This is a genomic window from Stenotrophomonas sp. PFBMAA-4, from assembly GCF_030053215.1.
Classification (GTDB): Bacteria; Pseudomonadota; Gammaproteobacteria; order Xanthomonadales; family Xanthomonadaceae; genus Stenotrophomonas.
This window is the reverse complement of the sequence record NZ_JASGBW010000009.1, coordinates 56,254-113,726: the sequence shown is the minus strand read 5'-3', so window position 1 is coordinate 113,726 and position 57,473 is coordinate 56,254. Positions and strand designations below refer to the sequence as shown.

49 protein-coding genes and 1 riboswitch (2 of these 50 only partly in view) are annotated in these 57,473 nt (G+C 68.0%); of the genes, 32 read left to right on the top strand and 17 right to left on the bottom strand.

Features of this window, described 5'->3' with window-relative positions; all coding sequences use genetic code 11:
- On the bottom strand, positions 1-1,239 hold the 5' portion of the coding sequence (locus QMZ26_RS08235) for a molecular chaperone HscC (RefSeq protein ID WP_200733598.1). It extends 450 nt beyond the left edge of the window; the window shows 1,239 of its 1,689 coding nt (coding positions 1-1,239); its start codon is at positions 1,237-1,239; its stop codon lies off the left edge, out of view.
- 145 nt (positions 1,240-1,384) lie between these two features.
- Between QMZ26_RS08235 and QMZ26_RS08230 the strand changes: the two genes are divergently transcribed.
- From QMZ26_RS08230 to QMZ26_RS08215, 4 genes are all read left to right on the top strand, one after another.
- Positions 1,385-3,532, top strand: coding sequence for a S46 family peptidase (locus tag QMZ26_RS08230; protein ID WP_283221153.1), 2,148 nt, complete (start codon positions 1,385-1,387; stop codon positions 3,530-3,532).
- Positions 3,533-3,705: 173 nt separating this feature from the next.
- Complete coding sequence (locus tag QMZ26_RS08225; RefSeq protein WP_283221152.1) at positions 3,706-7,152, top strand: PAS domain-containing hybrid sensor histidine kinase/response regulator; 3,447 nt, start codon at positions 3,706-3,708, stop codon at positions 7,150-7,152.
- Positions 7,153-7,317: 165 nt separating this feature from the next.
- A riboswitch (yybP-ykoY riboswitch) is annotated at positions 7,318-7,486 on the top strand.
- 10 nt (positions 7,487-7,496) lie between these two features.
- Positions 7,497-8,072 (top strand): manganese efflux pump MntP, encoded by a 576-nt coding sequence (gene mntP / locus QMZ26_RS08220; protein ID WP_283221151.1) that lies wholly within the window; start codon positions 7,497-7,499, stop codon positions 8,070-8,072.
- A 683-nt stretch (positions 8,073-8,755) separates the two neighbouring features.
- Complete coding sequence (locus QMZ26_RS08215; RefSeq protein ID WP_283221150.1) at positions 8,756-9,211, top strand: transposase; 456 nt, start codon at positions 8,756-8,758, stop codon at positions 9,209-9,211.
- A gap of 156 nt (positions 9,212-9,367) precedes the next feature.
- Here the strand turns inward: QMZ26_RS08215 and QMZ26_RS08210 are convergent, their stop codons facing one another.
- Together QMZ26_RS08210 and acs are read right to left on the bottom strand one after the other, a co-directional pair.
- Positions 9,368-10,033 carry a response regulator transcription factor gene (locus QMZ26_RS08210; protein WP_006477308.1) on the bottom strand — a complete coding sequence of 222 codons (666 nt, stop codon included), beginning with the start codon at positions 10,031-10,033 and terminating at the stop codon, positions 9,368-9,370.
- A 121-nt stretch (positions 10,034-10,154) separates the two neighbouring features.
- Positions 10,155-12,098 carry an acetate--CoA ligase gene (gene acs / locus QMZ26_RS08205; RefSeq protein WP_079224340.1) on the bottom strand — a complete coding sequence of 648 codons (1,944 nt, stop codon included), beginning with the start codon at positions 12,096-12,098 and terminating at the stop codon, positions 10,155-10,157.
- Positions 12,099-12,342: 244 nt separating this feature from the next.
- On the opposite strand from acs, the gene QMZ26_RS08200 reads away from it, so the two are divergent.
- From QMZ26_RS08200 to xth, 4 genes are all read left to right on the top strand, one after another.
- The gene (locus tag QMZ26_RS08200; RefSeq protein WP_283221149.1) at positions 12,343-13,770 is read left to right on the top strand and encodes a DcaP family trimeric outer membrane transporter; all 1,428 of its coding nucleotides are present in this window, start codon (positions 12,343-12,345) and stop codon (positions 13,768-13,770) included.
- Between the two features lie 95 nt (positions 13,771-13,865).
- Positions 13,866-15,521: an MFS transporter gene (locus QMZ26_RS08195; protein ID WP_200734472.1), complete on the top strand. Its 1,656-nt coding sequence runs from the start codon at positions 13,866-13,868 to the stop codon at positions 15,519-15,521.
- A 246-nt stretch (positions 15,522-15,767) separates the two neighbouring features.
- Positions 15,768-17,177 carry a coniferyl aldehyde dehydrogenase gene (locus QMZ26_RS08190; protein WP_283221148.1) on the top strand — a complete coding sequence of 470 codons (1,410 nt, stop codon included), beginning with the start codon at positions 15,768-15,770 and terminating at the stop codon, positions 17,175-17,177.
- A 129-nt stretch (positions 17,178-17,306) separates the two neighbouring features.
- Entirely contained in the window at positions 17,307-18,074 is a 768-nt protein-coding gene (gene xth, locus QMZ26_RS08185; protein WP_283221147.1) for an exodeoxyribonuclease III, read from the top strand.
- 79 nt (positions 18,075-18,153) lie between these two features.
- Here xth and QMZ26_RS08180 read toward each other — a convergent pair whose 3' ends face one another.
- Positions 18,154-18,405 carry a GlsB/YeaQ/YmgE family stress response membrane protein gene (locus QMZ26_RS08180; protein ID WP_079224325.1) on the bottom strand — a complete coding sequence of 84 codons (252 nt, stop codon included), beginning with the start codon at positions 18,403-18,405 and terminating at the stop codon, positions 18,154-18,156.
- Positions 18,406-18,495: 90 nt separating this feature from the next.
- On the opposite strand from QMZ26_RS08180, the gene QMZ26_RS08175 reads away from it, so the two are divergent.
- From QMZ26_RS08175 to QMZ26_RS08140, 8 genes are all read left to right on the top strand, one after another.
- Positions 18,496-19,095 carry a 4'-phosphopantetheinyl transferase superfamily protein gene (locus QMZ26_RS08175; protein ID WP_283221146.1) on the top strand — a complete coding sequence of 200 codons (600 nt, stop codon included), beginning with the start codon at positions 18,496-18,498 and terminating at the stop codon, positions 19,093-19,095.
- A 52-nt stretch (positions 19,096-19,147) separates the two neighbouring features.
- A complete protein-coding gene (rsmG, locus tag QMZ26_RS08170) occupies positions 19,148-19,786 on the top strand; it encodes a 16S rRNA (guanine(527)-N(7))-methyltransferase RsmG (protein ID WP_200732908.1) in 639 nt (212 codons plus the stop codon).
- A 112-nt stretch (positions 19,787-19,898) separates the two neighbouring features.
- Entirely contained in the window at positions 19,899-20,696 is a 798-nt protein-coding gene (locus QMZ26_RS08165) for a ParA family protein (RefSeq protein ID WP_079224320.1), read from the top strand.
- Complete coding sequence (locus QMZ26_RS08160; protein ID WP_079224318.1) at positions 20,696-21,616, top strand: ParB/RepB/Spo0J family partition protein; 921 nt, start codon at positions 20,696-20,698, stop codon at positions 21,614-21,616. Before QMZ26_RS08165 ends, QMZ26_RS08160 begins: the two co-directional genes overlap by 1 nt.
- A gap of 144 nt (positions 21,617-21,760) precedes the next feature.
- Positions 21,761-22,726, top strand: coding sequence for an NAD-dependent epimerase/dehydratase family protein (locus tag QMZ26_RS08155; protein ID WP_283221145.1), 966 nt, complete (start codon positions 21,761-21,763; stop codon positions 22,724-22,726).
- A gap of 90 nt (positions 22,727-22,816) precedes the next feature.
- On the top strand, positions 22,817-23,539 hold the full coding sequence (locus tag QMZ26_RS08150; RefSeq protein WP_079224313.1) for a glycosyltransferase family 2 protein: 723 nt from the start codon (positions 22,817-22,819) through the stop codon (positions 23,537-23,539).
- Positions 23,539-23,886 (top strand): lipid-A-disaccharide synthase N-terminal domain-containing protein, encoded by a 348-nt coding sequence (locus tag QMZ26_RS08145; RefSeq protein WP_174214093.1) that lies wholly within the window; start codon positions 23,539-23,541, stop codon positions 23,884-23,886. The genes QMZ26_RS08150 and QMZ26_RS08145 overlap by 1 nt, the downstream gene beginning before the upstream one ends.
- 342 nt (positions 23,887-24,228) lie before the next feature.
- Entirely contained in the window at positions 24,229-25,998 is a 1,770-nt protein-coding gene (locus QMZ26_RS08140; protein WP_283221143.1) for a DUF885 family protein, read from the top strand.
- Positions 25,999-26,130: 132 nt separating this feature from the next.
- Here QMZ26_RS08140 and QMZ26_RS08135 read toward each other — a convergent pair whose 3' ends face one another.
- The 4 genes from QMZ26_RS08135 to QMZ26_RS08120 are packed head-to-tail and all read right to left on the bottom strand — an operon-like array spanning position 26,131 to position 32,168.
- Positions 26,131-29,340, bottom strand: coding sequence for a CusA/CzcA family heavy metal efflux RND transporter (locus QMZ26_RS08135; protein WP_283221142.1), 3,210 nt, complete (start codon positions 29,338-29,340; stop codon positions 26,131-26,133).
- Positions 29,341-29,350: 10 nt separating this feature from the next.
- Complete coding sequence (locus QMZ26_RS08130; protein WP_345782668.1) at positions 29,351-30,523, bottom strand: efflux RND transporter periplasmic adaptor subunit; 1,173 nt, start codon at positions 30,521-30,523, stop codon at positions 29,351-29,353.
- Positions 30,520-31,773: a TolC family protein gene (locus tag QMZ26_RS08125; RefSeq protein WP_345782667.1), complete on the bottom strand. Its 1,254-nt coding sequence runs from the start codon at positions 31,771-31,773 to the stop codon at positions 30,520-30,522. The genes QMZ26_RS08130 and QMZ26_RS08125 overlap by 4 nt, the downstream gene beginning before the upstream one ends.
- Before the next feature lie 56 nt (positions 31,774-31,829).
- Positions 31,830-32,168, bottom strand: a complete 339-nt coding sequence (locus QMZ26_RS08120) for a hypothetical protein (protein WP_200732913.1) — start codon at positions 32,166-32,168, stop codon at positions 31,830-31,832.
- 156 nt (positions 32,169-32,324) lie between these two features.
- On the opposite strand from QMZ26_RS08120, the gene QMZ26_RS08115 reads away from it, so the two are divergent.
- A complete protein-coding gene (locus QMZ26_RS08115; protein ID WP_283221139.1) occupies positions 32,325-33,011 on the top strand; it encodes a hypothetical protein in 687 nt (228 codons plus the stop codon).
- 103 nt (positions 33,012-33,114) lie between these two features.
- On the opposite strand, the gene QMZ26_RS08110 is transcribed toward QMZ26_RS08115, so the two are convergent.
- Complete coding sequence (locus tag QMZ26_RS08110) at positions 33,115-33,513, bottom strand: RidA family protein (RefSeq protein WP_283221138.1); 399 nt, start codon at positions 33,511-33,513, stop codon at positions 33,115-33,117.
- Between the two features lie 108 nt (positions 33,514-33,621).
- Here QMZ26_RS08110 and QMZ26_RS08105 point away from each other — a divergent pair, with 108 nt between their 5' ends.
- On the top strand, positions 33,622-34,515 hold the full coding sequence (locus QMZ26_RS08105) for a LysR family transcriptional regulator (RefSeq protein ID WP_283221137.1): 894 nt from the start codon (positions 33,622-33,624) through the stop codon (positions 34,513-34,515).
- Between the two features lie 55 nt (positions 34,516-34,570).
- Entirely contained in the window at positions 34,571-35,080 is a 510-nt protein-coding gene (gene dnaQ, locus QMZ26_RS08100) for a DNA polymerase III subunit epsilon (protein ID WP_079224295.1), read from the top strand.
- Between the two features lie 413 nt (positions 35,081-35,493).
- On the opposite strand, the gene QMZ26_RS08095 is transcribed toward dnaQ, so the two are convergent.
- Positions 35,494-36,732, bottom strand: a complete 1,239-nt coding sequence (locus tag QMZ26_RS08095) for a glycosyltransferase (RefSeq protein ID WP_283221136.1) — start codon at positions 36,730-36,732, stop codon at positions 35,494-35,496.
- A gap of 281 nt (positions 36,733-37,013) precedes the next feature.
- On the opposite strand from QMZ26_RS08095, the gene rpmB reads away from it, so the two are divergent.
- The 7 genes from rpmB (at position 37,014) to QMZ26_RS08060 (ending at position 43,752) form a co-directional block, all read left to right on the top strand.
- A complete protein-coding gene (gene rpmB / locus QMZ26_RS08090) occupies positions 37,014-37,250 on the top strand; it encodes a 50S ribosomal protein L28 (RefSeq protein ID WP_005411638.1) in 237 nt (78 codons plus the stop codon).
- Positions 37,251-37,260: 10 nt separating this feature from the next.
- On the top strand, positions 37,261-37,428 hold the full coding sequence (rpmG, locus tag QMZ26_RS08085; protein ID WP_170272460.1) for a 50S ribosomal protein L33: 168 nt from the start codon (positions 37,261-37,263) through the stop codon (positions 37,426-37,428).
- A 147-nt stretch (positions 37,429-37,575) separates the two neighbouring features.
- Positions 37,576-38,994, top strand: coding sequence for a cardiolipin synthase (gene cls, locus QMZ26_RS08080; protein WP_283221135.1), 1,419 nt, complete (start codon positions 37,576-37,578; stop codon positions 38,992-38,994).
- 58 nt (positions 38,995-39,052) lie between these two features.
- Positions 39,053-40,474 carry an FAD/NAD(P)-binding protein gene (locus tag QMZ26_RS08075; protein WP_283221133.1) on the top strand — a complete coding sequence of 474 codons (1,422 nt, stop codon included), beginning with the start codon at positions 39,053-39,055 and terminating at the stop codon, positions 40,472-40,474.
- Between the two features lie 9 nt (positions 40,475-40,483).
- On the top strand, positions 40,484-42,676 hold the full coding sequence (gene uvrD / locus QMZ26_RS08070) for a DNA helicase II (RefSeq protein WP_079224270.1): 2,193 nt from the start codon (positions 40,484-40,486) through the stop codon (positions 42,674-42,676).
- A gap of 86 nt (positions 42,677-42,762) precedes the next feature.
- A complete protein-coding gene (locus QMZ26_RS08065) occupies positions 42,763-43,089 on the top strand; it encodes a low molecular weight protein tyrosine phosphatase family protein (RefSeq protein ID WP_053498324.1) in 327 nt (108 codons plus the stop codon).
- Between the two features lie 108 nt (positions 43,090-43,197).
- A complete protein-coding gene (locus QMZ26_RS08060; RefSeq protein WP_283221132.1) occupies positions 43,198-43,752 on the top strand; it encodes a hypothetical protein in 555 nt (184 codons plus the stop codon).
- Positions 43,753-43,846: 94 nt separating this feature from the next.
- Here QMZ26_RS08060 and QMZ26_RS08055 read toward each other — a convergent pair whose 3' ends face one another.
- The 3 genes from QMZ26_RS08055 to QMZ26_RS08045 form a co-directional block, all read right to left on the bottom strand.
- Positions 43,847-43,993 (bottom strand): hypothetical protein, encoded by a 147-nt coding sequence (locus QMZ26_RS08055; RefSeq protein WP_283221131.1) that lies wholly within the window; start codon positions 43,991-43,993, stop codon positions 43,847-43,849.
- A gap of 75 nt (positions 43,994-44,068) precedes the next feature.
- Complete coding sequence (locus QMZ26_RS08050; RefSeq protein WP_283221130.1) at positions 44,069-44,509, bottom strand: hypothetical protein; 441 nt, start codon at positions 44,507-44,509, stop codon at positions 44,069-44,071.
- 90 nt (positions 44,510-44,599) lie between these two features.
- The gene (locus QMZ26_RS08045) at positions 44,600-45,664 is read right to left on the bottom strand and encodes an RNA repair transcriptional activator RtcR family protein (RefSeq protein ID WP_283221129.1); all 1,065 of its coding nucleotides are present in this window, start codon (positions 45,662-45,664) and stop codon (positions 44,600-44,602) included.
- A gap of 187 nt (positions 45,665-45,851) precedes the next feature.
- Between QMZ26_RS08045 and QMZ26_RS08040 the strand changes: the two genes are divergently transcribed.
- The 4 genes from QMZ26_RS08040 (at position 45,852) to QMZ26_RS08025 (ending at position 50,831) form a co-directional block, all read left to right on the top strand.
- Positions 45,852-47,399 carry a VWA domain-containing protein gene (locus tag QMZ26_RS08040; RefSeq protein ID WP_283221128.1) on the top strand — a complete coding sequence of 516 codons (1,548 nt, stop codon included), beginning with the start codon at positions 45,852-45,854 and terminating at the stop codon, positions 47,397-47,399.
- Between the two features lie 515 nt (positions 47,400-47,914).
- Positions 47,915-49,141 (top strand): RtcB family protein, encoded by a 1,227-nt coding sequence (locus QMZ26_RS08035; RefSeq protein ID WP_079224263.1) that lies wholly within the window; start codon positions 47,915-47,917, stop codon positions 49,139-49,141.
- Between the two features lie 83 nt (positions 49,142-49,224).
- Entirely contained in the window at positions 49,225-50,241 is a 1,017-nt protein-coding gene (gene rtcA / locus QMZ26_RS08030) for an RNA 3'-terminal phosphate cyclase (protein WP_283221127.1), read from the top strand.
- Between the two features lie 143 nt (positions 50,242-50,384).
- Positions 50,385-50,831 (top strand): universal stress protein, encoded by a 447-nt coding sequence (locus QMZ26_RS08025; protein WP_079224261.1) that lies wholly within the window; start codon positions 50,385-50,387, stop codon positions 50,829-50,831.
- Between the two features lie 102 nt (positions 50,832-50,933).
- Here QMZ26_RS08025 and QMZ26_RS08020 read toward each other — a convergent pair whose 3' ends face one another.
- Together QMZ26_RS08020 and QMZ26_RS08015 are read right to left on the bottom strand one after the other, a co-directional pair.
- A complete protein-coding gene (locus tag QMZ26_RS08020; RefSeq protein ID WP_283221126.1) occupies positions 50,934-51,377 on the bottom strand; it encodes an AraC family transcriptional regulator in 444 nt (147 codons plus the stop codon).
- A 108-nt stretch (positions 51,378-51,485) separates the two neighbouring features.
- The gene (locus QMZ26_RS08015; protein ID WP_079224259.1) at positions 51,486-51,770 is read right to left on the bottom strand and encodes a DUF2782 domain-containing protein; all 285 of its coding nucleotides are present in this window, start codon (positions 51,768-51,770) and stop codon (positions 51,486-51,488) included.
- A gap of 97 nt (positions 51,771-51,867) precedes the next feature.
- Here QMZ26_RS08015 and polA point away from each other — a divergent pair, with 97 nt between their 5' ends.
- Together polA and QMZ26_RS08005 are read left to right on the top strand one after the other, a co-directional pair.
- Positions 51,868-54,642, top strand: a complete 2,775-nt coding sequence (gene polA / locus QMZ26_RS08010; RefSeq protein WP_283221125.1) for a DNA polymerase I — start codon at positions 51,868-51,870, stop codon at positions 54,640-54,642.
- Positions 54,643-54,956: 314 nt separating this feature from the next.
- Entirely contained in the window at positions 54,957-55,430 is a 474-nt protein-coding gene (locus tag QMZ26_RS08005) for a YetF domain-containing protein (protein WP_079224257.1), read from the top strand.
- A 154-nt stretch (positions 55,431-55,584) separates the two neighbouring features.
- Here the strand turns inward: QMZ26_RS08005 and hemF are convergent, their stop codons facing one another.
- Both hemF and QMZ26_RS07995 read right to left on the bottom strand, forming a co-directional pair.
- Entirely contained in the window at positions 55,585-56,481 is an 897-nt protein-coding gene (hemF, locus tag QMZ26_RS08000) for an oxygen-dependent coproporphyrinogen oxidase (protein ID WP_283221124.1), read from the bottom strand.
- A 39-nt stretch (positions 56,482-56,520) separates the two neighbouring features.
- Positions 56,521-57,473, bottom strand: the 3' portion of a protein-coding gene (locus QMZ26_RS07995) for a hypothetical protein (protein WP_283221123.1). Its footprint extends 646 nt past the window's final position; 953 of the gene's 1,599 nt are visible here — the last part of the coding sequence; the start codon falls outside the window, past its right edge; its stop codon occupies positions 56,521-56,523.

Sequence of the window (57,473 nt, the reverse complement as noted above, 5' to 3'; positions counted from 1 at the left end):
CTGGTAGATGTCGATCACCACTTCGCGCTGCTGCTCCTGGATGGGGAAGAAGCGATCCTCGCGGCTGACCGGCACCACGCTGTTGCGCTGGATGATCGGGTGGAAATAGCCTCCGCGCGACTGCCCGTCGGCGGTGCGGCGCGACACCTGGGTGCCCAGCGTGTAGGGGCAGACATCGGTCAGCACCACTTCGCGCAGGGCCTCGTCGCGACCCTTCAGGCCGGCGGCGACGGTGGCACCCAGGGCGATGGCATGGTCCGGGTGGATATGGCGCAGGGGCAGCCGGCCGAACATGCGGGTGACCAGGCGGCTGACCATCGGCATGCGTACCGCGCCGCCCACCAGCACGATGTCGTCCAGTGCGTCCGGCTGCAGCCGTGCATCGCGGATGGCGCGCTCGATCGGGCCGCGCATGCGCTGCAGCAGGGGATCGCACAGCCGGGCGAATGCCGCCTCGTCCAGCGACCAGTGCAGTTGGCGCTCGCCCAGCGCCAGCTCCAGCGTGCTGCTGCCGCTGTGGCTCAGTTCGCGCTTGAACAGTTCCAGATGCCGCAGCAGCTGCGCCTTCTCGCTGGCGGCCAGCGTGGCCAGGTCCAGCCGCTGGTCGGCCAGCAGGGCGTCCAGCAGCACGCGCGAGAAATCCTCGCCGCCCAGGAAATTGTCACCGGCACTGGCATGGACTTCGACCACCCCGTCGAACAGCTCCAGGATCGAGACATCGAAGGTGCCGCCGCCCAGGTCCAGCACCAGCACGCGGCCTTCGCCCTCGCGCTGCTGCAGGCCATAGGCCAGTGCTGCTGCCGTGGGCTCGTTGATCAGGCGCTCGACGCGGATGCCGGCCAGTTCGCCGGCGCTGCGCGTTGCCTTGCGCTGCGCATCGGAGAAGTACGCCGGCACGCTGATCACCGCCTCCTCCACCTTCTGCCCGAGCGCGGCCTCGGCATCGGCCAGCAGCGAGCGCAGCACCAGTGCCGACAGTTCCTCGGGGCGGAAGCTGCGGTCGCCCAGGCGGGTCTGCCGGTCGGTGCCCATCCAGCGCTTGAAGTTCGCCACGCTGTGCGCCGGATGGCTGACCAGGCGGTCGCGCGCCGGTTGCCCGACCAGCACCGCGCCATCGGCCAGGCTGACCACCGAGGGCGTCAGCAGCTCGCCGTGTGCATTGGGGAACAGCCGCCCGCCGCCAGCCTCGTAGATGCCCACCAGCGAATGGGTGGTGCCCAGGTCGATACCGACGATCATGCTGCTTCCCTGACTGCATGTGATGGAGCGCCGATTGTAGGCTGGACGAGCGGCCGATGAACGCGCCACCCCCAACCATCGGCCGTTGCCCCATCCGCCCCCAGCGGCTATGGTCCCGGGCTGTTCTGTACTGCCGGAAATGCCGATGCCTGCCCGTAAAACCCTTCCTGCCGCCCTGGCCCTGGGCCTGACCCTCGCTGCAGGCGCCCACGCCGATGAAGGCATGTGGATGCCGACCCAGCTGCCGGAGCTGGCCAAGCCGCTGCAGGCGGCCGGCTTCAAGGGCAACCCGGCCGAGCTGGCCAACGTCACCGCGCCGCCGCTGAGCGCGGTGGTGCGTGCCGGTGGTGGCACCGCCTCGTTCGTTTCCGCCGATGGCCTGCTGCTGACCAACCACCACGTGGCGATGGGCGTGATCCAGTACAACAGCTCGCCCGAGCACGACCTCATCAACGGCGGTTTCATCGCCCAGGGCCGCGCCGACGAGCGCCCGGCCAACCCGGACTTCCGCGTGCTGGTCACCGTCGGCTTCGACAAGGTGACCGACCAGGTGCTGGCCCAGGCCCGCGGCAAGACCGGCCGCGCCTACTTCGACGCCGTCGATGCGGCCAGCAAGCAGATCGTGGCCGAGTGCGAGAAGGACGGCAGCGTGCGCTGCTCGGTGGCCAACATGTACTACGGCACCGATTTCTACCGCATTGCCCAGCTGGAGCTGAGCGACGTGCGCCTGGTGTACGCACCGCCGCGCGCCATCGGCAACTACGGCGACGAGATCGACAACTTCATGTGGCCGCGCCACACCGGCGATTTCACCCTGCTGCGCGCCTACGTCGGCAAGGACGGCAAGCCGGCCGCCTACAGCAAGGACAACGTGCCCTACCAGGCGCCGGCGCACCTGCAGATGTCGGTGGAAGGCCCGAAGGAAGGCGACTACGCGATGCTGGCCGGTTACCCGGGCATCACCTACCGCCACCGCACCGCGGCCGAATTCGCCGGCCAGATCGACACCGTGCTGCCGCGCCGGGTCTCGGTGTTCCAGCAGATGATCGATACCATCGAGGCGGCCAGCGCCAACGATGCGCAGGCACGCACCCGCTACGCCTCGCAGCTGCAGTCGCTGAAGAACAACCGCAAGCGCGCCGCCGGCGAGCTGGAAGGCCTGCTGCGCAGCGATGCCAAGGCCCAGCGCGCTGCCGACGAAACCGCCATGCTGGCCGCCACCGACCGCAAGTACCAGGCCGACATCAAGGCGCTGCTGGCCAACCTGTCGCAGGGCGCGGCGGTGGGCGAGCGTGACCTGCTGCTGGACCAGATGGCCGCGCAGACCCAGCTGCTGCGCTCGGCCCTGCTGCTGGAACGCCTGCGCATCGAATCGGCCAAGCCGGATGCGCAGCGCGAGACCGGCTACCAGCAGCGCGACCAGGCGATGATCGAGGGCGTGCTCAAGCAGGTGCAGCGCCGCTACGCACCGGAGGTCGAGAAGGCCCTGCTGACCCGCCTGCTGACCCGCTACCAGCAGCTGCCGGACGCGCAGCGCGTGGCCGAGTTCGACGCCGCCTTCGGCCGTACCCCGGCCGAGCTGGCCAAGGCCCTGGATGGCCTGTACACCGGCACCCAGCTGGGTGACGAGGCCCAGCGCCTTTCGCGCTTCGCCGCCGCCCGCGAAGGCAAGGCCCTGGCCGCCGATCCGCTGGTGGCCGTGGCCGGCCCGCTGGTGGCCGCGCAGCTGCGCATCGAGAACGAGAGCAAGACCCGCGAAGGCGAGCAGCTGCGCCTGCGCCCGGCCTACATGCAGGCGCTGTTCGCCTGGCGTGCCAAGCAGGGCCGCGCGGTGTACCCGGATGCCAACCGCACCCTGCGCATCAGCTACGGCAAGGTGGAGGCGCTGCATCCGCGTGACGGCGTGACCTATTCGCCGGTGACCACCGTGGCCGGCATCGTCGAAAAGAACACCAACGCCTACCCGTTCGATGCACCGAAGCCGCTGCTGGCCGCCATCGCCAAGGGCGATTTCGGCAGCACCGCCGACCCGGCGCTGAAGACCCAGACGGTCAACTTCCTGACCAACCTGGACACCACCGGCGGCAACTCCGGCTCGCCGGTGCTCAATGCCAAGGGCGAACTGATCGGCCTGAACTTCGACAGCAACTGGGAATCGGTCAGCGCCAGCTGGTGGTTCGACCCGCGCTTCAAGCGTGCCGTGCACGTGGACATGCGCTACCTGCGCTGGCTGCTGGCCAAGGTCTACCCGGCGCCCGAGCTGCTGAAGGAAATGGGCGTGCCGGCCGAATAAGGCCGCTTCTGGGTGGGTGCCCATTGATTGCCGGTAGGTGCCCACCGTCCACCTCTTCTGGTGGGTGCCCACTGTCAGTGGGCACGGATGCCCCGTCACGACCAACGGTCGTGACCTACCAGAATGGCCAACGGTCGTGATCTACTGGCCCCTGTCCTGACGGAAACGCGCGCGTGGTCTCCAGCTGGATCCTGCTGCTGGTCTCGGTTGCCTATGCCGCGCTGCTGTTCGGCGTAGCGTGGTGGGGCGACCGCCGGCCGATGTACCCCGACCGGCCGTGGCTGCGGCCGGTCGTCTACAGCCTGGCGCTGGCCGTGTACTGCTCGTCGTGGACCTTCTACGGCGCGGTAGGCACCGCAGTGCGCCACGGCGTGGGCTACCTGCCCATCTACATCGGCCCGCTGCTGATGCTGCTGTTCGGCTGGCGCATCATCGAGCGCCTGGCGCTGGTGGCGCGCAGCCAGAACGTGGTGTCCATCGCCGATTTCATCTCCTCGCGCTTCGGCCGCTCGCGGCGGCTGGCCGCGCTGGTGGCGATCATTGCCCTCATCGGCATCGTTCCGTACCTGGCCCTGCAGTACAAAGCGGTGGCGATGAGCCTGCAGGTGCTGACCGGCAACGCCGGCCCGACCGGCTACTTCACCGATCCGGCGCTGTACGTGGCCCTGCTGATGGCCCTGTTCGCGACCCTGTTCGGTACCCGCCAGGTCGATGCCACCGAGCACCACCACGGCATGATGCTGGCCATCGCCTTCGAATCGGTCATCAAGCTGCTGGCGATGCTTGCGGTGGGCGTGTTCGCCTACCTGTGGCTGAGCAACCGCACCGATGCGGTGGTGCAGTCGGTGCATACGCTGTTCACCGGCCTGCCGCCGGTGGGCTTCATCTCGCAGACGCTGCTCAGTTTCCTGGCCATCATCTGCCTGCCGCGCCAGTTCCACGTGGCCGTGGTCGAGTGTGGCGACGTGCGCGACGTACGCCGCGCGCGCTGGATGTTCGGCGGCTACCTGGTGCTGATCTCGGCGATGGTGCTGCCGATCGCCACCGCCGGCGTCACCCTGTTCGGCACCGGCGGCACGGTCGCCGACGATTCGATGGTGCTGGCCCTGCCGCTGGCCGAAGGACGCAACGCGCTGGCGCTGATCGCCTACGTCGGTGGCTTCTCGGCGGCGACCGGCATGGTCATCGTGGCCTCCATCGCGCTGGCCACCATGGTCAGCAACGACCTGGTGATGCCGGTGCTGCTGCGCCGCAGTGGCGACCACCAGGAGGCGGCCGACATGGCCTCGCGCGTGCTGTGGATCCGCCGCCTGGCCATCCTGCTGCTGGCCCTGATGGCCTACAGCTACTACCGCAGCAGCAGCAACGACAGCAGCCTGGCCTCGTACGGGCTGATGGCCTTCGCCGCCGTGGCGCAGTTTGCGCCGGGCCTGATCGGCGGCCTGTACTGGCGCGGCGCCAGCCGCCGTGGCGTCGAAGCAGGCATGGTGCTGGGCTTTGCCACCTGGATGTACACCCTGCTGCTGCCGGCGATGACCCTGGCCGGCTGGGTGGATGCGACCTGGGTGCAGCACGGTCCGTTCGGCGTGGAATGGCTGCGCCCGCAGCAGCTGTTCGGCATGACCGGCTGGGACCCGCTGACCCACGGCACGTTCTGGTCGCTGCTGGTCAACGCGGCCACGATGATGCTGGTGTCCGCGCGCTGGCGCCCCGGCGTGGACGAGCGCCTGCGCGCCGCGCCCTTCCTTGACCCCTACGCCGAACGCCCCTCGGTGGCGGGCGGCTGGCCCGGCCACGTGCACGTGGGCGATCTGCTGGCCCTGGCTTCGCGCGTGGTGGGTGAGCGCCACGCGCGGCGTTCGTTCTTCGAACAGGCACAGTCGCTGGGCCGTGAGCTGCAGTCCTCGGCACCGGCCGACCGGCCCTGGGTGCAGTTCACCGAGCGCCTGCTGGCCGCGTCGATCGGCGCCGCCTCCGCGCGCCTGCTGCTGACCAGCCTGCTGCGTGGCTCGGGCATGGACCTGGGTGAAGTGGTGGCGGTGCTGGACGAAGCGGGGCAGGAGCTGCGCTTCAACCGCGAGATCCTGTCCACCACGCTGGAAAACATAAGCGCGGGCGTCAGCGTGGTCGACCCGGACATGCGCCTGACGGCGTGGAACCGGCGCTACCAGGACATGTTCGGTTACCCCGATGGCATGCTCTACGTGGGCCGGCCGGTGGCCGACCTGATCCGCTACAACGCCGAACGCGGCGAGCTTGGCGAAGGCGACATCGAGGTGCAGATCAACCGCCGTATCGGTTACATGCGCGCCGGTTCACCACACGTGTTCGAACGCACGCGCAGCGATGGCAAGGTGATCGAGATGCGCGGCCAGGCGCTGCCCGGCGGCGGTTACGTGACCAGCTACAACGACATCACCGACTACAAGCACGCGGAAAAAGCACTGCTGGAAGCCAACGAAACGCTGGAACAGCGCGTGGCCGAGCGCTCGCACGAGGCCGAGGTCGCGCAGCAGTCGAAGACCCGCTTCCTCGCGGCGATCAGCCATGACGTGCTGCAGCCGCTGAATGCCGCGCGCCTGTTCGCGTCGGCATTGCGTGACAGCGACCACGTGAGCGACGAGCAGAAGCACCTGGCCGAACGCGTGGATGCTTCGCTGCGCGCGGCCGAAGAACTGCTGGATGGCCTGCTGGACGTGTCGCGGCTGGATGCCGGCGGCCTGCACCCGGTCATCGGCGAATTCGATGTGAGTGCGCTGATGCGCGAACTGGCCGCGCAGTACACGCCGGTGGCGGCCGGCCGTGGCCTGCGCCTGGACCTGTTCGCCCGTACCACCTGGGTACGCAGCGACCGCCGCCTGCTGCGCCGCGTGCTGCAGAACTTCCTTGCCAACGCGCTGCGCTACACGCGCCAGGGCCGCATCGTGCTGGCCGTGCGCCAGCGTGGCGACGAAGTGGAACTGCAGGTGTGGGATACCGGTCCGGGCATCCCCGAGCACCACATGCGGCAGATCTTCGAGGAGTTCCACCGCTACCAGCAGCCCTTCGACTGGGGCGAGCAGGGGCTGGGCCTGGGCCTGTCGATCTGCCAGCGCATCTCGCGCCTGCTCGATCACCGCCTCAACGCGCGCAGCCGGGTCGGCAGTGGTTCGATGTTCTCGATCATCCTGCCGCGCGTGGCGCCGTTGCCGGGCTACAGCGAGCCGCTGCTACCCGCGCAGGCCGCCGCGCCGCCGGTGCGCAGCGACTCGCTGGCCGGGCTGCGCGTGCTGTGCGTGGACAACGACGAGGAGATCCTCGATGGCATGCGCGCGCTGCTGGGCCGCTGGCAGGTGCAGGTGATCACCGCATCGACCGTGGACCAGGCGCTGGAGAAGGTGGCCGAACAACCGCAGGTGATGCTGGTGGACTACCACCTGCATGACCGCATGGATGGCCTGGACGCGCTGGTGGCGCTGCGCGAAGCGGCCGGCTACCCGTTGCCGGGCGCGCTGCTGACCGCCGATGGCCGCGATGAACTGAAGCGGATGGCACGCGAGCGCGGCTACCGCGTGCTGACCAAGCCGATCAAGCCGGCCTCGCTGCGCGCCTTCCTCGGCGCGCTGCGCGACGCGAGGTAAACGCCGGGCTACCCAACCCCTTGTAGAGCCGAGCCCATGCTCGGCTGGATCGCGCCGTGCGCCCGCAATTTCCACGGCAATATAGCCTTCGCTATACAAACCAGCCCTGCCTGCGCGTTTGCCCGCAGATGCGCCACGCGCGGATCGCGGTGCTAAGCTTCGCGTCCCCTTGGGGAGTAGCCGGATTCCTTCGCAGGAATCGTCCACGTCAACATACTCGGCCAGTGCGCCGTGGCGTGGACAACCATGATGGTTGGCGAGACCAGCGGCCCGCGCGCGCAACGACAGGTTGGGCGCGAGCGCGAGCCGTGCGTCCGTCCTTGCCCGACCTTCAGCAGCCGCCAATGTCTCCTGTTTCGATCCTCCTGATCGGTTTCGCCATGTCCACCGATGCCTTCGCTGCCGCGATCGGCAAGGGTGCGGCCATGCGCAGGCCGGTGTTCCGCGATGCGCTCCGCGCCGGCATCATCTTCGGCGTCATCGAGGCGATCACGCCCATCATCGGCTGGCTGCTCGGCCGCGCCGCCCTGCAGTACGTCGAAGCGTTCGACCATTGGATTGCCTTCGGCCTGCTGGTCGCGCTGGGCGTGCACATGATCATCAACGGCGTGCGCCCGGACAGCGGCGAAGAGGACGAGGATCCCTCGCAGCACCACGGTTTCTGGAAGCTGGCACTGACCGGTTTCGCCACCAGCATCGACGCGATGGCTGTGGGCATCGGCCTGGCGTTCATGGACGTGCATATCGGCGTGATGGCTGCGGTCATCGGCCTGTGCACGCTGACCATGGTCACCGCCGGCATCATGCTGGGCCGCGTACTGGGCAGCATGGTCGGCAAGCGCGCGGAGATCATCGGCGGCGTGATCCTGGTGATCATCGGTTCGACGATCCTGTACGAACACCTGCACGGCGTGGCGTAACACGCAGAACCGTAGAGCCGAGCCCATGCTCGGCTAACGCGCGCAGCGCAGTTCTCAGGCGAAAGGCAGCCGAGCATGGGCTCGGCTCTACAAGTCCAGGTGCTGCGGGAGTCCTGTAGAGCCGAGCCTGCGCTCGGCTCATGCGCGCAGCACGGTTCTCAGGCGAAAGGCAGCCGACCAGGGCTCCGCTCTACAAGTTCAGGTGCCGCGGAGTCCTGTAGAGCCGAGCCTGCGCTCGGCTCATGCGCGCAGCGCAGTTCTCAGGCGAAAGGCAGCCGAGCATGGGCTCGGCTCTACAAGTTCAGGTGCCGCGAAGTCCTGTAGAGCCGAGCCTGCGCTCGGCTCACGCGCGCAGCGCGGTTCTCAGGCGAAAGGCAGCCGAGCATGGGCTCGGCTCTACAAGTCCAGGTGCTGCGGGAGTCCTGTAGAGCCGAGCCTGCGCTCGGCTCACGCGCGCAGCGCGGTTCTCAGGCGAAAGGCAGCCGAGCATGGGCTCGGCTCTACAAGTCCAGGTGCTGCGGGAGTCCTGTAGAGCCGAGCCTGCGCTCGGCTCATGCGCGCAGCACGGTTCTCAGGCGAAAGGCAGCCGAGCATGGGCTCGGCTCTACAACGGGGAAATGGCCTACATGTCTCGCCGTGGTGCACTGATGGAGAGCCTGTCGGTCGCAGCATAGTCTTCGGGCATGTCCAGCCCCGCACTCCGTATTGGCCGCTGGTCGCAGACCGGCAACGTCTACGCGGTCACCACGGTGACACACGCGCGGCGACGCTGGTTCGACGATGAAGCCAACGTCGACCTTCTGATCGAAGCGCTCCGTACGGTGGAGCGGACGGGGCGGACGTGGTCCCTGGCGTGGGTGATCATGCCGGATCATCTTCACTGGCTGATCGAACTGCGACGCGGAACGCTCGCCGGGTGCTTGCAGATCCTCAAGTCCCGCAGCGGACGTTCCATTGCCAGGCGCGTTGATGCCGATGCACCGATCTGGCAACCGGGCTATTACGATCACGGCCTGCGCAGCGATGAGTGCCTGCGCACGCAGGCGATGTACATTGCGGCCAATCCGGTTCGTGCCGGGCTGGCCACGCATCTTGGCGAGTATCCCTACGCCTGGAGCAGATGGCCCTTGCAGGAGTAGCGCGGAGTTTGGCGAACAGCAGCCGAGCATGGGCTCGGCTCTACAAAGGCAGGTGCCGCGAAGACCTGTAGAGCCGAGCCTGCGCTCGGCTCACGCGCGTAGCGCGGATTTTGGCGAACAGCAGCCGAGCATGGGCTCGGCTCTACAGCGGTGGGTTCAGTCTTCTTCCGGCGGCAGCACGATGGCGTCGTCATCGATCGCCAGCTTGCCGGCCATCAGCACGGCCTGGGTGCGGTTGGTCACGCCGAGCTTGCGCAGGATGGCGGTGACGTGGGCCTTGATCGTGGCTTCGGAGACGTTGAGGTCGTAGGCGATCTGCTTGTTCAAGCGGCCGGCGCCGAGCATCTGCAGCACGCGGAACTGCTGCGGGGTGAGCTCGCGCAGGCGCTGGCCGACTTCGCGTTCCTCGCTGCCGGTGGGCGGCACGTTGTGCGCTTCCGGTGGCGCCCAGGTCTCGCCATCGAGGATGGTGCCCAGTGCATGCCCGATCGTGTCCGAGTCGGCCGACTTGGGAATGAAGCCCAGCGCGCCGTGGTCGAGCGCGCGGCGCATCACCGTGGCTTCTTCGCGTGCGGACACCACCACCACCGGCAGGTGCGGGTGCAGCGAGCGCATGTGCACCAGCGCGTTGAATCCCTGCGCGCCGGGCATGTTGAGGTCCATCAGGACCAGGTCGGCGTCGTTGTGCTGGTCGGCCAGGGCGTACAGCGCTTCCACGCTGTCGGCCTCGAACAGCTGCACGCCCGGGATGACCCGCTGCACGGCCCCTCGCAGGGCTTCACGGAACAACGGGTGGTCATCGGCAATCAGGAGGGTGGTCATGGGTCGAGCTTATCGATCAGGTAGAGGGGCGACGTGACGGCCGGCACGGGACGGGTCGGACGTCGCCGGGTCCCTCCCCCCGGCGGTGTCCCTGGCGCGTCCCGCACCTGCCTTCATGCCATCAGCGGACCTTGCGTTCGTCCACCAGCGACGCCACCACCGACGGATCGGCCAGGGTCGAGGTGTCGCCGAGCTGGTCCGGCGCGTTCTCGGCGATCTTGCGCAGGATGCGGCGCATGATCTTGCCCGAGCGGGTCTTGGGCAGGCCCGGCGCCCACTGCAGGTGGTCCGGCGTGGCGATGGGGCCGATTTCCTTGCGCACCCACGCCACCAGCTCCTTGTGCAGCTCGTCGCTGGGGGTTTCGTCGGCCACCAGGGTCACGTAGGCATAGATGCCCTGGCCCTTGACGTCGTGCGGGAAGCCGACGACGGCCGCTTCGGCCACCTTCGGGTGCGAAACCAGCGCGCTCTCCACTTCGGCGGTGCCGATGCGGTGGCCGGACACGTTGATCACATCGTCCACGCGGCCGGTGATCCAGTAGTAGCCGTCTTCATCGCGGCGGCAACCGTCGCCGGTGAAGTAGCTGCCCGGGTAGGTGCGGAAATAGGTGTCGATGAAGCGCTGGTGGTCGCCGTAGACCGTGCGCATCTGGCCCGGCCAGGAATCACGGATGATCAGGTTGCCCTCGGTCGGGCCGTCCTGGATCTCGCCATCGGCATTGACCAGCGCCGGCTGCACGCCGAAGAAGGGCAGGGTGGCCGACCCCGGCTTGAGGTCCATCGCGCCGGCCAGCGGCGAGATCAGGATGCCGCCGGTCTCGGTCTGCCACCAGGTATCGACGATCGGGCAGCGGCTGTCGCCGACCACCTCGTAGTACCAGCGCCAGGCTTCGGGATTGATCGGCTCGCCGACGCTGCCGAGCAGGCGCAGCGAGGCGCGCGACGTCTTCTTCACCGGCTCCTCGCCTTCGCGCATCAGGGCACGGATGGCGGTGGGCGCGGTGTAGAAGATGGTCACCTGGTGCTTGTCGATGACGTTCCAGAAGCGCGAGGTATCCGGGTAGTTCGGCACGCCTTCGAACATCAGCGAGGTCGCGCCGTTGGCCAGCGGGCCGTACACGATGTAGCTGTGGCCGGTGACCCAGCCGACATCGGCGGTGCACCAGTAGATGTCGTCCTCGCGCAGGTCGAACACCGCTTCATGGGTGTAGGCCGCGTACAGCAGGTAGCCACCGGTGGTGTGCAGCACGCCCTTCGGCTTGCCGGTGGAACCGGAGGTGTAGAGGATGAACAACGGGTCTTCCGCGTTCATGCGTTCCGGCTCGCAGGTGGACGGCTGGCTGTCCACCACGTCGTGGAACCAGCGGTCGCGCGGGGCCTGCATGTCCACGGCGCCGCCGGTGTGGCGCACCACCAGCACGGTTTCGACGGTATTGGTGCCCGGCAGCTTCAGCGCGGCATCGACGTTGGCCTTCAGCGGAATCCTGCGGCCACCACGCAGGCCTTCGTCGGCGGTGATGATCAGCTTGCTCTGGCAATCGCTGACACGGTCGGCGATCGAGTTCGGCGCGAAGCCACCAAACACCACCGAGTGGATGGCACCGATGCGCGCGCAGGCCAGCATGGCCACGGCGGCGTCGACGATCATCGGCAGGTAGATGGTGACCCGGTCACCCTTCTTGACGCCCAGGTTGCGCAGCGCGTTGCCGAGGCGGCAGGTGCGCTCGTACAGCTCGCGATAGGTCACGTGCTGGGCCGGCGCGTCCGGGCCGTCCGGTTCGAACAGCAGGGCGGTCTTGTCGCCGCGCTTCTCGAGCTGGCGGTCCAGGCAGTTCACGCTGGCGTTGAGCTCGCCGTCCTCGAACCACTTGATGCGGAAGTCGGCCAGGTCGTAGCTGACGTTCCTGATCTTCGTCGGCTTGCGCATCCAGTCCAGCCGTTCGGCGGCCTTGCCCCAGAACGCATCCGGGTCGGACACCGAGGCCTGGTACTGCTGCTGGTAGGACGTCTTGTCGATGCGTGCCTTGGCGGCGAACTGCGGATCGACGGGGTAGATATCAGCCATGGCACCCTCACTTGCACGTTGACTTTGTATGTGCGGTCGCAGCATCGCAGCGACCCTCCGCCACCAGTTTGCCCCATCCACCCCCGGTCGCGTCACCACGGCGCTTAGACCATGGTCGAAAGACGGCGCTCTGCAGGCCCGGGTTCGACCAATGGCGAATACCGCTATACATAAACGCCCCGCAGTCTCGGCTCGACCGTGCCCCACGCGCGGCATCACCTTGCCACTTGGGAGAGAGGGCAACATGAGCCACCGTACGTTGAAAGCCGTGCGCAAACCTTTGGCGGCCTGCTTGCTGGTCGCCCTGGTCGCACCGGGCATGGCGTTTGCAGAGACCGCCAAAGAGAAAGCACTGGAAGCACGCGTCGCTGAACTGGAACGCCAGGTCCAGGCGCTGCTGTCCTCGCAGCAGCAACAGCAGACCCAGATCGTCCAGACCCAGCAGGCCGTGACCGATGTCCGCGCCGTGCAGGCCGAGCAGAAGCCGCTCGCACAGGTGCCGGCCGGCAAGCAGCCGATCCAGGTCACCACCATCACCCCGGGCGCCGCGCCGGGCACCACGGTCAAGATCGGCGGCTTCATCAAGGCCGATTTCCTGGCCACCCAGACCGGCGATGGCCAGCTGGCCGACGATGCCACCGGCCGCGCGCTGTACCTGCCGGGGCAGACCCCGGTGGCCGGCGCCGGCGGCTCGGGCAAGCGCTCGGACGTGGACTACAACGCCCACGCCAAGTTCTCGCGCTTCAACATCGGCATCGACAACGTCAGCGAGTCGGGCAACAAGTCCGGCGCGATGTTCGAGATGGACTTCTTCGGCAATTCGCTGGGCAACCAGACCGCCACCAACACCTACGGCGTGACCCTGCGCCACGCCTACATGTACTGGAACAACTGGCTGGCTGGCCAGACCTGGTCCAACTTCATGGATGCGGCGGCGCTGCCGGAAGCGGTCGACTTCGTCGGCCCGACCGATGGCGTGATCTTCGTCCGCCAGGCCCAGGTGCGTTACACGCAGGGCGGCTTCAGCGTCGCTCTGGAAAACCCGGAAACCACCACCCTCACCGGCACCCGCAACCCGGTCACCGGCGCGTGGACCAACGCCAGCGCCAACTCCGACCGTGGCAGCCTGCCCGACCTGACGATGCGTTACGGCTGGAAGGGTGACTGGGGCACCTTCGGCGTCGGCGGCATCGTCCGCCAGCTGAAGGTCGACAACCAGGCCACCAACGCCAAGGCCGACAAGGTGGCTGGCGGCCTGACCCTCGGCGGCAAGTGGGTGATGGGCGGCAATGATTCGCTGCATTACCAGCTGACCGGTGGCGAAGGCATCGCCCGTTACATCGGCCTGGGCGTCACCGCGGATACCGCCTACGACATCGCCCGCGACGAGCTCAACCCGACCGGCGTGCTGGCCGGCTACGTCGGCTGGCGCCATGCGTTCACCCCGAAGCTGCGCACCAACCTGATCTACGCCCGCAGCGACTACGACAACGATGGCAGCCTGGGGCCGCTGGTCACCAAGAGCGTGCAGAGCATCCGCGGCAACATCTTCTACACGCCGATGCCCAAGGTCGATATCGGTGCCGAGTACATGTACGGCGTGCGTGAGATCGAGGACGGCCGCAAGGGCGACATCAACCGCGTGCAGTTCACCACGAAGTACAGCTTCTGAATGCGTGCCGACCAACGGTCGGCACCAGCCTAGATCGAGTGCCGGCCAACGGTCGGCACCCACCAACAACGATTGCTTCGGAGGGGAAGCGTCCCATGTCAACAACACCTGCACCGGCGAAAGCCGAACTCACCCAGGGTCACAAGAAGGTCATCTTCGCGTCCAGCCTGGGCACTGTTTTCGAGTGGTATGACTTCTTCCTGTATGGCTCGCTCGCGGCCATCATCGCCAAGCAGTTCTTCAGTGGCGTCAACGAAACCACGGGCATGATCTTCGCCCTGCTGGCCTTCGCCGCCGGCTTCTTCGTGCGTCCGTTCGGCGCGGCCTTCTTCGGCAGCCTCGGCGATCGCATCGGCCGCAAGTACACCTTCCTGGTCACCATCCTCATCATGGGCATCTCGACCTTCCTGGTCGGCGTGCTGCCCAACTACGCCTCGATCGGTTTCGCCGCACCGGTGATCCTGATCGTGCTGCGCCTGGCCCAGGGCCTGGCGATGGGCGGTGAGTACGGTGGCGCGGCGACCTACGTGGCCGAACATGCGCCGGCAGACAAGCGCGGCCTGTACACCAGCTTCATCCAGTGCACGGCCACGCTCGGCCTGTTCATGTCGCTGCTGATCATCCTGGCCTGCCGCTACTTCCTGGGCAACGAAGCCTTCGAAGCCTGGGGCTGGCGCATTCCGTTCCTGGTCTCGATCGTGCTGCTGGGTATTTCGGTGTGGATCCGCCTGCAGCTGAGCGAATCGCCGCTGTTCCAGCAGATGAAGGCCGAAGGCAAGGGTTCCAAGACCCCGTTCCGTGACAGCCTGAGGGGCGGCAACCTGAAGCTGATGCTGCTGGTCCTGCTGGGTGCCGCAGCCGGCCAGGCCGTGGTCTGGTACGGCGGCCAGTTCTACGCGCTGTTCTTCCTGAGCAGCATGCTGAAGGTCGACGCCACCACCTCCTACCTGCTGATCGCCGCCGCGCTGGCGCTGGGCGTGCCGTTCTTCATCTTCTTCGGTTGGCTGTCCGACCGTATCGGCCGCAAGAAGATCATCCTGGCCGGCTGCCTGCTGGCTGCCGTCACCTACATCCCGATCTTCAAGGGCCTGACCCACTTCGCCAACCCGGCCATCGAAGAAGCCCGCAGCAACTCGCCGGCACTGGTCGTGGCTGATCCGAGCACCTGCTCGTTCCAGTTCGATCCGGTCGGCCTGCGCAAGTTCACCAGCTCCTGCGACGTGGCGACTGCCGCGCTGACCAAGGCGGGCGTGCCGTACGACGTGCAGCCGGCCGCTGCCGGTTCGCTGGCCATGGTGAACGTGGGCAGCGCCAGCGTCACCTCGTACGAGGCCGCCGGCCTGACCAAGGAAGAAGGCAAGGCCAAGGCCGATGCCTTTGGTGCGGAGCTGAAGGGTGCACTGACCACGGCGGGCTACCCGGCCAAGGCCGATGGTTCGCGCATCAACATCGCCGGCACGATCTTCATGCTGTGGCTGCTGGTGCTGTACGTGACCATGGTCTACGGCCCGATCGCCGCCTACCTGGTTGAACTGTTCCCGACCCGCATCCGCTACACCTCGATGTCGCTGCCGTACCACATCGGCAACGGTTGGTTCGGTGGCTTCCTGCCGGCGATCTCCTTCGCGCTGGTGGCCGGTACCGGCAACCTGTACTACGGCCTGTGGTACCCCATCATCATCGCGCTGATGTCGGTGGTGATTGGCGGCCTGTTCCTGCGTGAAACGAAGAACGTGGACATCACCAAGTAACCGGCGTGCCGACCAACGGTCGGCACCCACCGGAGTTTCAAGGGCCGCGGTGCAGACCGCGGCCTTTCTGTTTGTGGGGCGCCGGATCGCATGACGGCGGGTAGAGTCGACCGTTGGTCGACTATCGCGCGCAGCGCGGGGTTCATGCGTTCTGCGCCGACGGCAGTCGACTGACAGTCGACTCTACCCAGTCGATTCCACTCCCTGTCATGCGGTCATGACCGCCTTAGCTCGTATAGTCGGCCCATGACCACCACCGCCCCAGCCGATCTCCCCGCCATCCTGCACACCCTGCGCAGCACCTGGCAGGCCCAGCGCCCCACGCTCGACCAGCGCGACGCCGACCTGCGCCGACTGCGCGAGGCGCTGAAGCCGCGCCTGGATGAAATGGCCCAGGCCATCGCCGAGGACTTCGGCCACCGTGCCCACGTTGAATCGAAGCTGGCCGATGGCATGAGCGTGCTGTCGGCCATCGACCACCTCCGGCGCCACCTGCGGCGCTGGTCGAAGCCGCAGCGCGTATCGGCCGGCTGGAAGCTGTGGCCGGCGCGCGCGCAGCTGCGGCCGACGCCGCTGGGCGTGGTCGGGGTGATTTCGCCCTGGAACTACCCGGTGACCCTGGCGCTGGTACCGCTGGCCACGGCCATCGCCGCCGGCAACCACGTGCTGCTGAAACCCTCCGAACACACCCCGCGCACCAGCGCGTTCCTGGCCGATCTGCTGGCCAGCGTGTTCCCGCGCGACCGCGTGGCGGTGGTGCAGGGCGGGGCGGACGTGGCTGCGGCGGTGTCCTCGCTGCCGCTGGACCATCTGTTGTTTACCGGCTCGACGGCGGTGGGGCGCAAGGTGATGGCCGCCGCAGCCGAGCATCTGGTGCCGGTCACGCTTGAGCTGGGCGGCAAGTCGCCGGCCATCGTCTGCCGTGATTTCCCGCTGGACACCGCCGCCGCGCGGCTGGCCACGGGCAAGTGGTTCAACGCGGGCCAGACTTGCATCGCGCCGGATTATGTGCTGATCGACACCGCACGCCAGCGCGAGTTCGTGCAGGCGCTGCAGCAGCAGGTGCGCGAGCGCTACGGTGATTTCAGCGATGCCGGCGATTACACCCGCATCATCAACGAAAGCCAGTACCAGCGACTGCAGGGTTATCTGGCACAGGCGCGCGAGCGTGGCGTGCCGGTGATTCCGCTGGCGCAGGTGGATGATGCGCGTGCCGACCGCGAGCGCCTGCTGGTGCCGACCGTGGTGCTGGACCCGCCGGACGACCTGGACCTGATGCGCGAGGAGATCTTCGGGCCGATCCTGCCGGTGCGCGCCTACCCGGATCTGCAGGCCGCGCTGGGCGACGTGCTGTCCCGCGACCGGCCGCTGGCGCTGTATCCCTTCAGCCATGACACGGCCACGGTGGAGCGCATCCTCGGCCAGGTGGTGGCCGGCGGGGTGACGGTCAACGACACGCTGCTGCACTTCGCCGCCGATGGCCTGCCGTTTGGCGGGGTGGGGGCCAGCGGCATGGGCGCGTACCACGGCCGGGCCGGGTTCGATGCGATGAGCAAGCGGCTGCCGGTGCTGTGGCAGTCGCGTTGGGCGGCCAGTGACCGGCTGCGGCCGCCGTATTCGAAGATTGCGGGGTTGTTGAAGCTGCTGGTTCGGTGACGCCACGCATGGCGTGGTTTTGTAGAGCCGAGCCCATGCTCGGCTGCCATTGAGCGGCCCGGGTACAGGCAGCCGAGCGTCGGCTCGGCTCTACAAGGCAACCCAGGCCCACCCGGGTAGAATGGCCCCATGAAAATCGCCTCGTGGAACGTCAATTCGCTCAATGTCCGCCTGCCGCACCTGGAGCAGTGGCTCAAGGAGTTCGGCCCGGACATCGTCGGTATCCAGGAAACCAAGCTGGAGGACCACAAGTTCCCCGATTCGGCGCTGATCGCCGCCGGTTACCGCAGCGTGTTCGCCGGGCAGAAGACCTACAACGGCGTGGCCCTGCTGTCGCGTGAGCCGGCGCAGGACGTGCAGATCGGCATCCCCGGCTTCGAGGACGAGCAGAAGCGCGTCATCGCCGGCACCTTCGGCGACCTGCGGGTGATCAACCTGTACGTGGTCAACGGCCAGGACGTCGGCACCGACAAGTACGACTACAAGCTGCGCTGGCTGGAAGAGGTGCATGCCTGGATCGCGCAGGAACTGCAGCGCCATCCGAAGCTGATCGTGATGGGCGACTTCAACATCGCCCCGGATGCGCGCGACGTGCACGACCCGGAGGTCTGGAACGAGAACCACATCCTGACCTCCACCGCCGAGCGCGGCGCGCTGGAAAAGCTGCTGCAGCTGGGCCTGCACGATGGTTTCCGCCTGCACAACGACGAGGCCGGGGTGTTCAGCTGGTGGGATTACCGCGCGGCCGGCTTCCGCCGCAACCTGGGCCTGCGCATCGACCTGACGCTGGTCTCCGACGCACTGAAGGCCAGTGCCGTGGCGTCGGGCATCGACCGCGAGCCGCGTACCTGGGAGCGCCCAAGCGACCATGCGCCGGCATGGGTGGAGATCGGTTGATGCGGTAGCGCCGGGCCACGCCCGGCGAGCGCAGCGGCGGCAGGCAGACGCCGGGCATGGCCCGGCGCTACCGTTCAGATCAGCGGATGCTCTTGCGGGTGAACAGGTTGACGATGGCCAGCAGGATCACCGCACCGATCAGCGAGAACAGGAACGTGCGCAGGGTGATGGCCTCGTTGATGCCGCCGCCGAACAGCCAACCGCTGATCAGCGCGCCGACGATGCCCACCACGACGTTGAGGATGATGCCCTGCTGGGCGTCGCGGCGCATGATGATGCTGGCCAGCCAGCCAACGATGCCGCCAACGATCAGCCAGATGATGATGCCCATGAACGTGACCTCGGGAAGGGGAAGGGACGAGCGCCAGTTGACGCGCAGCGCTGTGAACCCGTCGTGCAATCCCGTGACGGGCGCGTGCGGATGAGCCTGCCTGCCACCCTGGACGGCCCCTGGCGGTTCGGGCCGGTGACGGTCTGGCGCTGCCCGCACGTGCCCGGCCAGCGCGGTGAGCCGCAGGCCCGGCAGGTGCTGGCACAGGCCCTGGGCGGTGAACCCGATGCCCTGCCGCTGGTGCGCGACGACAAGGGCCGGCCAGAGCTTGCCGGCGCGCTGGCCCACTACGGCACCGGCTGGAGCCACAGCGGCGAGGTGCTGCTGGTGGCACTGGGCGAGGGCGTGCGGCTGGGCGTGGATCTGGAACTGCTGCGCCCGCGCCCGCGCCTGCTGGAAATCATCCAGCGCTTCTTCCACCCCGATGAGGTGGCATGGCTGCAGGGGCTGCCCGCCGACGCGCGCGAACACTGGTTCTTCCGCGTGTGGTGCGCCAAGGAAGCGCTGCTCAAGGCGCATGGCCAGGGCATCTCCTTCGGCCTGCACCGGCTGCAGCTGGCGCCCGGCGCCGATGGTGCCCTGCACCTGCGCTGGTGCGACGCCGAACTGGGCCAGGCCGAGCGCTGGCACCTGCACGAATGGCAGGCCAGCGGCCAGTTCCGCGCGGCATTGGCCTGGCGTGCCGATTGAGGCCGCGCACCGAAGCGGCGAACCGGCGGGCAAAACCGGCGATAATGACGGCATGAGCGAACACGATCTTCCCGCCGGCGCGGTCTCCACGCTGGAACAGGGCCTGGCCAGCATGGGCCTGGCGGCCGCATTGGCGCCGCCGCTGCTGCGCTACCTGGCGCTGCTGCACCGCTGGAACGGCACCTACAACCTCACCGCCATCCGCGATCCGCAGGAGATGGTCACCCGTCACCTGCTCGATTCGCTGGCGATGCAGCCGTTCGTGGCCGATGGCAGCCTGGCCGATCTCGGTACCGGCCCCGGGCTGCCGGGCATCCCGCTGGCCATCGCCTGCCCGGGCCTGCAGGTCACCCTGGTGGAAAGCAACGGCAAGAAGGCGCGCTTCATGCGCGAAGCCGTGCGCCAGCTGGGCCTGGCCAATGCACGCGTGGCCGAATCGCGCGCCGAGGCGCTGGACGAAGCCGGCCGCTACGACCAGCTGACCGCGCGCGCGATGGACACCCTGGCCGGCATCGTCCGCGTCGGTGGCCACCTGCTGCGTCCCGGTGGCGTGCTGCTGGCCATGAAGGGCGTCTACCCGCATGACGAGATCGCGGCCCTGCCGGCAGGCTGGCAGGTGCGCGAGGTGACCCCGCTGAGCGTGCCCGGCCTGGCCGGCGAACGCCATCTGGTCACTGTTACAGGCCCCTGAACCCCGCCGCCAGCCCTTTGCGAAACAAGGGGTTGGCGATCCATGATTTCCGCACGGGGCCGGTTGTACGCATAATGACCGGTCCCAGCACACGTCGACGAGGCACACCCGCATGGCCCGCATCATCGCCATCGCCAACCAGAAGGGTGGCGTCGGCAAGACCACGACCGCCGTCAACCTGGCCGCTTCCTTGGCCAACGCACCCAAGCGCGTGCTGTTGGTCGATCTGGATTCGCAGGGCAACGCGACCATGGGCAGTGGCGTGGACAAGCGCGAGCTGGTCTCCTCCACCTACGATCTGCTGCTGGGCGAAGCCAAGGCCGCCGACGTGCGCGTGGCCACCGCTGAGGGCTACGACCTGCTGCCGGGCAACATCGACCTGACCGCGGCCGAGATCCAGCTGATGGCGCAGGAAGAGCGCGAGCAGCGCCTGAAGCGCGCGCTGGCGCCGATCCGCGAAGAGTACGACTACATCCTGATCGACTGCCCGCCGGCGCTGTCGCTGCTGACGCTCAACGCGCTGGCCGCCGCCGATTCGGTGCTGGTGCCCATGCAGTGCGAGTACTACGCGCTGGAAGGCCTGAGCGCGCTGGTGGAAACCATCGAAGCGCTGCGCACCAACCTCAACCCGGTGCTGGAGATCGAGGGCGTGCTGCGCACCATGTTCGACGTGCGCAACAACCTCGCCAATGCCGTGTCGGCGGAGTTGACCGAGCACTTCGGTGACCGCGTGTTCCGCACCATCGTGCCGCGCAACGTACGCCTGGCCGAGGCCCCCAGCCACGGCCAGAGCATCGTCGGCTACGACCGCGCCTCGCGCGGTGGCGTGGCCTACCTGGGCCTGGCCGGCGAGATCATCCGCCGCAACAACGAACGCAACAAGGCCGGCAAGGCCGTGGAGACCGCCTGATGACCAGCAAGCCTGCCGCCAAGAAGCGAGGCCTCGGCCGCGGACTGGACGCCCTGCTGGGCCCCAAGGGCGCAGCCAGCCAGGTGCAGGCCACCACTGCGGTCATCGAACCCCTGCCGGGTGAAGTGCTGCGCAAGCTGGCCGTGGGCCAGCTGCAGCCGGGCAAGTACCAGCCGCGCCGCGAGATGGACGAAGGCAAGCTCTCCGAGCTGGCCGATTCGATCAAGTCGCAGGGCGTGATCCAGCCGATCCTGGTGCGCCAGCTGCCGGCGGGCAACTACGAAATCGTCGCCGGTGAGCGCCGCTGGCGCGCATCGCAGCTGGCCGGGCTGGACGAAGTGCCGGTGGTGGTGCGCGAGCTGGAAGACCGCACCGTCATCGCGATGGCGCTGATCGAGAACATCCAGCGCGAAGACCTCAACCCGCTGGAAGAAGCCGAAGCGCTGCAGCGCCTCATCAGCGAATTCACCCTGACCCACGCCGAGGCCGCCGAGGCCGTCGGCCGCTCGCGCGCGGCGGTGTCCAACCTGCTGCGCCTGCTGGAGCTGCCGGTGGCCATCCGCCTGCTGCTGGAAACCCGCCGCCTGGAAATGGGCCACGCCCGCGCGCTGCTGACCTTGGCCCCGGAACTGGCCGGCAAGCTGGCGCAGGAAGCGGCCGATGAAGGCTGGTCGGTGCGTGAGGTCGAGCGCCGTGCGCAGGCCTTCGCCGCCGGCAAGGTGCCGAGCAACCGCCCGGTGGCCACGCCGAAGGTGCAGCAGGCCGACATCGCCTCGCTGGAAACCGAGCTGTCCGAATCGCTGGGCACCAAGGTGGCCATCAACCACGGCCGCGGCGGCAAGGGCAAGCTGATCATCCACTACACCGATCTGGACACGCTGGACGGCGTGCTGGAAAAGCTGCGCACCCGCCAGGGCTGAGCGCGGCAGCGCTGCAATCGCGCTTCCACGCAGAAAATCCAGGGTGTCGTCGTGCCCGGTCGGGTGAATGTGGCCCGAAAGCGTTTCGGTTTCTTCTGGGACCGGTAACATCGGGGGCCTGAATTTCGTTTCCAGGCCCCAGCCATGACCATCCTGCTCACCGGCGCTGCCGGCTTCATCGGTGCCTATACCGCCCGCGCGCTGCTGGAGGCGGGCCAGTCCGTGGTCGGCCTGGACAACTTCAACGACTACTACGACCCGCAGATCAAGCGCGACCGCGTGGCCGCGCTGTGCCCGGGCCTGGACCTGCGCACCCTGGACCTGACCGACCAGCAGGGCCTGGCCGCGCTGTTCGATGAGGTGCAGCCGACGGCGGTGATCCACCTGGCCGCGCAGGCCGGCGTGCGTTACTCGCTGGAAAACCCGCACGCCTACGTCGACAGCAACCTTGTCGGCTTCGTCAACATGCTCGAGCTGTGCCGCCATCGCGGCGTGCAGCACCTGGTCTACGCGTCCAGCAGTTCGGTGTATGGCGACTCGGCCACGCCTCCGTTCTCCGAGGACCAGCGCGTGGACCAGCCGCGCTCGCTGTATGCGGCCACCAAGGCCGCCAACGAGCTGATGGCCTACACCTACGCGCAGCTGTACGGCCTGCATTCCACCGGCCTGCGCTTCTTCACCGTGTACGGCCCGTGGGGCCGGCCGGACATGGCGCCGCTGCTGTTCTCGCGCGCGGTGCTGGCCGGGCGGCCGATCGATGTGTTCAACGAAGGGCGCATGCAGCGTGATTTCACACATGTTTCCGACATCGTATCGGGCATCCTCGGCGCCCTCGCGAACCCCAGCACCGAAACCGTGCCGCACCGGGTGTTCAACCTCGGCAACCATACGCCGGTCGAGCTGGAGCGCTTCATCAGCGTGATCGAGCAGGCCGCCGGCCGCCCCGCGCAGAAGGTCTACAAGCCGATGCAGCCGGGCGACATGGTGCGCACGATGGCGGACACCCGTCGCGCCCATGACGCCTTCGGCTTCGACGCGGTCACCCCGATCGAGCAGGGCCTGCCGCCGGTGGTGCAGTGGTGCCGCGAGTATTTTGGTGATCGTGCCTGAGGACGGACCCTCACACAGCCGGATTCATCTTCGGATAACCTCGGCTTCGGAGAATGCGCGGTCTTTGTATCCCTGCTGGCCGAGTGACCCATGAGCCAACCCGAGCTTTCCGTTGTCGTCCCGGTGTTCAACGAGCGCGACAATGTCGCGCCCCTCGTCGGGGAGATCGTGGCCGCACTGCGCGGCCAGGTGCCGTTCGAGATCGTCTACGTGGACGACCATTCGCGCGACGACAGCCTGGCCGTGCTGCAGGGCCTGAAAGCCAGCACGCCCGAGCTGCGCGTGCTGCACCATGTCAGCCAGAGCGGGCAGAGCACCGCCGTACGCACCGGCGTGCGCAACGCCCGCGCCCCCTGGATCGCGACCCTTGATGGCGATGGCCAGAACGATCCGGCCGATATCCCCAAGCTGCTGGCCGCACGGCAGAGCGCCGATGCACAGGTGAAGCTGTTCGCCGGCTGGCGCGTCAACCGCCAGGACAGCGGCAGCAAGCGCTGGGCCAGCAAGTGGGCCAACGCGATCCGCGCGCGCATGCTGCGCGACGATACGCCCGACACCGGTTGCGGCATCAAGCTGTTCGAGCGCGAGGCCTTCCTCGACCTGCCGTACTTCGACCACATGCACCGCTACCTGCCGGCGCTGATGCAGCGTGCCGGCTGGAAGACCACCAGCGTGCCGGTCAACCACCGCCACCGCACTGCCGGCGTATCCAAGTACAACAACCTTGGCCGCGCCCTGGTCGGCATCCGCGACCTGCGCGGCGTGGCATGGCTGATCACCCGCAGCAAGCGCACGGCGGTGGAGGAGCGTTGATGGACCTGGAACTGCACTGGCTCGACCAGCCGCTGACCTGGTTGTACTGGACCGGCCTGCACGTGACCGGCTGGAAGCTGATCGGCTATACCGGCGCGCTGATGTTCGGCGGCCGCTGGCTGGTGCAGTTCGTGGCCTCCAAGCGTGCCGGCAAGCCGGTCATCCCGCGCCTGTTCTGGTACATGAGCGTGGTCGGCAGCCTGATGACGCTGAGCTATTTCCTGTTCTCGGCCAAGCAGGATTCGGTGGGCGTGCTGCAGAACCTGTTCCCGGCGTTCACGGCGTTGTACAGCCTGCACCTGGACATCCAGCACCGCGGCTGGAAGCGGGACAAGGCGAGCCACTGAGGCCAAGGGTCGGATCCCCGGCGCATCCACGCATGGCGTGGATCTACTGCATGTTCGTTGGTAGCGCCGGGCCATGCCCGGCGGAGGCATCCGTTTCCGCGTTGCCCGCTACCACGCGCCTGCGGCGCGTGCGCGCTGTGGGTAGAGTCGACTGTCAGTCGACTTCCGCGCGAAGCGCGAGGTTTGCCGGACCTGGTGGAAGAGCAGCCGACTGACAGTCGGCTCTACCGCGCGCCTGCGGCGCTGGGGTCCCGGCCTGCGTAGCGGGCAGGACCTTCGTCCCATGCCACAGGCGGTGCACGGTGCGATGATCGGGATCTGCCTTCCCGGGAACCTGTGCTCGTGAAAACCCGCCTTGCCGTTGCTCTGCTGATTGCCCTGTCCGCCCCTGTGGTCGCCCTCGCTGCCCCGCCTGCCGTCGCTCCGGCCAGCATGGCCACCGGATCGGCGGCCGATGCCGCCTTCCGTGCCCTGTACGAGAAGGAGTGGACGCGGCGCCAGGACGGCGGCGGCGAAGCCAGTGAGGACGAGGATGCACCGGCCAATGCCACCCGCATGCCCGATGTCGGTCCGGCCGCCCAGCAGGCCCGCCTGAAGGTCTGGGACGAAACCCTGGCCGCGCTGAAGAAGATCGACCCGAAGGCCCTGTCGGCCGACAACCAGGTCAACTACGCGATCTACCGCGACCAGGTCTTCAACCTGGCCGAAGCGACGCGCCTGCGCACCTACGAGATGCCGTTCAATTCGGATTCCTCGTTCTGGTCCAACCTCTCCTTCATGGCCCGGCGCGAGATGAAGACCGCGCAGGACTACCGCAACTACATCGCCCGCCTGAACGATGTGCCGCGCTACTTCGGCCAGCAGACCGACAACATGCGCGCCGGCCTCAAGCGCGGCTTCAGCGTGCCGCGCGCGGTGCTGGACGGCCGCGAGGTGTCCATCGCCACCGTCGCCGAACTGAAGGACCCGACCACGTCGCCGCTGTACGCGCCGTTCAAGAAGCTGCCGGCCAGCATTCCCGCCGCCGAACAGGCCACCCTGCGCGAACAGGCCGCAGCGGCCATCAGCGGCAAGGTGGTGCCGGCCTTCCAGCAGCTGCGCACCTTCTTCGTCAGCGAATACGTGCCGCAGGCGCGCACCACCCTGGCGGCCGAGGCCATGCCCGGTGGCAAGGCCTTCTACAAGCAGCAGATCCACGAATACACCACGCTGGACCTGTCGCCCGACGAGATCCACCGCATCGGCCTGGGCGAAGTGGCGCGCATCCAGAAGGAGATGAACGACATCATCCAGCAGGTGCAGTTCAAGGGCAGCTTCGCCGAATTCCTGGCCTTCCTGCGCACCGATCCGCAGTTCTACGCCAAGACCCCGGAAGAGCTGCTGTCGCGCGCCGCGTGGATCTCCAAGCGTGCCGACGGCCAGCTCGGCCGGTTCATGACCCTGCCGCGTGCCCGCTTCACCATCGTGCCGGTGCCGCCGGACATCGCCCCGTTCTGGACCGCCGGCCGCGGCGGCATGGGCACCTACTGGGTCAATACCTACGACCTGCCGTCGCGCCCGCTGTACAACCTGCCGGCGCTGACCCTGCATGAGTCCGATCCGGGCCATGCGCTGCAGGGGGCGATCGCCTCCGAGCAGAAGGACCTGCCCGAGTTCCGCCGCAACGCCTACATCTCCGCCTATGGCGAAGGCTGGGCGCTGTACTGCGAGAAGCTGGGCGTGGAAATGGGCATCTACGAAACCCCGTACGAGGATTTCGGCCGCCTGACCTACGAAATGTGGCGCGCCGCGCGCCTGGTCATCGACACCGGCGTGCACAGCAAGGGCTGGACCCGCGCGCAGGCCATCGCCTACCTGCGCGACCACACCGCGCTGAGCGAGCATGAAGTGACCACCGAAGTGGACCGCTACATCTCCTGGCCGGGCCAGGCGCTGAGCTACAAGCTGGGCGAGATCGCCATCGTGCGCCTGCGCGCGCAGGCCGAGAAGGAACTGGGCGACAGGTTCGACATCAAGGGCTTCCACGATGTGATCCTGAAGCAGGGCTCGGTGCCGCTGCCGGTGCTGGAACAGCAGATCCAGGCGTACATCGCCGAGCGGAAGAAGGCCTGAGGTTTCGCGGTAGTGCCGGCCGCTGGCCGGCAACCTGCATGCACCTCAATCGCTCGACATTGCCGGCCAGCGGCCGGCACTACCGGGTACCAGGAAACGGGGTCGGATCGCAGGATCCGACCCCGTCGTCTTTCAGCCCACCGCCCGCGGCTTGGCCACCCGCCCGGCAAACGTCGGCAGCACCAGCAACGTCAGCACCGTGGCGGTGATCAGACCACCGATCACCACCGTCGCCAGCGGCTTCTGCACCTCCGCGCCGGCACCGCTGGCGATGGCCATCGGTATGAAGCCGACGATGGCCACCAGGGCCGTGGTCAGCACCGCGCGGATGCGGCTGGCGGCACCATTGATGGCCGCCTGCATCGGCAGGTCACCACCCTCCAGCCGCTCGCGGATCGCCTGCATCAGCACCAGGCCGTTCAAGGTCGCCACGCCGGAGACCGCGATGAAGCCCACCGCCGCAGACACCGAGAACGGCATGCCACGCAGCAGCAGGGCGAGGATGCCGCCGACCAGGGCCAGCGGCACGCAGCTGAACACCAGCAGCGCTTCCCTGCCGCTGCGCAGGGCCATGAACAGCAGGCCGCCGATCAGCAGGAACACCACCGGCACCACGGTGGCCAGCCGCTTCTCCGCGCGCTGCAGGTTCTCGAACTGGCCGCCCCAGCGCAGGTAGGCACCGGCCGGCAACGTCACGTCGGCCACCGCCGCCTGGGCTTCGCTGACGAAGCCACCGAGATCGCGGCCGCGCACGTTGGCCTGCACCACGACGCGACGGCTGCCGTCGCTGCGGCTGATCTGGTTCGGCCCTTCGCTGACGCTGATGCGCGCCAGCGAGGACAATGGCACCACCTGGCCCGACGGCGTGGCGATCGGCAGCGAGGCCAGCTGGTCAGGATCATTGCGTGCGGCATCGTCCAGGCGCACCACCACATCGAAGCGGCGGTCGCCTTCGAAGATGCGGCCGGCCGCGGTGCCGCCGATGCCGGTGGACAGCGCGTCACTCACGTCCGCCGCAGTCAGCCCGTACTGCGCGGCCGCGACGTGGTCGATCTTGACGTTGAGCGTAGGCAGGCCGGAAATCTGCTCGACCCGCACATCGGCCGCACCCTGCACCGCACGCAGCTTGAGTGCGACCTGGTCGGCTACCTTCTGCAGTTCGGCGAAATCATCGCCGTAGATCATCACCGCCAGATTCGTGCGCACGCCGGAAATCAGCTCGTTGAAGCGCAGTTCGATCGGCTGGCTGAACTCGAAGCTGTTGCCCAGCTGCTGCCCGGCCAACTGCTCGAAACGCTGCACCAGCGCTTCCTTGTCCAGCGACGGATAGGGCCACTGCGCGCGCGGCTTCAGCACGATCACGCTGTCGGAGATGTTGGTCGGCATCGGGTCGATGGCCGCCTCGGCGGTACCGGTACGCGAGAACACGGTTTCCACTTCCGGTTGCTGGGCAATCGCCTTTTCCAGCGCCAGCTGCATGGCCAGTGACTGCTCCAGCGAGGCGGACGGTACGCGCAGGGCCTGCATCGCCACGTTGCCTTCGTCCAGGGTCGGCATGAATTCGCGGCCCAGCAGCGAAAACGAACCGATACCCACCACCACCATCATCACCGCACCGGCCAGCACCGCACGCGGGCGGGCGACCGCGCTGCGTACCACCGGCTCGATGCGCGCACGCAGCACGCGGATCAACCTGGTTTCGTGTTCGCCGCCATCGGCATGCGCATCGCCGTCCTTCGCCTTCGGCTCGCGCACCAGCAGCGCGGCCATCGCCGGCACGAAAGTGAAGGAGAAGATGAAGGCACCGACCAGGGCCAGCATGAAGGTCGCCGCCATCGGGTGGAACGTCTTGCCCTCCACGCCTTCCAGCGTGAGGATCGGTGCGAACACCAGCAGGATGATCAACTGGCCGAACGCCGCCGGCCGCGCCATCTTCATTGCCGAATCGGCGGCCACGCGCAGGCGCTCCATCGCGGTCAGTGCACGCCCCAGCTCAGCGCGGCGCTGGCCCAGCATCAGCAGCGTGGACTCGATCACGATCACCGCGCCGTCCACCAGGATGCCGAAATCCAGCGCGCCCAGGCTCATCAGGTTGCCGCTGATGCCGAAGCGGTTCATGCCGATCACCGCGAACAGGAACGACAGCGGAATCACCAGTGCCGTGATCGCCGCCGCGCGCAGGTTGCCCAGCAGCAGGAACAGCACCACCACCACCAGCAGCGCGCCCTCGGTGAGGTTCTTCGCCACGGTCCTGATGGTGGCATTGACCAGTTCGCTGCGGTCCAGCACCGGCACTGCGACGATGGACGGCGGCAATGAGGCATTCACCTGCTGCAGGCGCGCCGCGGCCGCCTGCGCCACGGTGCGGCTGTTGCCACCGGCGATCATCAGCGCGGTACCGAGCACGGCTTCGTGGCCGTTGCGGCTGGCCGCACCCAGGCGTGGCGCACGGCTCAGGGCCACCTCGGCTACATCCGCCACGCGCACGACCATGCCGTTGCGCGTGGCCACCGGTGCCTGCGCCAGGTCGTCGGTGGTCAGCGCCAGGCCATCGGCACGCACCACCAGGCCCTCGCCGGCACGCTGCACGAAACCCGCACCGGCCTGTACGTTGGCGCGCTGCAGGGCGGTGACCAGGTCCGCCAGGCCGAGGCCGTGCGCGGCCAGTCGGGCGCTGTCCGGGTGCACGCCGTACTCCTTGACGTAGCCGCCGACCGTATCGACACCGGCCAGCCCCGGGCTGGAACGCATCTGCGGCGCGATGATCCAGTCCTGCACGGTGCGCAGGTAGGTGGCGCGTTCTTCCGGCGTGCGCAGCAGGTTGCCTTCCGGCGTGCGGTAGACCTCGCCGGCCTGCCAGCCCGCTTCACCGGGCCTGGCCAGCGTGGCCGGATCGAACGCGGTGAAATCCACCGTCCACATCAGCACCTCGCCGAGGCCGGTGGTGACCGGCGACAGCATCGGCGCTGCGCCGTCGGGCAGGTCTTCGGAAGCTTCGCGCATGCGCTCGGCCACCTGTTGGCGGGCGAAGTAGATATCGGTGGCATCGGTGAAGATCGCGGTGACCTGCGAGAAGCCATTGCGCGACAGCGAACGCGTGGTGGTCAGGCCGGGAATGCCGGCCAGCGCGGTTTCCAGCGGGTAGGTCACCTGCCGCTCGATCTGTTCCGGCGTCAGCGCCGGCGCCACCGTGTTGATCTGCACCTGGCGGTTGGTGATGTCCGGCACCGCGTCGATCGGCAGCTTGCCCAGCTGCAGCAGGCCCACGGCCGCCAGCAGCGCGGCGGCGAACACCACCAGCCAGCGGTGGCGCACCGCTGTTTCAATGATCAGCTTGAACATGGTCGCCTCCTCAGTGGCCGTGCTCGGCTTCGCCCTTGGCCAGTTCGGCCTTGAGCAGGAAGGCGTTGGCACCGGCGATGCGCTCGTTGCCGGTCAGGCCGCCGAGGATCTCGATGCGGTCACCGGCACGGCGGCCGGCCAGCACCGGCTGCGCCCTGAAGCCGCCGTCGACGGCGACGAACACCGCGCTGCGGCCATCGACGTTCTGCACCGCATCGGCGGGGACGCTGAGCGAGCCTTCCTGGCCCTCGGTGACCACCACCGCCGATACCGGTGAACCGGCCGGCGGCAGCGCAGCGTCCACCGGCATGGCACGGATCACCGCGACGGCGCCCTGCGGGCGCACATCGGCGGCCGAACCGGTGACGGTGGCGGTGAAGCTGCCACCCGGCACGCTCACTTCCAGCGTCATGCCGGGCGTGACCTGTGCGGCCAGTGCCGGCGGCGCGGTGAACACCAGTTCGTTCATCGCCGGATCGGCGACATCGGCCACGACGCTGCCGGCAGCGACGACGCCACCCGGGGTGACCTGCACGTTGCCGACGATGCCGGCTACCGGGCTGGTGATGCGCACGCGACCACTGGCATCGGGCGCACCGTTGGCGGTCGCCTGGGCCTGTGCGGCGTCCGCCTGCGCCTGCGCAGCCATGGCCCGTGCATGCGAGGTTTCCAGATCCTGGCGTGCGACCACGCCTTGTTCCACCAGCGCCTTGTCACGACCGTGGGCCAGGCGTGCGGCCTTGGCTTCGGCGGCGGCAGCCAGCGCGTTGGCGCGGAACACGGCCGCCTCACCGCTGACCACGATGGCCAGGGCCTGGTTCTGCTTCACCGCCGTGCCCGGTGCCACCAGTACGCGTTCGACGCGGCCGGTCACGGTCGAGGCCACCGAGGCGCGCGCACCGATCGATGGCTCGACCCGCCCGGACAGGCGGGTGGAGCCACCACCACCACGGCCGACGGCGACCACCTCGATGGCGGACGCCTTGATCTGTTCCGGCGTGAGCTGCACCACGCCCTCATCGGCGTCGGCTGCGGCGGCGGGCGTGGCTTCAGCGCTGCCCGGCGCATGGCCGTGGCCGTCGTCGGCGACAGCCGGTGGAGCCTGTGCAGTGCCAGTGCAGCCGGCCAGCAGCGCGCTCAACAACGCCACGGACAGCAACGAACAAGTGCGGGAAAACATCAGTGAACCTCCACGAACGGGGCGCGCCCTTCCAGGCGGGCAAGATCGATTTCGGCGCCGACGCGCGACAGGCGCGCATCCACGGCGGTGCCGCGGGCGGCGATGAGGGCGCTGCGCGTGCTGCGCAGTTCCAGCTGCGAGATGCGTCCGGCATCGAAGCCGATGCGGGCCAGCCGGTAGGCCTCCTCGGCGGCGGCCACGCTTTCATCGGCGGCGCGTGTGCGGCTGCCGGCGGCCTTCAGTCCGGCCACGGCCGAGAGGCGTTCGGCGTCGCTGTCGCGGCGTTGCTGGTCCAGGCGCGCCTCGGCCGCGCGCTGTTCGGCACTGGCCGCGCGGATGCCGCCGCGGTTGCGGTCGAACAGTGGGATGGAGAGGCTCACCCCCAGCGTGTAGGCCTGTTCGCGATCCTCGCGGAAGCGCGTCTGCGCGGCGGTCACGCTGAGGTCGGGCAGGGCGCGCTTGCGCTCCACGTCGACAAGGCGCGTGCTGGCCTGTGCTTCGGCTTCGGCAATGCGCACCGCCAGCGCGGCATCCCCGCTTCCGCGCGGCAACGGCGGCGTGCGGTCCAGCAGGCTGCTGTCGATCGACTGCACCGGCGCATCCAGCAGCGCGGCACCGGCCAGGCGGGCCAGCGCGGCATCGCGGAAGGCCTGCGCCTCATCCAGCACGGCGGTGGCGTTGGCGACTTCGCTCTGCGCCTGCACCGCGCGCAGCTGCGGTTCGCGGCCCTGCCTGACCATCGCGTTGACGGCGTTGGCGTCAGCACGGGTGAGGGTCAGCGCCTCTTCGGCCAGGGTGTAGCGGCGCAGTGCACTTTCCGCCTGTGCGTAGACCACCGCCAGCTGGCTGGCCACATCGCTGCGGCTTTGGGCACCCCGCAGGTTGGCTGCCTGTGCCTCGGCACGCGCGGCACGGACACGCGCGCCACGCTGGCCCCAGATTTCCAGCGGCTGGGACAGGGTGAGCACGGTATCGGCCTTGCCCATGCCGCCATAGGAGCCGGTGCCCCAGGCGTTTTCGGCGGACCAGGAAAGGGAAGGGTTGGGCAACGCACGGGCCTGGTCGGCACGCGCGTCGGCGGCCTCGGCCAGGGCGGCGCCGACGCGGGCGCCGGGCAGCTGGTCCAGGCGTTCAAGCAGGGTGTCGTAGGAAGGGGCGGCTTGTGCCATTGCCTGCATTGCTGGTGCAAGGCCCAGCAACATGGCAATGACCCGCCCGGCCGCACGCAGCGACCGAGGTGTCAGGTTCGACATGAAAAATATCCGGAGGTGAGGGGAACGGAAGCCCGCGATTGCGGGACGCGCTCAACTCACGCCCGGGGAGGACGCTTCAGTTCATCCTGCGCGACGGCATAGGCCGCGCTGTCACCGGCCGGCATCCAGCGTGCCGGCAGCGGCGTGCCGAAGGCGGCAACGGTGCCGGCCGGCAGGCTCAGGTTGGAATGGTGGCAGTGGTTATGGCTGCAGGCACCGGTGTGCGTGCCGTCACTGTCGCCGTCTGCGTCGTCGGACGCGGATTCAACATGGGCCGCGACCGTGTCATGCGGCTCCACCGCACAGGCCAGGACATCGGCCACCGGCACGACCACGAATGCCGCCATCAGCAGCATCAGCAGGGTCGAACGGAGGTGGCGGGCAATCCAGCGCATGGAGGCAGGCTAGCAAGCAGTTTCCGGTGGATACAATATCAATGGCCGGGTCGGATCCACCTGTAGAGCCGAGCCCATGCTCGGCTGCACCCGTGCGGCTGTTGCGCCGCCACGCACCATCGTTGAGGATCGGGATTCATCACCAGGGAAGGAACGATGACCGCACGCATTGCCGCAGCAGGCCTGCTGCTGATACTGGCCAGTCCCGTCGCAGTCGCCGCCGAGGATGTCTACGTGGAATTCCTGTGGGCGCCGACGCCGGCAGATGCCCTCGCACGCTCGCAGACCCAGCTGTTCATTGCAGATGGCCACCACGATCACCGCATCTGTGTGGCCGCCAATCTCGTCGATACCGACGTGGCGGGCCTGCGCATCGACGTCCGTGATGCCAAGGGCGTGCAGGTCTCGCGCACGGCCCACGAGGACTACCGGGGCCGCAAGAAGTGCTATGCCGCTGACCTTGGCAGTACCGGCGCGGCCGGGATGTGGACCATCGATGCCGTGCTGGGGGATGGACGCCGTGGCAGCGCGCAGATCCGCGTGGATCCGACGCTGGAGGCGTCGCCCCTGTACCTGCGGCATGACCAGCCCTACGTGGCAGGACGGCCGAACTACGACGCCTCCGTTCCGCCGGCCGAGTGGGTGGGCAAGCTGGTCTGGGCGATGGACGTGGATGCCGCAGGCAAGGTGACCCATGTCGAGGTGGAGACCGCCGAAGGCGTCGGCCAGCGCCTGCGTGAGCGCGCGCTGGCGGCCGGGTGGCTGACCCGGTTTGGCCCTGACCCGGCGCGTGCGACGACACCATTGCGGTGGCGCCGCACACTGGAGTTTGCTCCGGAATGATGGCCGCGCGGGGGCAGTGCCCTTCGTATGGGTAGTGCCGGCCGCTGGCCGGCAACCTCACGAGCGCAGGCAATCGCCTGCCATTGCCGGCCAGCGGCCGGCACTACCGGTCTGCAGGCAGCTTCGCGATCACCTTGATCTCGAACTGGAACCCATACAGCCAGGTCACGCCGATACCCGTCAGCGTCGGGTGCGGTGCCTCGCCCCAGTACTCCGGCACGATCGCCCACGCCTTCTCGAAGTTCGTCTCCGGGTCGACCATGAACACGGTCACGTCGATCACGTCATCAAACGTGCAGCCGGCGGCGGCCAGTACGGCGTTGAGATTCTCGAAGGCGCGGCGCACCTGGGTTTCGAAGTCCGGCTCGGGCGAGCCATCCTCGCGGCTGCCGACCTGGCCGGAGACGAACAGGAAGCCATTGGAACGGATGGCGGGCGAGTAGCGGTTGCGCTCGTACAGGGCCTGTCGGCCGGCGGGAAAAACGACATCACGGTGCGTCATGGGGGGGCTCCAAGCGGGAGGTTCCCATCTTCCGCACCGGTTCTGTCTGGATAAACAGCGATGATCGGCCTAGATTGATTGCCAATCCCAAACAATCCCGGCCGGCCCATGGACCGTTTCGAGGCAATGCGCGCCTTCGCCCGCGTGGTGGAAACTGGCAGCTTCACCCGCGCCGCGCGGACCCTGCAGATCAGCCGCACCACGGTCACCCAGCTGGTGCAGCAGCTGGAAGCGCACCTGCGGCTGCGCCTGCTCAACCGCACCACGCGGCGTGTCAGCGTCACCGCCGATGGCGCGGCGTACTACCCGCGCATCGCGCGGCTGCTGGCCGAGCTGGAAGAGGTGGAGGGCGGCCTGGGCGATGCGGCCAGCCAGCCGCGTGGGCGCCTGCGCATCGATGTGCCCGGCCCGTATGCGCGGCTGCGGCTGGTGCCGGCGTTGCCGGATTTCCATGCGCGCTATCCGGACATCCAGCTGGACATCGGCGTCAGCGACCGCGAGGTCGATGTCATCGCCGACAACGTGGACTGCGTGATACGCGGCGGTGCACCCGCCGATCCGGCGCTGGTGGCGCGGCCGCTGGCCAGCCTGTCGATCGGCTTCCACGCCAGCCCTGCTTACCTGCAGCGCTTCGGCGTGCCCGCGCACCCGAGCGCACTGGAAGGGCCGGACCATCACATGGTCGGCTTCCTCAGCCCGCGCACCGGTCGTGCACGCGTGTTCCTCGCCCAGCGCGGTGATGAGCGCATTGAAGTGCAGGGCCGGCATTCGGTGGGCTTCGATGATGGCAATGCCTACCTGGCTGCCGGCGTGGCGGGCCTGGGCGTGGTCGCGCTGCCGAGCTACATGGCCGCGCCGCACGTGGCCAGCGGCGAACTGCGGCCGGTGCTGCAGGACTGGCGGCTGCCGCCGATGCCGATGCACGTGATGTTTCCGCCGAACCGGCACATGAGCCAGCGCCTGCGGGTATTCATTGACTGGGCGGTGGAGGTGTTGGGGTGACACGCGCCGGGCATGCGAAAATCATCACTGCACGCACCAGGAAACCGCCACACGCATGAGCCGCATCGTCGCACTGGATACCGAAACCACCGGCATCTCCCATCGCATGGGCCACCGGGTCATCGAAATCGGTGCGGTGGAACTGATCGATGGCCAGCTCACCGGCCGTCAGTTCCACACCTACCTGCAGCCGCAGCGCTCGGTGGACTGGGGCGCGCAGCGCGTGCACGGCATCAGCGATGCGATGCTGGTCGGCAAGCCGCTGTTTTCCAGCAAGGCCGCCGAGCTGCTGGAATTCCTGCGTGGCAGCGAGATGGTCGCGCACAACGCAACCTTCGATGTGGGCTTCCTCGACAACGAGTTGCGCCTGGCCGGCATGCCCGGCAGCCTGGCGCAGTACTGCCGCATCACCTGCAGCCTGAAGCTGGCGCGTGGGCGCTGGCCCGGGCAGGGCAACAAGCTGGACGACGTGCTGCAGCGCCTGCGCATTCCCGGCAATCGCGGCCTGCATGGCGCGTTGAAGGATGCGCATCTGCTGGCACAGGTGATTCCGCACCTGCGTTGATGGCCCCCTGGTGCTTGGCTCTAAGCCTCTGCAGGAGAGCGCAAAGACAAGTTGTCGTCATGGACGCGATTGAACCTGCAGATCTGTTCAATATGTTGCCGGGCCTCAGGTGAAAACCAGCCAAGAACTTCCACCAGGTGTCTGTGTTTCTCCCGCAGATCCTGATGAAAGGTGATGGGTTCATGGTGGAACACGCGATTTCGCAGCGCGCGCGCGTCCTCGACGCGACCTTGAACCTTTGCTCTGGTTCTGATTTTCCCCTAGCATCGCCAGCGCATACCCCGGTCAGCTCCTCTCCTCACATGCTTCTCGTGAGTGATGGGTCCGGGGTTTTTTTATTGTTGGTCAGACGTCCTCGTGTCGTGCGCACCCTGGAATTTCATGGGCTGGGCAAGCGGTCTGGAACGGCCTGTTCAACTTTCTACAGCAGCGTCGGGCGGGAAGTAAGGTCGAATTCCGTCAATCGCGGCGACTGCGGTTGCCACACCATCTTCGCTCGCCATTGCTACGCCCAGTGCAGCGGCACGCGCACGCGTAGCGCTTTCCTCGGCGAACGCAATCGCCGCCGCCAGCGTGGCTGCATCCAATCGCTTCGGTGACAGCGGCGCCGGCGCAACACCCAGCACCTGCAGGCGCCGCGCCCAGAAGAACTGATCGGCCGCGAACGGCATCACCAGCGAAGGAATACCGGCGCGGCAGGCCGAATGCGTGGTGCCGCTGCCGCCATGGTGGATGGCCAGCGCGCAGCGTGGGAACAGTGCTTCATGCGGGGTCGGTCCGAGCACGAACACGTTTGCTGGCAACGCACCCGAAGGCAGTCCGGCCCAGCCTGGGAACAGCAGCACGCGGCGTGGTGCCAGCGCCTGCAGCAGAGCCGGCAGCACGCGCTCGCGGTCGAAGCCGGTCATGCTGCCGAAGCCGAGATAGATCGGCGCGGGTCCGGCATCGAGGAAGGCCTGCAGGTCGGCCGGCGGCGACCACGGTTGTTCCGGCATCCGCCATTGCCCGCACACCACGTGGTCAGCCGGCCAGTCCGCAGGTGGCGGCAGCAGCTGCGGGGAAATGCCGTACAGCATCGGCAGGCCGGTCCACAGCGTGCGGCGCGGCGGTTGCCCCAGTGCGGCGCGCGCGGCGTTGATCGGCCTGCGGAAGGTGCGCCACACCGCCTGGTTGACCAGCCCGTAGCTGGCCCGACGCAGGACGCCCGGCAGCGGCATCGGCGGCAGGAAGGGGGAGGCGAAGGCGCGCGTCGGCGTCAGCGGAATCATGCCGGTGCCGATGGCCGGCAGGCCGTGGCGCTCGGCCACGCTCAGGCCGACCAGCGCGGCCAGCCCGCCGGTCAGAACGGCATCGCAGCCGGCGGCGGCGGCATCCGCCTGCGCCATCCAGGCGGGCACATGGCGGCCGGCCATCCGCGCCAGGCCGCGCGAGGCGGCGGCCAGGTTGTTGCCGCGTGCCACCAGGGCCACCACTTCGTCGTGGATGTCGCCTTCCAGCGCCGCGTGCGGCACGCCCAGTTCGCGCGCGCTGCCCAGCGTGCCTTGCTCGGCCAGCAGCATCACCTCGTGGCCGGCCTGGCGCAGGCCATGGCACAGCATCACCAGCGGCCGGGTGTCGCCTTCGGTTCCATAGGTCAGGGCCAGCAGTCGCATCGGGGGCTTCGCGGGTGGGGCGGCCAGTATGGCCAGCCCGGCCATGAACACGACGTGCCCCGTTCAGCCCACGCCTGTGGGTAACTTGCGCAAGTGCTTGAACCCGTGCATAATGCGCGGCTCGCTGTGTCCGGTTTTCTCCCGGGCGGCGCCCCCGGGAGCACGTCCCCGGCCGCCCAACGCCAGCGTAACCCTTTGATTCTCTTGACGTGTGGTGGGCAACCACCGAGGCCGCCGTCTCCCGGGCTACGGGCTGACACAACTTACTATCGAGGTGCGCAATGTCCCGCGTATGCCAGGTTTCCGGCAAGCGAGTGCAGACGGGTAACAACGTCTCGCACGCCAACAACAAGACCCGTCGTCGTTTCCTGCCGAATCTGCACGAGCGCCGTTTCTGGGTTGCCAGCGAGAACCGCTGGGTGAAGCTTCGTGTTTCCGCGCATGCACTGCGCACCATCGACAAGAACGGTATCGATTCCGTTCTGGCTGAGCTGCGTGCGCGCGGCGAAAAGGTCTGAGGAGTAGACGATCATGGCAGGCAAGCGCGATAAGGTCCGTATGATTTCGACCGCTGGTACCGGTCACTTCTACACGACCGACAAGAACAAGAAGAACACCCCGGGGAAGATGGAATTCTCCAAGTACGATCCGGTCGTGCGCAAGCACGTCCCGTACAAGGAAGGCAAGATCAAGTAATCCGCAAGGATTGCTGGTCGCTTCCGAAAGAACCCGCCCTCGTGGCGGGTTTTTTTGTGCTCCCAACCCGGTGGGTGCCAACCGTTGGTTGGCACGTCGCCGGAAGGCTGGGCAGAATGGCCCCCACACCTCCCGACGGGCGACGCGATGCTGTTCGAGTGGCTGCTGGGTTCGTACCTGCTGTTGATCGACTGGCTGATCCGGCTGGTCGCGCTGTGCTGGATTCCCACCCGCACCACGCCAGGGGCCGCGCGCAGCTGGCTGCTGCTGGTCGGCTTCGTGCCGCTGCTGGGCCTGCCGCTGTACCTGCTGTTCGGCCACCCGTGGCTGTCGCGCGAGCGCATCCGCCGGCAGGCCGAGGCGTCGCAGGTCATCCGCGAGGAACAGGCGCTGCAGCGCCGCCTGCGCTGGACGCCGAAGGCCGACACCGCCTGCGCCGAGATCGTGCCGCTGGTGCAGCGCCAGGGCGATTTCATGCCGGTGCATGGCAACGCGGTCGATCTGCTCACCGACTACGACGAATCGCTGCACACCCTCATCGCCGACATCGACCAGGCCGAGGACCGCGTCCATCTGCTGTATTACCTGATGTTCGACGACGCCGTGGGCGAGGTCATCGTCGAAGCGCTGCAGCGCGCCGCCGCGCGTGGCGTGCAGTGCCGCGTGCTGCTGGATGCGGTGGGCGCCAAGCGTGGCCTGCGTGCCTATCGCAAGCGCCTGCAGGCGCGTGACATCGAAGTGCGGGCGATGCTGCCCGGCGGCCTGCGCTGGCGCCGCAGCGGGCGCATGGACCTGCGCAACCACCGCAAGATCGCGGTCATCGACAACGAAGTGGCCTACATCGGCTCGCAGAACCTGGCCGGCCCCCGCTTCGTGCCCGGCCACCCCAACCGCGAACTGGTCGCGCGCGTGCGCGGCCCGGCGGTGGCCCACCTGGAGGCGGTGTTCGCCAGCGACTGGTACATGGAAACCGGGCAGCGCCTGGACGTCATCGCCGATGTGCCGGTGTGTGGCGATGACATCGCCACCCAGCTGCTGCCGAGCGGCCCGGCCTACCCGTACAGCAACGCGCGCGATGCGGTGGCGGCGCTGATCCACCTGGCGCGACGGCGGCTGGTGATGGTCACCCCGTACTTCGTGCCCGACGAAGCGACGCTGAGCGCACTGCGCATCGCCGCGCTGTCCGGCGTGCAGGTGCAGCTGATCCTGTCGGCCAGCAACAACCAGCGGCTGACCTCGTGGGCGCAGGAGGCGTACTACGACGAGCTGCTGCGCTGTGGCGTGCAGATCGCCCTGTACGAGCCACAGTTCCTGCACGCCAAGCACATGAGCGTGGACGAGGACATCGCCGTGCTCGGCTCGATCAACATGGATATCCGTTCTTTTGCGCTGAATGCCGAGATCGGCCTGATCTGCTACGACCGCCCGCTGGTGCAGCAGCTGTGCGCCATCGAGGACGACTACCTGCGCCAGTCGCGCCTGCTGGACCTGGAGCAGTGGCGCCAGCGCCCGGCCTGGAAGCGCAGCCGCGAAGGCATCGCGCGGTTGGCCGATGCGTTGATGTGAGCGCACAGGCCACCGGCGTGGAAACGGCCCGTTGCGGCAACCCGGGCCGTCACCTGCCATGGCCTACAATCGGTGCATGACTGATTCATCGCGAAATGGCGAACTGGACCTGGCGATCATCGGCGGTGGTGCCGCCGGTGTGCTGGTGGCGATCCAGGTGTTGCGCCAGGCCCAGGCGCCGCTGGCGCTGGCCATCTTCGAACCCGCCTCGCAACTGGCCCAGGGCATCGCCTACGCCACGCCGTGGCCGGAGCACCTGCTGAACGTGCCGGCGGCGAAGATGAGTGCGTTCCCCGACCAGCCCGGCGACTTCCTTGATTACCTGCAGGCCGTGGATGCCTACCCGGGCGAGGCGCGCGCGCTGCTGGGCGAACGCTACGCAAGCCGCCACCATTTCGCCGCCTACCTGCAGCAGCGCCTGCAGGATGCAGCCGCCGCCAGCCCTGCGCAGCTGCAGGTGATGGCGCAGCCGGTGCTGGGCCTGCAGCCGGACGACCACGGTTACCGCCTGCAGCTGGGCGATGGCAGCACGCTGCACGCGGCACAGGCGGTCATCGCCACCGGCAACAGCATGCGCCCGCTGCCGGTGGCCGGCGCCGATGCGCTGCCCGCCGACGACGTGGTCGAGGCCTGGGACTATGACGGTGTGCGCACCCTGGCCGGCGCCCATGCGCTGGCCATCGTCGGTTCCGGCCTGAGCATGGCCGACACCGTGCTGGCGCTGGTGGCTGCCGGCCATACCGGTCCGCTGCACGTGATCTCGCGCCATGGCCTGCTGCCGCTGCCGCATGCGCATGGCGTGCTGCCTGATTTCGATGCGGGCGCGCTGCTGCCGATGACCCTGCGCCAGCGCGTGCACGCCCTGCGCGCCTTCGCCCGGCAGGCGCAGGCCGATGGCCAGCCGTGGCAGGGCGTGATGGATCGCATCCGCCCACATGGCCAGGCGCTGTGGTGCAGCCTGGACGAGGCCGACCAGCGGCGCTTCCTGCGCCATGTGGTGCGCTATTGGGATGTGCACCGCCACCGCATCGCCGAGGACGTTGATGCGCAGCTGCAGGCACTGCGGGCCCGTGGCCAGCTCCTCCTGCACCGTGCCCGCCTGCAACGCGTCTGGCGCGAGGGCGACGTGCTGCGCCTGTCCGGCCGCGATTCCGCCGGTGCCGGGCAACAGTGGACGATCGCCGCGGTGGTCAATGCCACCGGTGTGGAAACCCGGGCGCGTGCGCTGCGCAACCCGCTGCTGCAGCAGTTGCTGGCCGATGGCCTGGCCCGCCCCGGGCCGCATGGGCTGGGCCTGGACAGCAGCGTGCCGGGCGACCGCCTGTGCAGCCGCAGCGGTGCAGCGCAGGCGCGGCTGGGCGTGCTCGGCAGCCTGCGCATCGGCAGCCTGTGGGAAAGCCTGGCCGTGCCTGAACTGCGTCAGCAGGCGCAGGCGCTGGCAACGCAGGTGGTCGCAGGAGCCGCGACGGCGATGCCGTAAAATGGGGGCATGGATGTCTCCCACCTGCTCGATGGCCTGAACCCGGCCCAGCGCGAAGCCGTCTCCGCTCCCCCCGGCCACCACCTGGTGCTGGCCGGTGCCGGTTCCGGCAAGACCCGCGTACTCACCCACCGCATCGCCTGGCTGCATGAAGTCGAAGGCGTGCCGACCCACGGCATTTTTGCGGTGACCTTCACCAACAAGGCCGCTGGCGAGATGCGCCACCGCATCGACGCGCAGCTGCCCAATGGCAGCCGCGGCATGTGGATCGGCACCTTCCACGGCCTGGCCAACCGCCTGCTGCGCCTGCACTGGCAGGACGCCAAGCTGCCCGAAGGCTTCCAGGTCATGGATTCGGACGACCAGCTGCGGCTGGTCAAGCGCGTGGTGCAGGCGCTGGAAATCGACGACAGCAAGCATCCGCCCAAGCAGATCGCCTGGTGGATCAACGAACAGAAGGATGAAGGCCGCCGCCCGCAGCACATCCAGCCCGAGCCGCATGATGCGTGGCTGGAAACCATGCGCCAGGCCTACATCGAATACCAGGCGCGCTGCGATCGCGCCGGCCTGGTCGACTTCGCCGAGCTGCTGCTGCGCGCGCATGAACTGCTGCGCGACAACCCGGCACTGCTGGCGCACTACCGTGCACGCTTCCGCGAAATCCTGGTGGACGAATTCCAGGATACCAACGCCATCCAGTACGCCTTCGTGCGCGTGCTGGCCGGGCACGAGGGCCATGTGTTCGTGGTCGGCGACGATGACCAGGCCATCTACGGCTGGCGCGGCGCCAAGGTCGAGAACGTACAGGGCTTCCTGCGTGACTTCCCCGGTGCACAGACCATCCGCCTGGAACAGAACTACCGTTCCACCGCCAACATCCTCGGCGCGGCCAACGCGGTCATCGCGCACAACCCGGACCGCATCGGCAAGGAACTGTGGACCGACAGCGGCGACGGCGAGCCGATCGACCTGTATGCGGCCTACAACGAGATGGATGAGGCGCGCTACATCGTCGAGCGCGCGCGCCAGTGGGTGCGTGACGGTGGCAGCTACACCGAAGTGGCCGTGCTCTACCGCAGCAACGCGCAGTCGCGCGCGCTGGAAGAAGCGCTGCTGAGCGAGCAGGTGCCGTACCGCGTGTATGGCGGCATGCGCTTCTTCGAGCGTGCTGAAATCAAGGATGCGCTGGCCTACCTGCGCCTGCTGTCCAACCGCAACGATGATGCCGCCTTCGAGCGCGCGGTGAACACGCCCACCCGTGGCATCGGCGAGCGCACCCTGGACGAGGTGCGCCGCGAAGCGCGCGCGCAGGGCATCTCGCTGTGGGAGGCCACCATGCTGGTCACCCAGGGCACGGCTCTGGCCGCGCGTGCACGCAATGCACTGGCCGGCTTCCTGGTGCTGGTGAACGAACTGCAGGCGCAGACCCTGCACATGACCCTCGCCGAGCGCGTGGACCATGTGCTGTCGCGCTCGCAGCTGCGCGAGCACTGGAGCAAGGAGAGCCGCAATTCGCTGGATTCGGAATCGCGCACCGACAACCTCGACGAACTGGTTTCGGTGGCCTCGCGCTTCCTGCGCCGCGCCGACGACATCGAGGAAGTGGGCGAGGACATGGACGAGCTGGTTGCGTTCCTGGCCTATGCCGCGCTGGAGGCCGGTGAAGGCCAGGCACAGGCGGGCGAGGAGGGCGTGCAGCTGATGACCCTGCACTCGGCCAAGGGCCTGGAATTCCCGCTGGTGTTCCTGGCCGGCATGGAAGACGGCCTGTTCCCGAGCGCACGTTCGCTGGAAGAAAGCGGCCGCCTGGAAGAAGAGCGCCGGCTGGCCTACGTGGGCATCACCCGCGCCCGGCAGAAGCTGGTGCTGTGCTACGCCGAATCGCGCCGCATCCATGGCCAGGACAACTACAGCCTGCCGTCGCGCTTCCTGCGCGAGATCCCGCGCGAACTGCTGCACGAAGTGCGCCCGAAGGTGCAGGTTTCGCGGCCGGCATCGCTGGGCAGCAGCCGGGTGATGGGCCACGCCTCGATCGAGGCCCCGCCGCTGAAGCTGGGCGCGCTGGTCACCCATCCCAAGTTCGGCGAAGGCATGGTGACCGACTACGAAGGCAGCGGCGCCCACGCCCGCGTGCAGGTCGAGTTCGCCGATGCCGGCAGTAAGTGGCTGGTGATGGCCTACGCCAACCTGACGGTGATCTGATCTCCTGTAGAGCCGAGCCTATGCTCGGCTGCTTGCGCCGGGAAAATCAGCCGAGCATGGGCTCGGCGCTACAAGGACGAGTGGTCATGACCCGCAACGTGCTCTTTCTTTGCAGCCAGAACCGCCTGCGCAGCCCGACAGCCGAGCAGGTGTTCGCCGATTGGCCGGGAATCGAAACCGCCTCGGCCGGGCTGCTGGCCGACGCCGAGGAAGTGCTCAGCCCGGAGCTGCTGCAGTGGGCGGACCTGGTGTTCGTGATGGAGAAGGCGCACCGCAACCGCCTGTCCAGCCGCTACAAGGCATGGCTCAACGGCAAGCGGGTGATCTGCCTGGATATCCCCGATGACTACGACTACATGGACCCGGTGCTGGTCGAGCTGCTGAAGCGCAAGGTGGCGCCGTTCCTGCGCTGAGCACGGGTGTTGTAGAGCCGAGCCCATGCTCGGCTGCTTCTGGCGGGAAAAACAGCCGAGCATGGGCTCGGCTCTACAATAGGCCCCACATCTTCCAGGAACGCCCCCATGACCGAACCGACACTGCACGTCACCGTGAAGTTGAATGCGAAGCTGCAGCCGGAGCATCGCCACGAGCTGTTCGAGGATCCGCTCGATGCGCTGCTGCAGGCGGCGAACCTGGGCGAACTGACCGGGGGTGGCACCGCAATCTCCGACCTGGGCGAAGTCGAGTACGGCGATATCGAAGTGGCGCTGGTCGATGCGGACGGCGTGCCGAAGCTGATCGACCTGCTGGAGCAGCTGGGCGCACCGAAGGGTTCGCAGGTGCAGCGTGTGGGCGAGGATGATCGCGCCTTCGGCGTCACCGAGGGCCTGGGCATCTACCTGGATGGCCTGAACCTGCCGGACGAAGTCTACGAACAGTGCGACTCCAACCACGTGTTCGAGCAGCTGTCCGACAACATCGGTGGCCTGGGCGAGATCTGCAGCTGGTGGCAGGGGCCGACCGAGACCGCGCTGTACATGTATGGCGAATCGTTCGAGAAGATGCGTGATGCGATCGCGGAGTTCGTGGCCAGCTACCCGCTGTGCCAGAACGCGCGCATCGTGCAGATCGCCTGAAGGCTGGCCTCTACGGGTAGGTGCCAACCTTGGTTGGCACGGTGCCGCCGCGTGTGTGAAGCAGCCGAGCATGGCTCGGCTCTACAGAAGGGCATCAGCGGCCCGCCGCCTGCTCTGCGTTCTCACGCAGGGCCAGCTGCTTGCCCACCTGGTAGCCGCCATAGAACATCACCAATGCGGCGGCGACGGCCAGCACGATGGCCCGTGGGGTGACCTTTGATGGCGGCTTGCGGTCCTGCATGCGCGTGCTCCCCGATGGCGGCGGCGTGCCGCGCGGCCATCATGCGCCGCGGCCGGCGGCCGGGCAAGCGCGGCGCTACGGCCCCGCCGGGCGCCGTACCTGCTCCCAGTCCAGGCCGAATTTCGCCAGGTATTTGCGCAGGCGGTCGGCGTCGTTGGTGCTGGCGCGCTGGGTGCGCGACACCGCAAACAGCTCGCGGCCGGCCGCTGACAGCGACTTCGCGTGCGCGCAGACCCGCACCACCTCTTCCAGCTGCACGCGGTCGAAGCGGTCCAGCTCATCCACGGCCGGGCCCAGCAGCGCCTCCAGCGCTGACGGCGCCTGGCCGCCGCGCCATTGCTGGCGCAGGCGCGCGATCTCATCATCGACGCCTTCGATCTGGATGCGCCCGGCGTTGGCCAGCGTCGCCAGGCGCATGATCGATGCCCCCAGATCGCGGAAATTGCCGCGCCAGGCCGCCTCGGCACTGGTGGCGAAGGCCAGGTAGCGCGTGCGTGCCTCCACGTTGAAGCGCACCTGCGCGTGCTGCTGCTGCGACCAGCGCTGCAGCTCGAACTCGATGTTGGGCTCGATGTCCTCCCTGCGCTGGGCCAGGCCGGGCAGGTGCTAGGTCCACAGGTTCAGGCGCGCCAGCAGGTCTTCGCGGAAGCTGCCCTCCAGCACCGAGTGCTGCAGATCGCGGTTGGTGCCCGCAATCAGCTGGAACTCGCTTTCCACCTCGCGGTCGCTGCCCACCGGCAGGAAGCGCTTCTCTTCCAGCGCACGCAGCAGCATGGCCTGTTCGTCCAGGCCCAGCTCGCCGATCTCATCCAGGAACAGCAGGCCCTGGTGGGCAGAGCGCAGCAGGCCGGCGCGGTCGGACGAGGCGCCGGTGTACGCGCCCTTGGTATGCCCGAACAGCGTGCTCATCGCGCCGTCGCCGCGCAGGGTGGCGCAGTTCACCTCGACAAAACGGCCGGGCAGCTGGTGCTTGAGCTTCTTCAGCTCGAACACGCGCTTGGCCAGCTGGCTCTTGCCCGCGCCGGTGGGGCCCATCAGCAGCATCGGCGCGCGCGAGCGCGTGGCCACGGTTTCAATCTGCGCGATCATCGCGTTGAAGGCCGCATTGCGCGTGGCGATGCCACTCTTCAGCAGGTCGCGGTCCTGCAGTTGCTGCTGGGCGAATCGCTGGGCGATGTGGTCGTAGCGCGACAGGTCCAGGTCGATGACCGCGTAGCTGCCGGCCGCGCCGTCCTGCTTGCGCGGCGGCGAGGTCTGCAGCAGGCGGCCGGGGAAATGCCGGCTCTCGGTGAGCAGGAACCAGCAGATCTGCGCCACGTGCGTGCCGGTGGTGATGTGGACGTAGTAGTCCTCCTCCTCCGGCTGGAACGGATAGCTGGCCAGGAAGTCGTGCAGGGTCGCGTAGACCCCTTCGAACTCCCAGGGATCTGCCAGGTAGGTGTCGTGACGCCGCACCTCCAGCCCGGGCGCCATCTGCTGCAGGTCCTCGCAGACCACGCGGGCAAGCTTGGCGTAGCGGCGCTCGTCCAGCAGCAGCTCGATGCGGTCGGGCAGGAAGTCCTCATGCATGCCCAGCGACACCGTGGGACGCCATTTCTGCCAACGACCCGGACCCTCGCCCGCGTCGAGCTGGGTGCCGAGCATGCCGAAGACTACCTGCCGACGGGACATATCCATTCCTATAAAAGACGCGCGCTGAATATATATATTCAGCGCGGTCAATGGGTGGGTGTTGCGCCAGAGATCAGGCGAAATCCAGAAAAAACAATGAGTTGATGCGTCATTGAGAAAGTTGGCACGGCCATTGCTCTATCCCTCCCAAGACACGAAGCGGGCTGTTCCCGCTGAGGACACCACGATGGCCAACCTGACGCTCTTCTCCACCCCGCGTGCCCCGGCACTGCCGCCGGCCACCACCGTCAATGAAGCCGGTGGCCTGGCCTACCGCCGCGACCCGCGCGCTGCCCTGGCCCTGTATGCGGCCACCGGCTGCCTCAACAACACGTTCTACAGCGCTGCCGACGCACAGCTGCAGCAGGTGCTGGCGCTGACCGCGCAGGTCGAGCCGCGCTTCATTGCCCGCACGGCGGTCTATGCCCGCCAGGTGGCGCATATGAAGGACATGCCGGCGCTGCTGCTGGCCGTGCTCAGCCTGCGCGACCCGGAGGCCTTCGCCCAGGTGTTTCCGCGGGTGGTCGACAACGGCCGCCAGCTGCGCACCTTCGTGCAGATCATGCGCAGCGGCCAGGTCGGCCGCCGGTCGCTGGGGTCGCTGCCGAAGCGCTTGGTACGCGAGTGGATCCAGCAGGCATCGGCGGAAACCCTGGTGCGTGCGGCCATCGGCCAGCAGCCGTCGCTGGCCGACCTGATCCGCATGGTGCACCCGAAGCCGGCCGATGCCGAGCGCAAGGCGCTGTATGCGTGGATCGTCGGTCGCCCGTACGAAGAGGCGCAGCTGCCGGCGCTGGTGCAGGCCTACGAGGCGTTCAAGCGTGACCCGCGTGGGCTGCCGCCGGACCTGCCGTTCCAGTACTTCAGCACGCTGCCGCTGGATGCGGCGCAGTGGTCGGCGCTGGCGCGCAGTGCGTCGTGGCAGTCGATGCGGATGAACCTCAACACGTTCGCCCGCAACGGCGTGTTCGATGACCCGGCGATGGTGTCGGTGATCGCAGCGCGGCTGCGTGATCCGGCCCAGGTGCGCCGCGCCCGGGTGATGCCGTACCAGCTGCTGATGGCCTACCAGGCCAGCGCCAGCCTGCCGCAGCAGATTCCGGAAGCGTTGCAGGACGCGATGGAAACGGCCACGGCGCAGGTGCCGGTGCTGCCGGGCCGGGTGGTGGTGGCGGTGGACGTGTCCGGTTCCATGCAGTGGCCGGTGACCGGCTACCGCAAGGGTGCCAGCTCGGCGGTGCGCTGCGTGGACGTGGCGGCGCTGATCGCGGCCTGCGTGCTGCGCGGCCAGCCGCTGGCCACCGTGCTGCCGTTCGATACCGAGGTGCGCCCGGTGCGGTTGAACCCGCGCGACAGCGTGATGACGCTGGCAGCGCAGTTGGCGATCAATGGCGGTGGTACCTCGGTCAGTGCACCGCTGGAACACCTCAACCGTCGCCGCGAGCAGGTCGACCTGGTGGTGCTGGTGTCGGACAACGAGAGCTGGCGTGACACCCGCAGGGGCGGCGCGACGGCCACGATGCAGGCCTGGGATGCGCTGAAGCAGCGTTGCCCGCAGGCACGGCTGGTGTGCATCGACCTGCAGCCGGTAGCCAGCAGCCAGACCGTGCAGCGCGAGGACGTGCTGCACATCGGCGGCTTCAGCGATGCGGTGTTCGACCTGCTGGCGCAGTTCGCGCAGGCACCGGGCGATGGCAGCGGCTGGGTCGAGCGCATCGAGGACATGCCGCTGTAAACACGATGTTGGAAGGCGGCAAGGATGTCGCCAGGGACCGCCCGGCTGGCAATGGGGCCAGCCGGGCAGGACCAGGAATTCACGTTTTTCGCGGTGAATGCTGGTGGAACTACATGGGTTGTCCCTTCGGGGTCGGGTTCGAATCCCGCGTGTCCTGCCGGTTGTGGGGAGACGATGTTCCACCGCTCTTTGTCACCGCACCTGTTTCAACGCCGGCACTGCGAATGCCGGAGGAACTACAGCCTTCTAAGCTCCGGGTCGCGGGTTCGAGCCCCGCCCGCTGTGGCAACACAGCGGTAGCTCAGTGGTAGAGCAGGATGTTCCTCCACCCCTCGTCGCATTGCCGGCACCTTCGCTTTCGTTGCGCGGGGAATGCAGGCCGAACTACATCGGTAGCCCTTCAGGGTCGGGTTCAAGTCCCGGCCGCCTGCCACGGCAACGTGGCAGGCGGAATGTTCGGCCAACTTTGTCACCGCACCTTCTTTGTTTTGTATTGGATGAAAGAAAACATCACCATGACCACCTTGAACCATGACGTGATCCAGCAGCCGGGCGCTGCACCCATCAAGCTGTGGACGCGCGGCGTGCCGCTGGAAGACCAGGCACGCGAGCAGCTGCAGAACATCGCCAGGCTGCCGTTCATCCACAAGTGGATCGCGGTGATGCCCGACGTGCACCTGGGCAAGGGGGCAACCGTGGGCTCGGTGGTGCCGACCGTGGGCGCCATCATTCCGGCTGCGGTGGGCGTGGACATCGGCTGCGGCATGATGGCCGTGCGCACCACGCTGGATGCCAGCGACCTGCCGGACAACCTGTCGGCGGTGCGCAGCGCGATCGAGCGGGCCGTGCCGCATGGCCGCAGCGTGACCCGTGGCGGCCGTGACAAGGGCAGCTGGGACACGCCGCCGGAGCTGGCCATCGAAGGCTGGAAGCAGCTGGTCGATGACTTCGCGCTGATCTGCGAGCGCCACCCGCGCCTGAAGAACACCAACAACCTCAAGCACCTGGGCACCCTCGGCACCGGCAACCACTTCGTCGAAGTGTGCCTGGACCAGGACCAGCGCGTGTGGTTCATGCTGCACTCCGGTTCGCGTGGCGTGGGCAATGCCATCGGCACCTACTTCATCGAACTGGCCAAGCAGGAAATGCGTCGCTGGATGATCAACCTGCCCGACCAGGACCTGGCGTACCTGCCCGAGGGCAGCCAGCACTACGGTGACTATGTGTTCGCGGTGGAATGGGCGCAGCGCTTCGCACGCATGAACCGCGAGGTGATGATGCGCAACGTGGTGGCGGCCGTGCGTACGGTCATCAGCAAGCCGTTCGAGGCCCAGGCCGAGGCGGTGAACTGCCACCACAACTACGTCAACCGCGAAGTGCACTTCGGCAAGGAAGTGATGCTGACCCGAAAGGGCGCGGTGAGTGCGCGCAAGGGCGAGCTGGGCATCATCCCGGGCAGCATGGGCGCCAAGAGCTTCATCGTGCGCGGGCTGGGCAACGAGGACAGCTTCCACAGCTGCAGCCACGGTGCCGGGCGCGTGATGAGCCGCACACAGGCGCGCAAGCTGATCACCGTGGATGAGCACGCCAAGGCCACCGCGCACGTGGAATGCCGCAAGGATGCGGAGGTGGTGGATGAATCGCCGGCGGCCTACAAGCCGATCGAGGCGGTGATGGAGGCCCAGCGCGATCTGGTCGAGATCGTGCACACGCTGCGCCAGGTGGTGTGCGTGAAGGGATGAAGCGGGCCGCGCGCGGCGTACACTGCGCCGCGCGCGGCAGGACGGCCTGCAGACGAAACCGCAGGCATGGAGGAACAGAACAGATGGACATGATCGAACTTGATGGCGGGCACGGCGGCGGACAGCTGCTGCGCTCGGCCCTGACCCTGAGCCTGTGCACCGGCATCGGCTTCACCCTGCAGAACATCCGCGCGATCCGCCGCAAGCCCGGGCTGATGCGCCAGCACCTGACCGCGGTGAATGCCGCGGCGCGGGTCGGCAACGCCTGCACGCACGGTGCCACGCTGGGCGCGACCTCGCTGCGCTTCGAGCCGGGCGTGGTGAGCGCGGGCGACTACCACTTCGCCACCGGCAGTGCCGGCTCGGCCACCCTGGTCCTTCAGACCGTGCTGCCGGCGCTGTGGCGCGCGCAGGGGCCGTCGCGGCTGCGCTTGGAAGGTGGCACCCACAATCCGCTGGCGCCCAGCGCTGATTTCATCGCCGACAGCTACCTGCCGTCACTGGCGCGGATGGGCGTGCAGGCCTCGCTGCAGCTGCTGCAGCACGGCTTCCACCCGGCCGGCGGCGGCGTGATCGAGCTGCAGGTGCAGCCGTGCGGGACGTTGCAGGTGCCGTGCATGGAGCAGCGCCCGGCACTGGATTCGATGCAGGCGCAGGTGGTGATGTCCGGCCTGTCCAGCAGCATCGGCCTGCGCGAACTGCAGGTGCTGGCCGATGAACTCGGCGTCGACCCGCACCCGCGCCACGTGCAGTCGGTGCGGCCGGCACTGGGCCCGGGCAACGTGGCGATGGTGCGCGTGCGCCACGGCGACCACGTGGAAGTGTTCGATGGGCATGGCGAGCGCGGCGTGTCGGCCGAGCAGGTGGGCGCGCGCCTGGCGGGCCAGGTACGCACTTACCTCAGCGGTGGCGCGTGGGTCGGCGAGTACCTGTCCGACCAGCTGCTGTTGCCGATGGCCCTGGCCGGGGGCGGCAGCTTCACCACCCACGTCATCAGCGACCACCTGGCCAGCAACGCGCGCCTGATCGAGAAGTTCCTGCCGGTGGAATTCGACTGGCAGCCGCATGCAGGGGGCTGGCGGGTCACCGTCGAGGCCTGAACACGCCGCCGGGCATGGCCCGGCGCTGCCGATGGGCACGGGCATCAATCCCGCGCCAGGATTGATCCTGCTCAAGGCGCGGCGTGCACATCCGGTGTGCAATGGTGATGTTCCCAACTGGCACCCCGCCAAGGAGGCCCACCATGTACACCCGCATCCTGATCGCCACCGACGGCTCCGAGCTGTCCGACAAGGGCCTGGCCAAGGGCCTGGAGCTGGCGAAGGATCTCAACGCCGAGGTCGATATCGTGACGGTCTCCGAGCCGTGGGCGGTGGGCATGTACGACGCCATGGGCTGGAGCGTGGGCTACATGAACAGCCCCGAATACAAGGCCGACCGCGAGGAAGGTGCGCAGAAAGTGCTGCAGCCGGCACTGGCCAAGGCCGCCGAGCAGGGCATCCGCGCCAACCCCATCCATGTGCTGGACCGCTACGCCGCCGACGGCATCATCGAGACGGCCGGCGAGCGCAACAGCGACCTGATCGTGATGACCTCGCACGGTCGCCGCGGGGTGACCCGCGTGCTGCTGGGCAGCCAGACGGCCGAAGTGCTGGCACGCAGCACCCTGCCGGTACTGGTCATCCGCTGATCAACATCCACTGATCCGCGCGTTCCCGGGGAGGGGACCTGGTGCCGGTACGCAGGATGCGTGCCGGCACCCACTTCCTCCAGGCCGTCCCAGCGGGTCCGCTCAGGACAGCAGCGAGCCCCGTGCGCGCTGCCGGCAGGCCTGCCGCCAGTCGGCCGGCGACATGCCGAACTGCGCCAGGAACGCGCGCTGGAACTGGCGCTCGGACGCGAAGCCGACTTCATAGAGCAGCCAGGTCAGGCGGCAGCCCGGCTCCCGGGCCAGGTGGCGGTGCGCCAGCCAGGCCCGGCATTCACGGATGTAGCGCGCCACCCCGCCGTGGGCCTGGAACAGCCGGTAGACCGTGGAGCGGGACATCGCGAAGGCGTCGCAGATCATCTGCTCGCCCAGCTCGCAGTCGCCCAGGTGGGCATCGATGTAATCGACGATGCGCAACAGGCGCGGGTCGGCCGTGCCGCCGCAGGTGACGCGCTGGCGAGCGCTGCTGCGGCGCAGGTCGGCGGCAAGGGATGCAACCACCGAAGGGGTGGCCTGTTGCAGGGTCATGGCAGCGTGATCCCGGCCCACCTCCGGGGCCTGTCATGGGATCAACCGGCAGATGCGTCGGGAACCTATCACCGGCCGGCTGCGCTGACGGAGCCGGCCGCGGATGCATCACCAGCTGTACAGCTTCCAGTACACCGGCGAGACGCCGTCCTTGTCGTTGTCCATGCGGCCATCGCCGTTCTTGTCGTACATGTAGAACGGTGCGCCGCGCGACGGGGTGACCTTGACCATGCGCAGCTGGCCGGACACGCGGTATTCCTCGATGACATCGCCGTTGTCCATGGTGCGGCTGGACACATCGGCGCCCTTCACGTCCACCGGGGGAGCGCCTGCACCGCCCATGCTGGCGCAGCCAGCAAGCAGCAGCAGGGAAGCCAGCATCAGGGTCTTCATCGGCAGGGCCTTCGCATCGATCGGACCTTGATTATGCCCCATCGACGCGTCGCGGCCGTGTCGCCGCGGTGCAGGCACGGGCGCGTAGAATCGTCGCATGAGCAGATTAGTCCTGATCGACGGGTCCAGTTACCTGTACCGCGCGTTCCACGCGCTGCCGCCCCTGTCCAATGCACAGGGCGAGCCCACCGGCGCGCTGTTCGGCGTGGTCAACATGCTGCGCTCGACGCTGAAGGAGCGCCCGGCCTACGTCGCCTTCGTGGTCGATGCCCCGGGCAAGACCTTCCGCGACGACCTGTACGACCAGTACAAGGCCAACCGCCCGCCCATGCCCGATGAACTGCGCAGCCAGGTCGAGCCGATGTGCCGCATCGTCGAAGCGCTGGGCATCAGCATCCTGCGCATCCCCGGCGTGGAAGCCGACGATGTGATCGGCACGCTGGCCCTGCAGGGCGTGGCGCAGGACCTGAAGGTGACCATTTCCACCGGTGACAAGGACTTTGCCCAGCTGGTGCGGCCGGGCATCGAACTGGTCAACACCATGACCGGCAGCCGCATGGATTCGGACGCGGCGGTGATGGACAAGTTCGGCGTGCGCGCCGACCAGATCATCGACCTGCTGGCGCTGATGGGCGACACCGTGGACAACGTGCCCGGCGTGGAGAAGTGCGGCCCGAAGACCGCCGCCAAGTGGCTGGCCGAGTACCAGCACCTGGACGGCGTCATCGCTGCCGCGCCGAGCATGAAGGGCAAGATCGGCGAGAACCTGCGCGCCGCGCTGGAGCGCCTGCCGCTGAACCGCGAGCTGGTGACCATCCGCACCGACGTCGAGCTGGACGCTTCGCCGGCCACCCTGGCCCTGCGCGAGCAGGACGTTCCGGTGCTGACCGAGCTGTATGCCCGCTATGGCTTCACCCAGGCGCTGAAGGAGCTGGGCGGCCCGCTGCCGGCACCGGCCGCCGCCAGTGAAGCCACCCCGAGCCTGCGTGGCACTGCCGCCGGCTTCGCCCGGGGCAGCGCCGAAGCGCCGCCGGCCGCCGGGATCGACCCGGCGCTGTCCGCGCCCGGTGAGTACGAAACCGTACTGGCGACCGAACAGCTGCAGGCCTGGGTGGAGCGCGTGCAGCAGGCCACGCTGATCAGCTTCGACACCGAAACCGATGCGCTGGACGCCATGCGCGCGCGCCTGGTCGGCATCAGCCTGGCAGTGGAGCCGGGCAAGGCCGCCTATATCCCGGTCGGCCACGATTACCCGGGGGCTCCCGCCCAGCTGCCGCTGCAGCAGGTGCTGGACGCACTGCGCCCGGTGCTGCAGGACCCGGCGAAGCAGAAGCTGGGCCAGCACGGCAAGTACGACCTGCACGTGCTGCGCCGCCACGGCGTGGACGTGCAGGGCTACCACGACGACACCATGCTCGAGAGCTTCGTGCTCAATTCCACCGCCACCCGCCACGACATGGATTCGCTGGCCCTGCGTTACCTGGGCTACAACACCATCAAGTTCGAGGACGTGGCCGGCAAGGGCGCCAAGCAGATCCCGTTCTCGCAGGTGGGCATCGACGAAGCCAGCCGCTATGCGGCCGAGGACGCCGACATCACCCTGCGCCTGCACCATGCGCTGCAGCCGCAGCTGCTGGCCGAACCGGCGCTGGACAGCGTGTACCGCGACATCGAGATGCCGCTGGTGCCGGTGCTGGCCAGCATCGAAGCCAATGGCGTGCGCATCGATACCGATGAGCTGCGCCGGCAGAGCCACGACCTGTCCTCGCGCATGCTGGCCGCGCAGCAGAAGGCCACCGAGCTGGCCGGGCGCAGCTTCAACCTGGATTCGCCCAAGCAGCTGCAGGCGGTGCTGTTCGACGAGCTGAAGCTGCCGGCGGTGGTGAAGACCCCGAAGGGCCAGCCCAGCACCAATGAAGAAGCGCTGGAGGCGATTGCCGACCAGCACGAGCTGCCGCGGGTGATCCTGGAATACCGCGGCCTGGCCAAGCTGCGCAGCACCTACACCGACAAGCTGCCGGAGATGGTCAACCCGGACACCGGCCGGGTGCACACCAGCTACCACCAGTCCGGCGCCGCCACCGGCCGCCTGTCCTCCTCGGACCCGAACCTGCAGAACATCCCGATCCGCACCGAGGACGGCCGCCGCATCCGCCGTGCCTTCGTCGCGCCGGAGGGCTTCCAGCTGCTGGCGGCCGACTATTCGCAGATCGAGCTGCGGATCATGGCCCACCTGTCCGAGGACCCGGGCCTGGTGCGTGCCTTCGAGCAGGGCGCCGACGTCCATCGTGCCACCGCCGCCGAGGTGTTCGGGCGCACGCTGGAAGAGGTGACGCCCAACGAGCGCCGCGCCGCCAAGGCCATCAATTTCGGCCTGATGTACGGCATGAGCGCCTTTGGCCTGGCCCGCAACCTGGGCATCGACCGTGGCCAGGCGCAGGATTATGTGGCGCTGTACTTCAGCCGCTATCCGGGCGTGCGTGACTTCATGGAGCGGATGCGCCAGCAGGCGCGTGACCAGGGGTATGTGGAAACCCTGTTCGGCCGCCGCCTGTACCTGAATGACATTCATGCCCGCAACCAGGGCCTGCGTGCCGGCGCCGAACGCGCGGCGATCAACGCGCCGATGCAGGGCACCGCGGCGGACATCATCAAGCGGGCGATGGTGTCGGTGGACCAGTGGCTGCACGACAGTGGCGCCCCGGCGCGGATGATCCTGCAGGTGCACGATGAACTGGTATTCGAAAGCGAGGCCGGTTTCACCGAGGAACTGCGTAAAAACGTGATCGAGCGCATGTCGCAAGCGGCGCAATTGCGGGTGCCGCTGGTCGTTGATACCGGTGTTGGGGTTAACTGGGACGAGGCGCACTGATTCGCATTCAGGCTAAAAATGCCATGAATGGTTCATTTGTACGATTTATCTGACTCGAAGATGAATGTTTTGGGTATCGGCCTACAATAAATTGGGCCCCTTCACGAACCGTTAGTGTTCGGGGTGTTTCTATAACTCTCGACAGGCGCAACGCCTGTCGTGGATCTCTCCCATCCCCTGGAGCAGATCTAGGAACGGGGGCTCCTCCCCAAGCGCCCGTTCCCCGGCCCCGTTGACCTCCCCCTGGTCAGCGGGGCTTTTTATTTGTGCGCTGCTGCGCCACGCTGGGCCATCGCTCCGCAGGGGAAGCCGCAATGCCCGATCTGTTCGCACTGGCGATGCCGTGGTGGGAATTCGTCCTGCGCGCGGTGGTGGTCTATGCCGTCGTGCTGGGCATGGTCCGGCTCAGCGGCAAGCGCGCGCTGGGGCAGATCACCCCGTTCGATGTGCTGCTGATCGTGCTGCTGGGCAACGCCGTGCAGAACGCGCTGCTGGGCACCGACACGTCGCTGGGCGGCGGCCTGCTGCTGGCGGCCACGCTGATCCTGCTGAACTATGGCGTGGGGTGGCTGACCACGCGCAACCGGCGCATGGAACGGCTGATCGAAGGCGAGCCGGTGGTGATCGCGCGCGACGGGCGCCTGCTGGAGGCCGTGCTGCGGCGCGAGCTGGTCAGCACGGCCGATTTCGAAGCCGCGCTGCGCCAGCAGGGCTGCCTGCGCGTGGAGGATGTCGAGCTGGCGCTGCTGGAAACCACCGGCCACATCACCATCATTCCGAAGAAGTAGCCTCCGTAATGTCGCACGCGCTCGACGGTGCGTCCCGCTCCGGTAGAGTCGAGCTTGCTCGACTGCCGTTGGCGCAGTGCGAAAAGCAGTCGAGCAAGCTCGACTCTACGGGCATTGCGCCACACGCATTGATAGCGTCGAACGCGGCGTGGCCTCACACCCAGTCGCGCGGCACCAGGTAATCGGCCAGGCGCGCTTCGGCGCTGCCGGCTTCCGGAGTGAAGCCATATTCCCAGCGTACCCGCGGCGGCAGGCTCATCAGGATGCTCTCGCTGCGGCCGCCACTCTGCAGGCCGAACAGCGTGCCGCGGTCGTAGACCAGGTTGAACTCCACGTAGCGGCCACGACGGTACAGCTGGAATTCGCGCTCGCGCTCGCCGTGCGCGGTGTCCTTGCGCTGCTGCACGATCGGCAGGTAGGCATCGAGGAAGCCGTCACCGACCGCGCGCAGGTAGGCGAAGTCACGCTCGAAATCGCCGTGCAGGTCATCGAAGAACAGGCCGCCCACGCCACGCGTTTCGTTGCGATGGCGCAGGAAGAAGTACTCGTCGCACCAGCGCTTGTGCGCGGCGTAGCGCTCCTCGCCATACGGCGCGCACAGGTCGTGGGCCACCTGGTGCCAGTGCTGCACGTCCTCATCGAAGGGATAGAACGGGGTCAGGTCGAAGCCACCGCCGAACCAGCTGGCCACCACCTCACCATCGCGCTGGGCCTGGAAAAAGCGCACGTTGGCGTGGGTGGTCGGCACGTAGGGGTTGAGCGGGTGGAACACCAGCGACACGCCGGTGGCGCGCCAGGAGGCGCCCGCCAGTTCCGGCCGGTTGGCCGAGGCAGACGGCGGCAAGCGGCTGCCGGACACATCGGAGAAGCCGATGCCGGCCTGCTCGAACACCGCACCGTCGCGCAGCACGCGGGTACGCCCGCCACCGCCCTCGGCCCGCTGCCACAGGTCTTCCTGGAAGCGGGCCTGGCCGTCGGCGGCCTCGATGGCCGCACAGATGCGGTCCTGCAGGTCGGTGAGGTAGGCGCGTACGCGCTCGAAATCGTTCATGGCGCGTACTTTACCGCAGCGCCCGGGCAGGCAAGCCCCTTACTGCTTGTGGTTGGGGGTGCGCGGCGCCGGTCTGGTGCGTTCGTCGCCTGCAACCTGCTCCTGAACAGCGCGGTCCAGCGCCTGGCCCAGTTCCAGCAACCCCCAGTTGCGGGTCGCCAGCACGTCGCACGCCACGTGGCGGCCACCCGCATCTGCGTCGCAAAGGCTTTGAAGCATGGGGCGCACGTCCACCCTGCTACTGTTTTCCATGACGCTGGCCAGATTTTCACAACCCTCGCGGATGCCGGCCTGGCAGACCTTCTGGTAGTGCTCGCTCGCCTCGACCCACTTCCCGCCCAGCGCGGCGCGACTGCCCAGCACGTGGCAGCCCTGCATCCTGCCGGCCGCGCAGCAGGCTTCGGCTTCGCCGTCGATGGGCGCACGCGGGCAATCCTGCGGGAACGGCACCGCGTCGAACACCAGCGGTGCGCTGCACTGCGCATCGCCCGGCTGCCGCTGGAAGCGCTCGAAGCGAAGCCATTGATCCAGCCCCAGCAGATCGCCGTTGGGCAATGGCTGCAGCACGTAGTCACCCCCCAGCTCGTGGCGCATGCGGATCTGGCCGTCCTGCACGCGTGCACGCACCCGCGAGCCGTAACCGACCTCCACCATTCCGCCGTCGCCGAACGTCAGTTCGTCCAGCAGCCCGCCGGAGGCCGCATAGTGGCCGCATGGCACGGCGCTGGCGGCCTGCGGCACCAGCTCCCCACCCAGCTGCAGCAGTGCAGCCGCCTGCCGGCAGGACGTCTCGTCGCCGCCGTCGCAGGCCACCTGCAGCGCCGCCCGGCCATCCTGCAGATTGCCGGCGGTCCACTGCAGCGTGGCGACCTCCTTGCAGAAGTCACTTCCACCCACCTGCTTGCAGAGCCCCTGCAGGCGTTGTAGTCGCGCATCCGACAGAGCGGGCTTGGCGGCAGGCGAGAACACTTCAACCATGCTGGCCGCCATCG

Coding starts and splice junctions, on each gene's coding strand:
- QMZ26_RS08230 (WP_283221153.1), top strand. CDS start 1,385: ATGCCTGCCCGTAAAACCCTTCCTGCCGCCCTGGCCCTGGGCCTGACC.
- mntP (WP_283221151.1), top strand. CDS start 7,497: ATGTCTCCTGTTTCGATCCTCCTGATCGGTTTCGCCATGTCCACCGAT.
- QMZ26_RS08215 (WP_283221150.1), top strand. CDS start 8,756: ATGTCCAGCCCCGCACTCCGTATTGGCCGCTGGTCGCAGACCGGCAAC.
- QMZ26_RS08210 (WP_006477308.1), bottom strand. CDS start 10,033: ATGACCACCCTCCTGATTGCCGATGACCACCCGTTGTTCCGTGAAGCC.
- acs (WP_079224340.1), bottom strand. CDS start 12,098: ATGGCTGATATCTACCCCGTCGATCCGCAGTTCGCCGCCAAGGCACGC.
- QMZ26_RS08200 (WP_283221149.1), top strand. CDS start 12,343: ATGAGCCACCGTACGTTGAAAGCCGTGCGCAAACCTTTGGCGGCCTGC.
- QMZ26_RS08195 (WP_200734472.1), top strand. CDS start 13,866: ATGTCAACAACACCTGCACCGGCGAAAGCCGAACTCACCCAGGGTCAC.
- QMZ26_RS08190 (WP_283221148.1), top strand. CDS start 15,768: ATGACCACCACCGCCCCAGCCGATCTCCCCGCCATCCTGCACACCCTG.
- xth (WP_283221147.1), top strand. CDS start 17,307: ATGAAAATCGCCTCGTGGAACGTCAATTCGCTCAATGTCCGCCTGCCG.
- QMZ26_RS08180 (WP_079224325.1), bottom strand. CDS start 18,405: ATGGGCATCATCATCTGGCTGATCGTTGGCGGCATCGTTGGCTGGCTG.
- QMZ26_RS08175 (WP_283221146.1), top strand. CDS start 18,496: ATGAGCCTGCCTGCCACCCTGGACGGCCCCTGGCGGTTCGGGCCGGTG.
- rsmG (WP_200732908.1), top strand. CDS start 19,148: ATGAGCGAACACGATCTTCCCGCCGGCGCGGTCTCCACGCTGGAACAG.
- QMZ26_RS08165 (WP_079224320.1), top strand. CDS start 19,899: ATGGCCCGCATCATCGCCATCGCCAACCAGAAGGGTGGCGTCGGCAAG.
- QMZ26_RS08160 (WP_079224318.1), top strand. CDS start 20,696: ATGACCAGCAAGCCTGCCGCCAAGAAGCGAGGCCTCGGCCGCGGACTG.
- QMZ26_RS08155 (WP_283221145.1), top strand. CDS start 21,761: ATGACCATCCTGCTCACCGGCGCTGCCGGCTTCATCGGTGCCTATACC.
- QMZ26_RS08150 (WP_079224313.1), top strand. CDS start 22,817: ATGAGCCAACCCGAGCTTTCCGTTGTCGTCCCGGTGTTCAACGAGCGC.
- QMZ26_RS08145 (WP_174214093.1), top strand. CDS start 23,539: ATGGACCTGGAACTGCACTGGCTCGACCAGCCGCTGACCTGGTTGTAC.
- QMZ26_RS08135 (WP_283221142.1), bottom strand. CDS start 29,340: ATGTTCAAGCTGATCATTGAAACAGCGGTGCGCCACCGCTGGCTGGTG.
- QMZ26_RS08125 (WP_345782667.1), bottom strand. CDS start 31,773: ATGTCGAACCTGACACCTCGGTCGCTGCGTGCGGCCGGGCGGGTCATT.
- QMZ26_RS08120 (WP_200732913.1), bottom strand. CDS start 32,168: ATGCGCTGGATTGCCCGCCACCTCCGTTCGACCCTGCTGATGCTGCTG.
- QMZ26_RS08115 (WP_283221139.1), top strand. CDS start 32,325: ATGACCGCACGCATTGCCGCAGCAGGCCTGCTGCTGATACTGGCCAGT.
- QMZ26_RS08110 (WP_283221138.1), bottom strand. CDS start 33,513: ATGACGCACCGTGATGTCGTTTTTCCCGCCGGCCGACAGGCCCTGTAC.
- QMZ26_RS08105 (WP_283221137.1), top strand. CDS start 33,622: ATGGACCGTTTCGAGGCAATGCGCGCCTTCGCCCGCGTGGTGGAAACT.
- dnaQ (WP_079224295.1), top strand. CDS start 34,571: ATGAGCCGCATCGTCGCACTGGATACCGAAACCACCGGCATCTCCCAT.
- QMZ26_RS08095 (WP_283221136.1), bottom strand. CDS start 36,732: ATGCGACTGCTGGCCCTGACCTATGGAACCGAAGGCGACACCCGGCCG.
- rpmB (WP_005411638.1), top strand. CDS start 37,014: ATGTCCCGCGTATGCCAGGTTTCCGGCAAGCGAGTGCAGACGGGTAAC.
- cls (WP_283221135.1), top strand. CDS start 37,576: ATGCTGTTCGAGTGGCTGCTGGGTTCGTACCTGCTGTTGATCGACTGG.
- QMZ26_RS08075 (WP_283221133.1), top strand. CDS start 39,053: ATGGCCTACAATCGGTGCATGACTGATTCATCGCGAAATGGCGAACTG.
- uvrD (WP_079224270.1), top strand. CDS start 40,484: ATGGATGTCTCCCACCTGCTCGATGGCCTGAACCCGGCCCAGCGCGAA.
- QMZ26_RS08065 (WP_053498324.1), top strand. CDS start 42,763: ATGACCCGCAACGTGCTCTTTCTTTGCAGCCAGAACCGCCTGCGCAGC.
- QMZ26_RS08060 (WP_283221132.1), top strand. CDS start 43,198: ATGACCGAACCGACACTGCACGTCACCGTGAAGTTGAATGCGAAGCTG.
- QMZ26_RS08055 (WP_283221131.1), bottom strand. CDS start 43,993: ATGCAGGACCGCAAGCCGCCATCAAAGGTCACCCCACGGGCCATCGTG.
- QMZ26_RS08045 (WP_283221129.1), bottom strand. CDS start 45,664: ATGTCCCGTCGGCAGGTAGTCTTCGGCATGCTCGGCACCCAGCTCGAC.
- QMZ26_RS08040 (WP_283221128.1), top strand. CDS start 45,852: ATGGCCAACCTGACGCTCTTCTCCACCCCGCGTGCCCCGGCACTGCCG.
- QMZ26_RS08035 (WP_079224263.1), top strand. CDS start 47,915: ATGACCACCTTGAACCATGACGTGATCCAGCAGCCGGGCGCTGCACCC.
- rtcA (WP_283221127.1), top strand. CDS start 49,225: ATGGACATGATCGAACTTGATGGCGGGCACGGCGGCGGACAGCTGCTG.
- QMZ26_RS08025 (WP_079224261.1), top strand. CDS start 50,385: ATGTACACCCGCATCCTGATCGCCACCGACGGCTCCGAGCTGTCCGAC.
- QMZ26_RS08020 (WP_283221126.1), bottom strand. CDS start 51,377: ATGACCCTGCAACAGGCCACCCCTTCGGTGGTTGCATCCCTTGCCGCC.
- QMZ26_RS08015 (WP_079224259.1), bottom strand. CDS start 51,770: ATGAAGACCCTGATGCTGGCTTCCCTGCTGCTGCTTGCTGGCTGCGCC.
- polA (WP_283221125.1), top strand. CDS start 51,868: ATGAGCAGATTAGTCCTGATCGACGGGTCCAGTTACCTGTACCGCGCG.
- QMZ26_RS08005 (WP_079224257.1), top strand. CDS start 54,957: ATGCCCGATCTGTTCGCACTGGCGATGCCGTGGTGGGAATTCGTCCTG.
- hemF (WP_283221124.1), bottom strand. CDS start 56,481: ATGAACGATTTCGAGCGCGTACGCGCCTACCTCACCGACCTGCAGGAC.